This is a genomic window from Streptomyces sp. NBC_00388, assembly GCF_036061255.1.
In the GTDB taxonomy this organism is placed as follows: domain Bacteria; phylum Actinomycetota; class Actinomycetes; order Streptomycetales; family Streptomycetaceae; genus Streptomyces.
Genome location: NZ_CP107948.1, coordinates 1,560,864 through 1,618,534, shown reverse-complemented (window position 1 = coordinate 1,618,534; position 57,671 = coordinate 1,560,864). Strand labels below are relative to the sequence as shown.

General features: G+C 71.9%; 54 protein-coding genes (2 of these 54 cut by a window edge). 42 read left to right on the top strand and 12 right to left on the bottom strand.

All coding sequences use genetic code 11. The annotated features are described in order from the left end of the window. The 6 genes from OG917_RS07405 to OG917_RS07380 form a co-directional block, all read left to right on the top strand. Positions 1-236, top strand: the 3' portion of a protein-coding gene (locus OG917_RS07405) for a hypothetical protein (protein ID WP_328316739.1). It extends 58 nt beyond the left edge of the window; the window shows 236 of its 294 coding nt (coding positions 59-294); its start codon lies off the left edge, out of view; its stop codon occupies positions 234-236. Between the two features lie 7 nt (positions 237-243). Next, positions 244-1,059, top strand: coding sequence for a TlyA family RNA methyltransferase (locus tag OG917_RS07400; protein WP_328316738.1), 816 nt, complete (start codon positions 244-246; stop codon positions 1,057-1,059). A 110-nt stretch (positions 1,060-1,169) separates the two neighbouring features. Beyond that, positions 1,170-2,063, top strand: coding sequence for an NAD kinase (locus OG917_RS07395; protein WP_443058919.1), 894 nt, complete (start codon positions 1,170-1,172; stop codon positions 2,061-2,063). An 89-nt stretch (positions 2,064-2,152) separates the two neighbouring features. Continuing rightward, positions 2,153-3,895 (top strand): DNA repair protein RecN, encoded by a 1,743-nt coding sequence (gene recN / locus OG917_RS07390; protein ID WP_328316736.1) that lies wholly within the window; start codon positions 2,153-2,155, stop codon positions 3,893-3,895. Positions 3,896-4,089: 194 nt separating this feature from the next. Continuing rightward, positions 4,090-4,860 carry a hypothetical protein gene (locus tag OG917_RS07385; RefSeq protein ID WP_328316735.1) on the top strand — a complete coding sequence of 257 codons (771 nt, stop codon included), beginning with the start codon at positions 4,090-4,092 and terminating at the stop codon, positions 4,858-4,860. A gap of 148 nt (positions 4,861-5,008) precedes the next feature. Next, on the top strand, positions 5,009-6,127 hold the full coding sequence (locus tag OG917_RS07380) for a glycosyltransferase family 4 protein (RefSeq protein WP_328316734.1): 1,119 nt from the start codon (positions 5,009-5,011) through the stop codon (positions 6,125-6,127). A 102-nt stretch (positions 6,128-6,229) separates the two neighbouring features. On the opposite strand, the gene OG917_RS07375 is transcribed toward OG917_RS07380, so the two are convergent. Next, positions 6,230-7,819, bottom strand: a complete 1,590-nt coding sequence (locus OG917_RS07375; RefSeq protein ID WP_328316733.1) for a PucR family transcriptional regulator — start codon at positions 7,817-7,819, stop codon at positions 6,230-6,232. A 1,774-nt stretch (positions 7,820-9,593) separates the two neighbouring features. On the opposite strand from OG917_RS07375, the gene OG917_RS07365 reads away from it, so the two are divergent. Genes OG917_RS07365 through OG917_RS07355 form a run of 3 tightly spaced genes read left to right on the top strand, consistent with a single transcriptional unit; the run spans position 9,594 to position 11,934 of the window. Then, on the top strand, positions 9,594-10,547 hold the full coding sequence (locus OG917_RS07365) for a helix-turn-helix domain-containing protein (RefSeq protein WP_024494954.1): 954 nt from the start codon (positions 9,594-9,596) through the stop codon (positions 10,545-10,547). Positions 10,548-10,561: 14 nt separating this feature from the next. Continuing rightward, on the top strand, positions 10,562-11,023 hold the full coding sequence (locus tag OG917_RS07360; RefSeq protein WP_024494953.1) for a cupin domain-containing protein: 462 nt from the start codon (positions 10,562-10,564) through the stop codon (positions 11,021-11,023). Continuing rightward, positions 11,020-11,934: an NADP-dependent oxidoreductase gene (locus OG917_RS07355; RefSeq protein WP_328316732.1), complete on the top strand. Its 915-nt coding sequence runs from the start codon at positions 11,020-11,022 to the stop codon at positions 11,932-11,934. The genes OG917_RS07360 and OG917_RS07355 overlap by 4 nt, the downstream gene beginning before the upstream one ends. Before the next feature lie 11 nt (positions 11,935-11,945). On the opposite strand, the gene OG917_RS07350 is transcribed toward OG917_RS07355, so the two are convergent. The 4 genes from OG917_RS07350 to OG917_RS07335 all read right to left on the bottom strand — a co-directional run bounded on the left by OG917_RS07350 (position 11,946) and on the right by OG917_RS07335 (position 15,108). Beyond that, on the bottom strand, positions 11,946-12,362 hold the full coding sequence (locus tag OG917_RS07350) for a hypothetical protein (protein ID WP_328316731.1): 417 nt from the start codon (positions 12,360-12,362) through the stop codon (positions 11,946-11,948). Continuing rightward, the gene (locus OG917_RS07345) at positions 12,359-12,655 is read right to left on the bottom strand and encodes a hypothetical protein (protein ID WP_328316730.1); all 297 of its coding nucleotides are present in this window, start codon (positions 12,653-12,655) and stop codon (positions 12,359-12,361) included. Before OG917_RS07345 ends, OG917_RS07350 begins: the two co-directional genes overlap by 4 nt. Beyond that, entirely contained in the window at positions 12,652-13,029 is a 378-nt protein-coding gene (locus OG917_RS07340; protein ID WP_240799408.1) for a TnsA-like heteromeric transposase endonuclease subunit, read from the bottom strand. Before OG917_RS07340 ends, OG917_RS07345 begins: the two co-directional genes overlap by 4 nt. A 276-nt stretch (positions 13,030-13,305) precedes the next feature. Continuing rightward, positions 13,306-15,108 (bottom strand): glycoside hydrolase family 15 protein, encoded by a 1,803-nt coding sequence (locus OG917_RS07335; protein WP_328316729.1) that lies wholly within the window; start codon positions 15,106-15,108, stop codon positions 13,306-13,308. Between the two features lie 440 nt (positions 15,109-15,548). Here OG917_RS07335 and OG917_RS07330 point away from each other — a divergent pair, with 440 nt between their 5' ends. From OG917_RS07330 to OG917_RS07280, 11 genes are all read left to right on the top strand, one after another. Next, a complete protein-coding gene (locus tag OG917_RS07330; protein ID WP_328316728.1) occupies positions 15,549-17,207 on the top strand; it encodes a CTP synthase in 1,659 nt (552 codons plus the stop codon). An 84-nt stretch (positions 17,208-17,291) separates the two neighbouring features. Next, on the top strand, positions 17,292-17,918 hold the full coding sequence (locus OG917_RS07325) for an NUDIX hydrolase (protein WP_328316727.1): 627 nt from the start codon (positions 17,292-17,294) through the stop codon (positions 17,916-17,918). 174 nt (positions 17,919-18,092) lie between these two features. Next, positions 18,093-20,090, top strand: coding sequence for a tetratricopeptide repeat protein (locus tag OG917_RS07320; RefSeq protein ID WP_443058918.1), 1,998 nt, complete (start codon positions 18,093-18,095; stop codon positions 20,088-20,090). 187 nt (positions 20,091-20,277) lie between these two features. Then, entirely contained in the window at positions 20,278-21,393 is a 1,116-nt protein-coding gene (gene ald, locus OG917_RS07315) for an alanine dehydrogenase (RefSeq protein ID WP_328321710.1), read from the top strand. 328 nt (positions 21,394-21,721) lie between these two features. Further along, complete coding sequence (locus OG917_RS07310; RefSeq protein WP_328316726.1) at positions 21,722-22,891, top strand: ParA family protein; 1,170 nt, start codon at positions 21,722-21,724, stop codon at positions 22,889-22,891. Beyond that, complete coding sequence (locus OG917_RS07305) at positions 22,888-23,442, top strand: hypothetical protein (protein WP_328321708.1); 555 nt, start codon at positions 22,888-22,890, stop codon at positions 23,440-23,442. Before OG917_RS07310 ends, OG917_RS07305 begins: the two co-directional genes overlap by 4 nt. Before the next feature lie 54 nt (positions 23,443-23,496). Further along, positions 23,497-24,486 (top strand): segregation and condensation protein A, encoded by a 990-nt coding sequence (locus tag OG917_RS07300; RefSeq protein ID WP_328316725.1) that lies wholly within the window; start codon positions 23,497-23,499, stop codon positions 24,484-24,486. Continuing rightward, positions 24,483-25,094, top strand: coding sequence for an SMC-Scp complex subunit ScpB (gene scpB, locus OG917_RS07295; RefSeq protein ID WP_328316724.1), 612 nt, complete (start codon positions 24,483-24,485; stop codon positions 25,092-25,094). The genes OG917_RS07300 and scpB overlap by 4 nt, the downstream gene beginning before the upstream one ends. Further along, entirely contained in the window at positions 25,094-26,269 is a 1,176-nt protein-coding gene (locus OG917_RS07290) for a pseudouridine synthase (RefSeq protein ID WP_328316723.1), read from the top strand. The genes scpB and OG917_RS07290 overlap by 1 nt, the downstream gene beginning before the upstream one ends. Positions 26,270-26,460: 191 nt before the next feature. Then, the gene (locus tag OG917_RS07285) at positions 26,461-27,198 is read left to right on the top strand and encodes an NUDIX hydrolase (protein ID WP_328316722.1); all 738 of its coding nucleotides are present in this window, start codon (positions 26,461-26,463) and stop codon (positions 27,196-27,198) included. Continuing rightward, positions 27,195-28,235 carry an ADP-ribosylglycohydrolase family protein gene (locus tag OG917_RS07280; protein ID WP_328316721.1) on the top strand — a complete coding sequence of 347 codons (1,041 nt, stop codon included), beginning with the start codon at positions 27,195-27,197 and terminating at the stop codon, positions 28,233-28,235. Before OG917_RS07285 ends, OG917_RS07280 begins: the two co-directional genes overlap by 4 nt. 54 nt (positions 28,236-28,289) lie before the next feature. On the opposite strand, the gene OG917_RS07275 is transcribed toward OG917_RS07280, so the two are convergent. Continuing rightward, complete coding sequence (locus OG917_RS07275) at positions 28,290-29,039, bottom strand: nucleotidyltransferase domain-containing protein (protein ID WP_328316720.1); 750 nt, start codon at positions 29,037-29,039, stop codon at positions 28,290-28,292. 155 nt (positions 29,040-29,194) lie between these two features. Between OG917_RS07275 and aroH the strand changes: the two genes are divergently transcribed. The 5 genes from aroH (at position 29,195) to der (ending at position 33,632) form a co-directional block, all read left to right on the top strand. Beyond that, a complete protein-coding gene (gene aroH / locus OG917_RS07270) occupies positions 29,195-29,557 on the top strand; it encodes a chorismate mutase (RefSeq protein WP_328316719.1) in 363 nt (120 codons plus the stop codon). Then, on the top strand, positions 29,554-30,639 hold the full coding sequence (locus tag OG917_RS07265) for a prephenate dehydrogenase (protein ID WP_328316718.1): 1,086 nt from the start codon (positions 29,554-29,556) through the stop codon (positions 30,637-30,639). The genes aroH and OG917_RS07265 overlap by 4 nt, the downstream gene beginning before the upstream one ends. A gap of 121 nt (positions 30,640-30,760) precedes the next feature. Then, entirely contained in the window at positions 30,761-31,477 is a 717-nt protein-coding gene (cmk, locus tag OG917_RS07260) for a (d)CMP kinase (RefSeq protein WP_328316717.1), read from the top strand. 53 nt (positions 31,478-31,530) lie between these two features. Further along, positions 31,531-32,118, top strand: a complete 588-nt coding sequence (locus tag OG917_RS07255; RefSeq protein ID WP_328316716.1) for a lysophospholipid acyltransferase family protein — start codon at positions 31,531-31,533, stop codon at positions 32,116-32,118. A 65-nt stretch (positions 32,119-32,183) separates the two neighbouring features. Further along, complete coding sequence (gene der, locus OG917_RS07250; protein WP_328316715.1) at positions 32,184-33,632, top strand: ribosome biogenesis GTPase Der; 1,449 nt, start codon at positions 32,184-32,186, stop codon at positions 33,630-33,632. 57 nt (positions 33,633-33,689) lie between these two features. Here the strand turns inward: der and OG917_RS07245 are convergent, their stop codons facing one another. Both OG917_RS07245 and OG917_RS07240 read right to left on the bottom strand, forming a co-directional pair. Further along, on the bottom strand, positions 33,690-33,974 hold the full coding sequence (locus OG917_RS07245; RefSeq protein ID WP_328316714.1) for a hypothetical protein: 285 nt from the start codon (positions 33,972-33,974) through the stop codon (positions 33,690-33,692). 193 nt (positions 33,975-34,167) lie between these two features. Continuing rightward, entirely contained in the window at positions 34,168-34,953 is a 786-nt protein-coding gene (locus tag OG917_RS07240; protein ID WP_328316713.1) for a hypothetical protein, read from the bottom strand. A 226-nt stretch (positions 34,954-35,179) separates the two neighbouring features. Between OG917_RS07240 and OG917_RS07235 the strand changes: the two genes are divergently transcribed. From OG917_RS07235 to OG917_RS07220, 4 genes are all read left to right on the top strand, one after another. Next, complete coding sequence (locus OG917_RS07235; protein WP_328316712.1) at positions 35,180-35,785, top strand: transglycosylase family protein; 606 nt, start codon at positions 35,180-35,182, stop codon at positions 35,783-35,785. A 126-nt stretch (positions 35,786-35,911) separates the two neighbouring features. Next, positions 35,912-37,189 carry a glycosyltransferase family 4 protein gene (locus OG917_RS07230; RefSeq protein WP_328316711.1) on the top strand — a complete coding sequence of 426 codons (1,278 nt, stop codon included), beginning with the start codon at positions 35,912-35,914 and terminating at the stop codon, positions 37,187-37,189. Next, positions 37,186-38,010 (top strand): transferase, encoded by an 825-nt coding sequence (locus OG917_RS07225; protein ID WP_328316710.1) that lies wholly within the window; start codon positions 37,186-37,188, stop codon positions 38,008-38,010. Before OG917_RS07230 ends, OG917_RS07225 begins: the two co-directional genes overlap by 4 nt. Before the next feature lie 331 nt (positions 38,011-38,341). Further along, positions 38,342-38,557 (top strand): I78 family peptidase inhibitor, encoded by a 216-nt coding sequence (locus OG917_RS07220; protein ID WP_328316709.1) that lies wholly within the window; start codon positions 38,342-38,344, stop codon positions 38,555-38,557. Positions 38,558-38,700: 143 nt separating this feature from the next. Here OG917_RS07220 and OG917_RS07215 read toward each other — a convergent pair whose 3' ends face one another. Beyond that, the gene (locus OG917_RS07215; protein WP_328316708.1) at positions 38,701-39,732 is read right to left on the bottom strand and encodes a phosphatase PAP2 family protein; all 1,032 of its coding nucleotides are present in this window, start codon (positions 39,730-39,732) and stop codon (positions 38,701-38,703) included. A gap of 454 nt (positions 39,733-40,186) precedes the next feature. On the opposite strand from OG917_RS07215, the gene OG917_RS07210 reads away from it, so the two are divergent. Both OG917_RS07210 and OG917_RS07205 read left to right on the top strand, forming a co-directional pair. Then, the gene (locus OG917_RS07210) at positions 40,187-41,908 is read left to right on the top strand and encodes an MFS transporter (RefSeq protein WP_328316707.1); all 1,722 of its coding nucleotides are present in this window, start codon (positions 40,187-40,189) and stop codon (positions 41,906-41,908) included. A gap of 78 nt (positions 41,909-41,986) precedes the next feature. Then, a complete protein-coding gene (locus OG917_RS07205) occupies positions 41,987-43,177 on the top strand; it encodes an acyl-CoA dehydrogenase family protein (protein ID WP_328316706.1) in 1,191 nt (396 codons plus the stop codon). Between the two features lie 157 nt (positions 43,178-43,334). On the opposite strand, the gene OG917_RS07200 is transcribed toward OG917_RS07205, so the two are convergent. After that, the gene (locus tag OG917_RS07200; protein WP_328316705.1) at positions 43,335-43,784 is read right to left on the bottom strand and encodes a cell division protein SepF; all 450 of its coding nucleotides are present in this window, start codon (positions 43,782-43,784) and stop codon (positions 43,335-43,337) included. A 296-nt stretch (positions 43,785-44,080) separates the two neighbouring features. On the opposite strand from OG917_RS07200, the gene OG917_RS07195 reads away from it, so the two are divergent. Then, entirely contained in the window at positions 44,081-45,268 is a 1,188-nt protein-coding gene (locus tag OG917_RS07195) for a DUF5685 family protein (RefSeq protein ID WP_328316704.1), read from the top strand. A gap of 13 nt (positions 45,269-45,281) precedes the next feature. On the opposite strand, the gene OG917_RS07190 is transcribed toward OG917_RS07195, so the two are convergent. Next, positions 45,282-46,226, bottom strand: a complete 945-nt coding sequence (locus OG917_RS07190) for an ABC transporter substrate-binding protein (protein WP_328316703.1) — start codon at positions 46,224-46,226, stop codon at positions 45,282-45,284. A 568-nt stretch (positions 46,227-46,794) separates the two neighbouring features. Between OG917_RS07190 and OG917_RS07185 the strand changes: the two genes are divergently transcribed. The 8 genes from OG917_RS07185 (at position 46,795) to OG917_RS07150 (ending at position 55,196) form a co-directional block, all read left to right on the top strand. Next, positions 46,795-47,646, top strand: a complete 852-nt coding sequence (locus OG917_RS07185) for an amino acid ABC transporter permease (protein ID WP_328316702.1) — start codon at positions 46,795-46,797, stop codon at positions 47,644-47,646. Next, positions 47,643-49,403 (top strand): FAD/NAD(P)-binding protein, encoded by a 1,761-nt coding sequence (locus OG917_RS07180; RefSeq protein ID WP_328316701.1) that lies wholly within the window; start codon positions 47,643-47,645, stop codon positions 49,401-49,403. The genes OG917_RS07185 and OG917_RS07180 overlap by 4 nt, the downstream gene beginning before the upstream one ends. A 98-nt stretch (positions 49,404-49,501) precedes the next feature. After that, positions 49,502-50,254, top strand: coding sequence for an amino acid ABC transporter ATP-binding protein (locus OG917_RS07175; RefSeq protein WP_328321706.1), 753 nt, complete (start codon positions 49,502-49,504; stop codon positions 50,252-50,254). A 14-nt stretch (positions 50,255-50,268) separates the two neighbouring features. Then, positions 50,269-51,336 (top strand): LLM class flavin-dependent oxidoreductase, encoded by a 1,068-nt coding sequence (locus tag OG917_RS07170; RefSeq protein ID WP_328316700.1) that lies wholly within the window; start codon positions 50,269-50,271, stop codon positions 51,334-51,336. Continuing rightward, a complete protein-coding gene (locus OG917_RS07165; RefSeq protein WP_328316699.1) occupies positions 51,333-52,634 on the top strand; it encodes an NtaA/DmoA family FMN-dependent monooxygenase in 1,302 nt (433 codons plus the stop codon). Before OG917_RS07170 ends, OG917_RS07165 begins: the two co-directional genes overlap by 4 nt. A gap of 4 nt (positions 52,635-52,638) precedes the next feature. After that, a complete protein-coding gene (locus OG917_RS07160; protein WP_328316698.1) occupies positions 52,639-53,481 on the top strand; it encodes a DUF1684 domain-containing protein in 843 nt (280 codons plus the stop codon). A gap of 181 nt (positions 53,482-53,662) precedes the next feature. After that, positions 53,663-54,562, top strand: a complete 900-nt coding sequence (locus OG917_RS07155; RefSeq protein ID WP_328316697.1) for a S1 family peptidase — start codon at positions 53,663-53,665, stop codon at positions 54,560-54,562. Between the two features lie 154 nt (positions 54,563-54,716). After that, complete coding sequence (locus OG917_RS07150) at positions 54,717-55,196, top strand: hypothetical protein (protein ID WP_328316696.1); 480 nt, start codon at positions 54,717-54,719, stop codon at positions 55,194-55,196. Between the two features lie 60 nt (positions 55,197-55,256). On the opposite strand, the gene OG917_RS07145 is transcribed toward OG917_RS07150, so the two are convergent. Beyond that, positions 55,257-56,183, bottom strand: a complete 927-nt coding sequence (locus OG917_RS07145) for a DUF4231 domain-containing protein (RefSeq protein ID WP_328316695.1) — start codon at positions 56,181-56,183, stop codon at positions 55,257-55,259. A 217-nt stretch (positions 56,184-56,400) separates the two neighbouring features. On the opposite strand from OG917_RS07145, the gene OG917_RS07140 reads away from it, so the two are divergent. Continuing rightward, entirely contained in the window at positions 56,401-56,562 is a 162-nt protein-coding gene (locus OG917_RS07140) for an FXSXX-COOH protein (protein ID WP_328316694.1), read from the top strand. A gap of 9 nt (positions 56,563-56,571) precedes the next feature. Next, positions 56,572-57,671, top strand: partial view of a radical SAM/SPASM protein FxsBH, inactivated beta-hydroxylase extension form gene (gene fxsBH, locus OG917_RS07135; protein WP_328316693.1) — the 5' end (the start) only. Its footprint extends 1,108 nt past the window's final position; only the first 1,100 of its 2,208 coding nucleotides appear in the window; it begins with the start codon at positions 56,572-56,574; its stop codon lies beyond the right edge, outside the window.

Genomic DNA, 57,671 nt, shown 5'->3' with positions numbered 1-57,671 from the left:
ACGGGACGGGCCACGGCCCGGCGCCGCTGGGCGTGGTGCGCACGCCCACCGGGAACGCCGGGGTGGACCGGGTGCTGGAGCGGCTGGCCGACGCCGGCCACCTCGCTGCCGACGGACATGTCGAGGTGTACGAAGATGTACACCGGGGGCTGCGTGAGGCGCTGGACGCGCTGGACGCACCGCCCGGACCTCCGGTCCCGGCCCGTGGCCCCGTCCCTCACAACAGCAGGAGCTGAACCGAACGTGGCAGGAGTGGCACGCCGGCGTCTCGACGCCGAGCTGGTCCGCCGGAGTCTCGCCCGCTCGCGGGAGCACGCGAGCCAGCTGATCGCGGCGGGGCGGGTGACCGTCGGCGGCGCGACCGCGACCAAGGCGGCCACTCAGGTCGAGACGAGCGCCGCCGTTGTCGTACGCAAGGACGACACCGACCCCGACTACGTCTCGCGCGGAGGGCACAAGCTCGCCGGTGCCTTCGCGGCCTTCAGCCCGCTCGGACTGCGGATCGCGGAGCGGCGGGCGCTGGACGCGGGGGCATCCACCGGCGGCTTCACCGACGTCCTGCTGCGGGCGGGCGCCGCCCGGGTGGTCGCGGTGGACGTCGGCTACGGACAGCTCGCCTGGTCGCTGCAGAGCGACGACCGCGTCACCGTCAAGGACCGTACGAACGTACGCGAGTTGACGCTGGAGGCGATCGGCGGCACACCCGTGGACCTCGTCGTCGGCGACCTGTCGTTCATCGCGCTGGGGCTGGTGCTGCCCGCCCTGGTGCGGTGCGCGGGACCGGACGCCGACCTGGTGCTGATGGTCAAGCCGCAGTTCGAGATCGGCAAGGACCGGCTGGGCAGCGGAGGCGTGGTCCGCAGCCCGGAACTGCGGGCGGAGACCGTGCGGACGGTGGCCGGGCAGGCCGCCGCGCTCGGCCTGGGCGTGCGGGGCGTCACCGCCAGCCCGCTGCCCGGGCCCTCGGGGAACGTCGAGTACTTTCTGTGGCTGCGGGCCGACGCGCCCGCGCTCGACCCGGCGGACGTGGAGCGTGCAGTGGCGGAGGGGCCGCAGTGACGGATGCAGCAGCACCATCGGCAGTTGACCCGGCGGCGTGGGGAGTGACACCCGGTGTGGCACCGGGGCCGGCAGTGGAACAGGCGGCGGAACCGGCGACGGCGCCCCCCGTGGACCGCACGGTCTTCCTGCTCGCCCATACCGGGCGGCCCGCAGCCATCCGCAGCGCCGAGCGCGTGGTGGAGGGGCTCCTCAAGAACGGCCTGCGGGTCCGTGTCCTGGTGGCGGAGGCGGCGGATCTGCCGCTGCCGCCCTCCGTCGAACTCGTTGCCGAGGCGACCCCCGCCTGCCTGGACGGCTGTGAGCTGCTGATCGTGCTCGGCGGCGACGGAACGCTGCTGCGCGGCGCCGAGTTCGCGCGTGCGTCCGGGGTGCCGATGCTCGGCGTCAACCTCGGCCGGGTCGGCTTCCTCGCCGAGGCCGAGCGCGACGACCTCGACAAGGTCGTCGACCGGGTCGTCACCCGGTCGTACGAGGTCGAGGAGCGGATGACCGTCGACGTCCTCGTGCACAACAACGGCGACATCGTGCACCGGGACTGGGCGCTGAACGAGGCCGCCGTGCAGAAGACCGAGCCCGAGCGGATGCTGGAGGTCGTCCTGGAGATCGACGGCCGTCCGGTGACCGGGTTCGGCTGCGACGGGGTCGTCTGCGCCACCCCGACCGGGTCGACCGCGTACGCCTTCTCGGCCGGCGGACCGGTGATCTGGCCGGAGGTGGAGGCGCTGCTGATGGTGCCCATCGGAGCACACGCCCTCTTCGCCAAGCCGCTGGTGACCTCGCCCACCTCCATCCTCGCGGTCGAGGTACAGCCGCACACCCCGCACGGCGTCCTGTGGTGCGACGGGCGCCGCTCGGTGGGTCTGCCCGCTGGGGCGCGGGTCGAGGTACGCAGGGGCGCCGTGCCCGTACGGCTCGCGCGGCTGCACCACGCGTCGTTCACCGACCGCCTGGTGGCCAAGTTCGCGCTGCCCGTGGCGGGCTGGCGCGGCGCGCCGCACTGAGCTCCGCAGGCCCGTGCCGGACCTCCGGCACGGGCCGGCCGGAGCCCGCGCCGGCCGGGCCGCGTCGCACGGGGCCCCGGAAACCTCGTATGGTCATGTGCGTGTTGGAGGAGATGCGGATACGGTCGCTCGGAGTCATCGACGACGCTGTGGTGGAGCTCTCACCCGGATTCACGGCGGTGACGGGCGAGACCGGCGCGGGCAAGACCATGGTCGTGACCAGCCTGGGGCTGCTGCTCGGCGGGCGCGCGGACGCCGCCCTGGTGCGGCTCGGTGCCAAGTCGGCGGTGGTCGAGGGGCGGATCGTGCTGCCCCCTGGCGCGCCGGCCGCGGTACGGGCCGAGGAAGCCGGCGCCGAACTCGACGAGGGCGCGCTGCTCATCAGCCGGACGGTCTCCGCCGAAGGGCGCTCGCGGGCGCACATCGGCGGGCGTTCCGTGCCGGTCGGGCTGCTCGCCGAGATCGCCGACGAACTGGTCGCCGTCCACGGACAGACCGACCAGCAGGGGCTGCTGCGCCCGGCCAGACAGCGCCAGGCCCTCGACCGGTACGCCGGTGAGGCGGTGGCCGGCCCGCACACCGAGTACGCGGCCGCCTACCGGAGGCTGCGCGCCGTCGCCGCCGAGCTCGACGAACTGACCACCCAGGCGCGTGAGCGGGCCCAGGAGGCGGACCTGCTCCGCTTCGGGCTCGACGAGATCGCCGCGGTCGAGCCGCTGCCCGGCGAGGACACCGAACTGGCAGCCGAGGCCGAACGGCTGGGGCACGCCGAAGCACTCGCCTCCGCCGCTTCCGCCGCGCACACCGCGCTCGCCGGCAACCCGGAGGACCCCGAGAGCGTCGACGCGACGACACTGGTCGCCGGGTCGGGGCGGTCTCTCGACGCGGTGCGCACCCACGATCCCGCGCTGGCCGCGCTGGCCGAGCGGATCGGTGAGATCGGCATCCTGCTCGCCGACGTGTCGGGGGAGCTGGCCGGTTACGCGGACGACCTCGACGCCGACCCCCTGCGGCTCGCCGCCGTGGAGGAGCGCAGGGCGGCGCTGACCCAGCTGACGCGGAAGTACGGCGAGGACATCGCAGCCGTGCTGGCCTGGTCGGAGGAGAGCGCGGCCCGCCTCGGCGAGCTGGAGGGCGACGACGAGCGGATCGGCGAACTGACCGCGGAGCGCGACGCGCTGCGCGCGGAGCTGTCCGGTCTCGCGCAGGCGCTCACCGACGCGCGGACCGAGGCTGCCGAGCGGTTCGCGGAAGCCGTCACCGCCGAACTCGCCTCACTCGCCATGCCGCACGCACGGGTGACGATCGACGTCCGGCAGACCGATGACCCCGAAGGAGTGGAAGTCGGCGGGCGGACCGTCGCCTGCGGCCCGCTCGGCGCCGACGAGGTGGAACTGCTGCTCGCCCCGCATCCGGGTGCGGCAGCCCGCCCCATCGCCAAGGGGGCGTCCGGCGGTGAGCTCTCCCGGGTGATGCTCGCCGTCGAGGTCGTCTTCGCGGGGTCCGACCCCGTACCGACGTACCTCTTCGACGAGGTCGACGCCGGAGTGGGCGGCAAGGCGGCGGTCGAGGTGGGCCGGCGGCTCGCCAGGCTGGCCAGGAACGCGCAGGTGGTGGTGGTGACGCATCTGCCGCAGGTGGCAGCGTTCGCCGACCGTCAGCTGCTCGTCGAGAAGACCAACGACGGCTCGGTGACCAGCAGCGGTGTCACGGTCCTGGAGGGCGAGGACCGGGTGCGGGAGCTGTCGCGGATGCTCGCGGGCCAGGAGGACTCGGAGACGGCCAGGGCGCACGCCGAGGAGCTGCTGGCCACGGCGCGCGCGGACGGCTGAGCGACAGCCGGGGCAGGGAGCGCGGTCCGGCTGCGGAACGGCCGGAGCGGGGAGCGCGGCCCGGCGCGGCCCGGCGCCGCCTGGCGACTGGCCGCCCCGGTGGAGCCGCCGGGAGGGAGGTCCTGCGGGGCTCCGGACCGGCCGGTCCAGGGCTGCCCCTGGGCCCTTCCGGTACGCCGCCTAGGGTGGGGCGCATGACGAGACACGGCGCCAGGACCACCGCACTCCTCGCCTCGTACGGCGCCACCCGCGCCGCCGCGACCGGGCTGCGCCGCAGGCTCCCGGGAGGCGCCGCGCGCTGGGAGCGCACCAACTACGCCGGGCGCACGGTCGAGCTGTGCGCCGGTCCGGCCGCCACCGTCGGTGCGGCGCTCGGCGTCGTCGCCGGGACCCTCCCGCCCCGCACCCGCGGGGCCGCAGCCCTGGCCGTGCTCGCCGCAGGGGCCTGTGGCGCGTACGACGACACCGCGGGGGCGGGCGATCCGCGCCGCGGCTTCCGCGCCCACCTCGGCGCGCTGAGCCGCGGCGAGCTCACCAGCGGTGCGGTGAAGCTCCTGGGTATCGGTGCGGCGGGTCTCGCCGCGGGCGTACTGCTCAAGGAGCGCCCCGCCGACCGGATCCTGGCCGGCGTGGTCGTCGCGGGCGCCGCCCACGCCGTCAACCTGGTGGATGTGCGCCCGGGACGGGCCGCCGTCGCCGTACTGGCGCTCGCGGCGCCCGGCCTGCTGCGGCGCGGCCCGGCCGGCGCGCTCGCCGCCGCACCGCTCGGCGCCGCCGCCGCGGTCGTCATCGACGACCTGGCCGAACAGACCATGCTCGGCGACGCGGGGGCACACGCCCTCGGCGCGGCCCTCGGCGTGGCTGTCGTCGCGGGCAACGGACGGGCCGGACTCGTCGTCCACGCGGCAGCGGTCGTCGCCGCCGCCGCGTACGGTGACAAGGTGAGCCGCGCGGCAGCCTGTTGAGCCGCAGCTCGCCCATGCGGGTGACAGCCCCGGCGCGTTGACGTGGCGGCACAGGGGCTCGTCCTCCCGGAGCGTGCCCGCACCCGCGTACGGGCTGGCATCCTGGGGCGCACACACCCGTCCGACGCCGACTCAGGAGCTCCGGTCAGTGAGCAGCACCCAGGTCCCGCCGTACGGCCGTTCACCTCTCCGCGCCGTCCAGGTGCTGGGCGGGGGCAGTGCCGGCAGCGGCGCACATGTCCGGTCGATCACCGGCGGCCTGGTCGACCGGGGGGTGCACGTCACCGTGTGCGCCCCCGCCGGGCTGGAGCGCGACTACGGCTTCAGCGAGGCCGGCGCGCGCGTCGTGCCCGTACCCCGGCGCGGTGATCCGGCGTCGATCGCCGCGCTGCGCGCCGCCTGCCTGCGGGCCGATGTCGTCCACGCGCACGGCCTGAACGCCGCCGTACGGGCCTCGTTGGCGCTCAGCGGGCTGCGGCGGCCCCTGGTCGTGACCTGGCACACCCGGGCGCACGCCGAAGGGGCGCGGGGCCGGATGCTGCGGCTGATGGAGCGAAGATGCGCCAGGGCGGCGGCAGTTGTCCTCGGTACGTCGTCCGAGCTGGTCGACAGAGCCCGCAGCCGGGGGGCGCGCGACGCCCGGCTCGCGCCGGTCGCTGTCCCCGCACCCCGAGTGGGCGCCGGCGGTCCCGAGAGCAAGGCGCGCGCGGAACTGGGCGCGATGGACCGGCCCCTGGTGATGACGGTGGGCAGCCTTGTCGCGCACCACGGCTACGGGACCCTGCTGGACGCGGCCCGGCTCTGGCAGCACCTCGACCCGGTACCGCTGCTGGTGATCGCGGGCGAGGGCGAGGAGCGTGCCGCCCTGCAGAGCCGTATCGCCGCCGACGCCCTGGCCGTCCGGCTCGTCGGGAGCCGGGAGGACGTGGCTGAACTGCTCGCCGCCGCCGATGTCGCTGTGCTGTCCAGCCGTTGGGAGGCCAGGTCCCTGCTGGCGCAGGAAGCGCTGCGGCTGGGGGTGCCACTGGTCGCCACGGCGGTCGGTGGGGTGCCCGAGCTGGTGGGCGACGCCGCTGAACTCGTGCCGTACGGGGAAGCGGAGGCGCTGGCCGCACGGGTGATCGCGCTGCTGGCCGACCCCGTACGCAGGGGAGAGCTGGCCGCGGCGGGCCGGGCCCAGGCCGCGAGCTGGCCCACGGAGGACGAGACGGTCGCGCAAGTGCTCAGCGTGTACGACGAGTTGACCGAATCAGCCGGGCGCCACTGAGAGTGCGACGGCGCTCCCCGTCGGGGGAGCGCGACATTCCGGCTGCCCGCGCCCCGGTGACCTGATGCGGCACGTCCCGGGCGCTCCGCCCCGGGCGCCCGGTCACGGGGTGTGCCTGCGGGCCCGGAGCGCCAGGCTCAGGGCGAGTACCGTCTGCGGGTCGTCCAGATCGGTGCCGAGGAGTTCGGCGATCCGCGCCAGCCGGTTGTAGAGCGTCTGGCGGTTGAGATGCAGCTCGCGCGCCGTCTCCGCCTTGCGGCCCGCGTGCGCCAGATAGGTCTGCAGGGTGGGCAGCAGCGCGGGCCGCGAGGTGCGGTCGTGCTCGCGCAGCGGGCCGATCGCCCGGTCCACGAAGGCTGCCAGGTCCGGCTGGTCGCGCAGCCGCCACAGCAGCAGATCGATGTCCAGGCGCCGGGCGTCGTACCAGGGGCGGTCGGGCAGCCCCTGTGCCGCGGTCGCCGTCTCGGCGGCGTGCCGCAGCCCGGCCGATGCCGCCGCCCAGCCGCCCGCCACCCCCACCACGACGATCGGGGGATGTGCGCCGGCCCGCTCCAGACCGGCGCGCGCCACACCGGCCCGCAGGGCGACGGCGACCCGGTCGGCCACCGTGGCGCGCTCCGACTCCGTACGCAGACCGAGGAGCAGCGGGACCCGGCCCTCCACGGGGCGTACGCCCAGGAGGACCGGTACCCCGACGGAGCTCAGCTCCTCCAGGACGGCGCGGGCCAGCACCGCCCAGTTCCCCGAGGGCGACAGCTCGGCGGCCAGCCGCATCACCACCGGCAGCAGCGGGCCATCGCCCGGTCGGAAACCGAGGACCCGGGCCTGCGCGGGCGCATCGTGCGCGGAGACCCGGCCCTCGGCCAGATCGGTCAGGAAGTCGCCCCGCCCGCGCGCGGCCAGCTCCTCCTCCTGGCGCGCCTGCATCAGGACGACGGCGAGGATCCCCGCGGTCCGCTCGGCGGCCATCCGGTGTACCTGGGCCAGCGGCGCCGACACCGGCAGCAGAGCCAGCCTGGCCCGTACCGACCCGGTACCGGAGGCGCTGCCCGCCACGTCCACCAGGACGGCGCCCGCCGGGCGGTGCCCGCGCAGCCCCTCCCAGACCTGGAGCGGCTCGCCCTGGCCCGCGGCGTACAGCAGCTGTCCGTCGGGGGTCTCCAGGAAGACCGGGTTGGCGGTGAACTCGGCGAGGATGGAGAGCACCTGCGGCACTCCGCCACCGCCGAGCAGCGCCTGGGTGCACCGCCGGTGCACCTCGTCGGCACGCTGCACCAGTGCGTAGTGCCCGTTGACGATCTCGGTGTGGACCTCCTCCGTCACCGAGACGAAGGGCACCTCGCGGTGCAGCTGTACGAGCGGCAGGCCGGCCGCCCGCGCGGTCTCCACGAGCGTCGAGGGCAGCCGTGAGAAACGCGGGCCCAGCTCGACCACGAGGGCGGCGATCCCGCGGTCGGCGAGCCTGCGGACGAACGCCCGCTGCTCGGCGGGGCGGGTGCCGAGCCCCAGGCCCGTGGTGAGCAGCAGCTCGCCCCCCTTCAGCAGCGAGGCGATGTTCGGCACCTCACCGGCGTGCACCCACCGGACGGTACGGCTGAGCCGGTCGGCGCCCGCGACGACCTCGGGCAGCCCACCGCGCAGTCCTGGCAGCTCAAGCGCCCGCTGCACTGTGATTCCGCCCTGGTTCTCCATGAGGCCGGACGCTACCGGAAGCCGTCCGCAGGTTCCCGTGAGCCATGTCGTTCTGCAGCGCGTTGCGACCGTGGTTCCGTGAGGCCATGCCCGACATGCTCCGCCGGCGACTGCGAGGATCTCCGGATACTCGGACGGCTGCTGCAGGAGGAGGCCTTCGGCGTCATGGTCACGGACCGGACAGTGCCCGCGCCCGGGGCTCAGCGGCTCGGTCAGCGGCTCCCCGCCCGGCACGGTGTGGACCTGCGACGGTTTGTTCGCTGCAATGGGAGGCGTCCATCCTGATACGGCAGGCTGCGGCGTCGCACCTGAGAAGCGTGTCCTCTGGAGCTGCAGTGACCTGCACTTTCAGGCCGGATTCCGCGGTCGTGTCAGTGACACAGTCCCGCTTCCGTGTCATTTTCCTCAGCGAACGGAAGAGCCAACGGCCGCTCACTGATGGCAACTCCAGTCGGCGGACCTCAGCCCGTGACGCCGCAGCCGCTGGTCATTGACCTGAACCTCTGGATGGGGCCAGGCTGTGGCCAGGCGCGAAAGATCGCCATCCTCCGGCAGGGGCACCGAACCCAGCGACTCGTCCGGCTTGAAATGGGCCGGCGTCCCGGTCGTGCCATCGACCTCGACGGGTTCAAGGTCACTGACGGGAACGCCGTGTTCGTAGCGCTGGGTCCAGGCCCCATTGAGGCGACGGTTGGTGTGGACTAAGGGCTGTCCCGTAATCCCTGGTGGATCAGCGCGGGGCGTCAGATGCGGTGCATCGCAAGGCGGAGGGGCGCTCGCATACTGGATGTATTCGGGCGTTCCGACAACGCGGCGAGGCGCCGTAGCTGTCGTCGTGCGCCCGCCGGGGATTACGGGACAGCCCTTAGGGCGTGTCCTGTAGGTCGGCACGCAGCCATAACACGATGGCGGCGATGATGATTTCTGAGCGGTAGCAGGTGACGCGTTTGGCGTGGCGGGTGGCGATCGCGCGGAACTGTTTGAGTCGATTGAAGCAGCGCTCGACGACGTTGCGGCCGGTGTAGCGCTCGGGATCGAAGGCGGGTGGGCGTCCGTCGCGGGAGCCCTTGGCTTCGCGGCGGGCGATCTGGTCGCTGCGTTCCGGGCTGGTGAACGCGATCCCGCGAGCTCAACAATCGACAGGCTCCGCTGATCGACATCCACGCCGTTTGAACAGAGTCCCGATTTCACCCACCTCGCCAGACCGCGCGGGGTTACACCGAGTGACCGGCCTCGAACGTCGAAACGATGCCGCCGACCGCAGATCGGCAGGTCCGATCGGTCCGAGCGTCGGTGCCGTTCCCATTCCCGGCTTCCCGGCGTCGTGCGCGCATAACGCTGGGCTGACCGGCAAAAGAGACACTCGTTCATGCGATCACGAAGACCACGCGCGATCCTCGCTGCCGCGTTCTTTGCGGCGGTGACTGCGGTGGTGCTCACCAGACGTTACCGGCCGGCGCTCAAGACGACGGGGCTTCGCAACCCGGTACCCGGCCGGCGGTTATGGGTGTCGGCAGGCCGGCCGTCACAGCCGCGTCCACCAGCGGACTCCAGTTGATCGCCAACGAGCGTGAACACATCTCGAAGTCCATCGCGGCGGTTACCACCGATTCCGATATCGGTGCTGCGCTCACCGTTCGGCCGTCGGTCGCCGGCGCGACTGATCCGTCCACCGCGTGCACCAGAGCCTGGTAGAGCAGATGCGGGCCGGCGCCGCTGTAACCCCCCGCCGAACACCGTGCCTGAGCAGAAGTGTCGCCGTTATCATTGACCGGTGATCGGCAACCTTGAGTCGTTCCAGGACGAGCTGGCCGCCAGCGGGTTTCCGCCGCTGATCAACAAGCTGGCCGGGGCCGGCTTCCGGGGCGGGATCGCCACCCGTGACCTCGGGCCGCTGCGGCTGGTCTCCCTCGACACGCCCGAGAGCGCCTGCATCGGGCGGGAGCGCGACGCCTCCGACGGCGAGAACCTGGCGGTCAAGGTGATGACCCGGGGCCGGACGCGGATCGAGCAAGGGCGCGGCGACGCCGAACTCGGGCCGACCGACCTGGTACTGCTCGATCCCACGCGTACGCTCCGGTTCGAGAGCACCGCCTCGGCGCACGTCACCATCCTGGTTCCGCGCCGGGAGCTTCGGATCCGGCCCGCGCAGATCGACCGGCTCATCGGCGTACGCATCGACGGCAGCCACGGCCCGGGCGCTCTCGTCTCCGTGCTGGCCCGGCAGTCGGCGTGGTCGGCGACCGAGTTCCGCGAGGCGGAGGCGCTGCGGTCGGCGGCGGCCGTCGTGGAGCTGATCGCGGTCGCACTGGAGGCCCGGCTCGGCGACGAACAACCGGCCGCGGACGAGTGGCTGCGGAGCCGGATCGCCGGCTACATCGAGACCCGGCTGGCCGATCCCGATCTGTCCCCGCCTGGCATCGCCGCCACCCACAACATATCCGTACGCCGGCTGCACAAGCTGTTCGAGGACCAGCCGCTCACCGTCGCGGCCCTGATCCGCCGTCGCCGCCTGGAGCGCTGCCGGGCCGAGCTGACCGGAAGCGGACGTACGGTCACCGCCGTGGCGGCCCGGTGGGGATTCTCCGATCCCACCCATTTCAGCAAGCTCTTCAAGGCGACGTACGGCTACAACGCCCGTGCACTGGTAACCAGCAACCGTGCACAGACGACCAAGACGCGCACAGCCGGCCCGGACAAGGATGGTGGTGACCAAGGCAGGCAATAGCAATAGGAGAAGTCGTGGCGAAGGTAAACATCGTCCGCCCCGGTGAGGGCGAGATCCTCGGCAGCGGGGCGCAGCAGATCCGCATCCTGGAGAACGGCGAGCACACCGACCACCGGCTGGGGTTCGCCGAGGTCACCATTCCGCCGGGCACCCCGAGCCCGTTGCAGCATCGCCACGCCCAGCATGACGAGGGCTTCTACGTGCTGGCGGGAACTTTCCGGTTCACCGTCGGCGAGGACCAATACGACGCCGGGCCGGGCACCTGGGTCATCGTGCCGACCGGGGCGCCGCACACGTTCGCCAACGTCGGCGACGAGAACGCGGTCATGCTGAACACCTTCACGCCGGACCTGTATGTGCAGTACTTCCGCGACTTCAAGGCCATGATCGATTCCGGGCAGCCGGTCAACGCCGAGACCATGCAACCGCTCTGGAAGAACTACGCCACCGAGATCTCGAACGAATACGCCTCGTGAAGCGCCTTCAATACGACCGCTACGGCGGCCCGGAGGTGATGCGGCTCGCTGAGTTCGAGCCACCACGCCCGGGTCCGGATGAGGTTCTCGTCCGCGTCCGAGCGGCGGCTTCCAACGCGCTGGACTGGAAGATGCGCAACGGCGAGATGAAGCTGATGACCGGCCGCTCCTTTCCCCGGGCGATGGGGCACGACTTCGCCGGAGTCGTCGAGGCGGTCGGCGCCGGCGTCACCCGCCTGAAGGCCGGCGACGCGGTACTCGGCCGGGCTCGGTTCCGGCAGGCGGGGGCGTTCGCCGAGATGGTGACGGCCCCGGAGAAGGCGGTCGTGCTCAAACCGGTGGACCTTTCGTACGAGCAGGCAGCCGCCCTGCCGACCGTGGGCGTGACCGCCTACCAGGCCACGGCGGAAATCCGGCCCGGGCAGGCGGTCTTCGTCAACGGGTACCTGGGCGGGGTGGGCCGGGCCGCCGCCCACTTCGCCCAGGCGCGGGGAGCCTCGGTCGCCGGCAGCTGCCGCAACCCTGCGGCCGACGAGGCCCACGAGCTCGGCGTCGAGCCGGTCGTGGGTTTCGGCTTCGACCCGGCCGCCCTCGCGGAACGGTTCGATCTCGTCCTCGACACGCCCGGCATGCTTACCTTCGCCGCGGCCCGAACGCTGCTGAAGCCCGGCGGAACCATCGTCGACATCGTCCCAACCCCGGCCAAAATGATCAGAAGCGCACTGCCCGGCCCGTTCCGGGCGATGATGGGCCGACCGGTGACCGCCGACCTGGAGGAGGTGGCCCGGACCCTGCGCCTGCCCATCGCCCGTACGGTCCCGTTGGCCGAGGCGATTCCCGCCCTGACGGAGCTGGAGCGCGAGCAGCGCCCGAAGGGCGGCAAACTGGTCATCGCCATGGCCGGAAGCTGAGCCGGGCCGAGCTAGGGCGTGTCCTGTAGGTCGGCACGCAGCCATCCTTGGTTCCGTGGCCCCGTGGCGTGGATCGCAGCGACTACGGCTTCACCGATCTGGGTCAGTTTCATCGGTGATGCCGTGGTTGTACGAGTGAGAAGTGGGTGTCCGATCTCGCGACGCAGTCTTCCAACTCTCGTGATCAGGGCCGTGCGGGCCGCGAGGTCCTCGTCATCGGCGGCAGACGGGCCTGACCTATCGTGGATCAGCTCGGCGCGATCGCAAGTCAGCAGCTCGCGCAGTGACATCCTGGCCAGCCGGTCGCGCCCGTCCTTGAGGACGACCTCCATGCCCGTGGCCAGGCTGGCGAACTCCACGACCTCGACCGTCTCGCCGTCCAGCCGGAAGTGCGTCCCGACCCCCAGCTTCGTCCCCGCCCCGCTCATGCTGCCCTCCGCAACACGTGGCCTGTGCTCAACGGCCGGTCCAGCGCGGTCGTCACATGCCCGGACCACAGCAGGTACAGCACCGCCGACTTCGCCAGCGGCCGGGGACACTCCGGCCGCAGCCGGAAGGCGTCGCCCAGCGACATCCCGTCCAGGTCCACCGCCCGCAGCGCGGCCACCAGGTCAGGGTCGAACAGCCAGGCGCGGCGGTAGCCGGCCAGGAACCGGACGTTTTCCAGCACGTGCGGATCCGGCTCGCTCCACACCTCGTTCTGCCACCCGCGCGAAGTCACGGCCTCCTGCGTCCAGGCGAAGGTGAAAGCGACTTCCGGCTTCTCAAGTCGGTGCCGCGGTTGACGTCCACGACCACCGGACCGTCATCCGTCAGCAGCAGGTAGTCCGGGATGTGCTTGCGGACCTTGCCATCAACGCCGGCCTTGAGCAGGAACGGCTGGGCGACGATTTGCCGCACCTCGGGAGCGAAGCCGGCGAACAACAGCCGCCCCAGCTCCAGCCGCGACTCGTAGATCACATGATCGCCCACGGTCGCCGACCAATACGTGCCCGAATAGTGCTGCTGCCCCTTGAACCAGCGGAACGTCCGCCACGGCCGGGCCTGCCGCAGCAGCCCGAGCGGCACCGATGGCCACTCCAGGTCCTCCACCACGGACTCGTCACCACGCCGGACACTCAGCCGTACCGGCGCGGCCACCGCTGTACCCATCGGACCACCAACCCCGCGTTTCTCCAGGCAGCCTCGCCAGCCGCCGAACGCTGGGGTCCTGCCCCGGCCACGCCCGCAGACGCCGCCCGGGGCAGTCCTGTACAAAAAGTGGGGAACTACTGGCTCACGAGGCATGAATCCCATGCCCGCGTCCTACTGGCCACGCAGTGGACACGGCCGGTGGGAAAAGGACACGAGATCTGGGAACCTACACCGGGGTCACCCTCCGTAGGCCCCCGAAGCCGTCAGCCGCAGCGCGGTGTCGATCAGCGGCACATGGCTGAAGGCCTGCGGGAAGTTGCCGACCTGGCGCTGGAGCCTGGGGTCCCATTCCTCGGCGAGCAGCCCGAGGTCGTTGCGGAGCCCGAGCAGCTTCTCGAAGAGCTTGCGTGCCTCGTCCACCCGGCCGATCATCGCCAGGTCGTCGGCGAGCCAGAACGAGCAGGCGAGGAAGGCACCCTCGTCCCCCTCAAGGCCGTCGACGCCCGCGGAGCCCCCCGTCGTCGGATACCGCAGCACGAAGCCGTCCGGCGTGGACAGCTCGCGCTGGATGGCCTCGACGGTGCCGATGACCCGTTTGTCGTCCGGGGGCAGGAACCCCATCTGCGGGATGAGCAGCAGGGAGGCGTCCAGCTCCTTCGAGCCGTAGGACTGCGTGAACGTGTTGCGTTCCTTGTCGTAGCCCCGTTCGCAGACATCGCGGTGGATGTCGTCGCGCAGCTCGCGCCAGCGCTCGATGGGCCCGTCGGCGTCCCCGGACTCGATCAGCTTGATGGTCCGGTCGACGGCGACCCAGGCCATCACCTTGGAGTGCACGAAGTGGCGGCGCGGGCCGCGCACCTCCCAGATGCCCTCGTCCGGCTGGTCCCAGTGGTCCTCCAGGTACTGGATCAGCTTGAGCTGGAGCAGTGACGCGTAGTCGCTGCGGGCCAGCCCGGTCATGTGGGCGAGGTGCAGGGCTTCGGTGACCTCGCCGTAGACGTCGAGCTGGAGCTGTCCTGCCGCGCCGTTGCCGACCCGGACGGGGCCCGAGTTCTCGTAGCCCGGGAGCCAGTCCAGCTCCGCCTCGCCGAGCTCGCGCTCTCCGGCGATCCCGTACATGATCTGCAGGTTCTCCGGGTCGCCCGCGACCGCGCGCAGCAGCCACTCGCGCCAGGCGCGGGCCTCTTCGCGGTACCCGGTGCGCAGCAGCGACGAGAGCGTGATCGCGGCGTCGCGCAGCCAGGTGTACCGGTAGTCCCAGTTGCGGGAGCCGCCGATGTCCTCGGGCAGTGAGGTCGTCGGCGCGGCCACGATGCCGCCGGTCGGCGCGTAGGTGAGCGCCTTGAGGGTGATCAGCGAGCGGACCACGGCCTCGCGGTAGGGGCCGTGGTACGTGCACTGGTCGACCCAGTCGCGCCAGAAGTCCTCGGTCGCCACCAGCGAGTTCTCGGGCTCGGGCAGCGCGGGCGGGGCCTTGTGCGAGGGCTCCCAGCTGATGGTGAAGGCGATCCGGTCGCCCGGCCCGACGGTGAAGTCGGAGTACGTCGTGAGGTCCTCGCCGTAGGTGTCGGCCGAGGTGTCCAGCCAGACCGAGTCGGGTCCCGCGACCGCGACCGTACGCCCGTCCACCTTGTGGACCCAGGGCGTCACCCGCCCGTAGCTGAACCGCATCCGGAGTGCGGAGCGCATGGGGACGCGCCCGCTCACCCCTTCCACGATCCGGATCAGCTGGGGGGCGCCGTCACGGGGCGGCATGAAATCCGTCACACGGACGGTGCCGCGCGGCGTGTCCCACTCCGATTCGAGGATCAGTGAATCCCCGCGGTAGCGGCGGCGGTCCGCGACCGGCGGGCATGCCGAAGGGGCATGCGCGGGTCCCAGCCGCCAGAAACCGTGCTCCTCGGTTCCCAGCAGTCCGGCAAAGACGGCGTGCGAGTCGAAGCGGGGGAGGCACAGCCAGTCGGCCGTCCCGTCCCGGCAGACCAGGGCGGCGGTCTGCATGTCTCCGATGAGTGCGTAATCCTCGATGCGCCCGGCCACGTGCAATCTCCAGTCGAACGGCCACGTCGCCCCTCGGGGCGCTTGTGTTGCAGTCAGGGGCTTTTTTGAATAAGCGCTGGCGAGTGCTCGTTCCGGAGAACGGGCGGGGGTGGTGCCTGTTTCCGGCCGTCTCGGCAGCGAGTGTCCGAGCAGGATACGACGCACCCAGGTGATCCGCATGACCCGCCGGGCAACGCGCCTGCGCCGAACGGGTGAGTGTTGGGTGACCGGCTTACGACCTTTCGGTGAAGCCTGAGCTGTGTGTGGCGGAGACGGTGCTGTGCGTGGCCGGAAGCAGCCTCCCGCGGTCGCTGATACCCTGGTGGCCCGTGGACCGGTGGTCATCACGCCCCGAACCGCAGCGACGGCACCCCCGGAAGTCTCCGGGTCCCGTGTCGGCACGCACTCCAGATCGCGACCACGGGAGCCCCCTCTTGGCCATGCAGGCCCGCAACTCAACATCCGCGACGACCAAGCACATCTTCGTCACCGGGGGTGTCGCCTCCTCGCTCGGCAAGGGGCTGACCGCTTCCAGTCTCGGTGCGCTCCTCAAGGCCCGCGGCCTGCGCGTCACGATGCAGAAGCTCGACCCGTACCTGAACGTCGACCCGGGCACGATGAACCCGTTCCAGCACGGTGAGGTGTTCGTCACCAACGACGGCGCCGAGACCGACCTGGACATCGGCCACTACGAGCGCTTCCTCGACGTGGACCTCGACGGCTCGGCCAACGTCACGACCGGCCAGGTCTACTCCACGGTCATCGCCAAGGAGCGGCGCGGCGAGTACCTCGGTGACACCGTGCAGGTCATCCCGCACATCACCAACGAGATCAAGCACCGCATCCGCCGGATGGCCACCGACGACGTCGACGTCGTCATCACCGAGGTCGGCGGCACGGTCGGCGACATCGAGTCGCTGCCGTTCCTGGAGACCGTCCGCCAGGTCCGCCACGAGGTCGGCCGGGACAACGTCTTCGTGGTGCACATCTCGCTGCTGCCCTACATCGGCCCCTCGGGCGAGCTGAAGACCAAGCCCACCCAGCACTCCGTCGCCGCGCTGCGCAACATCGGCATCCAGCCGGACGCCATCGTGCTGCGCGCCGACCGCGACGTACCGACCGCCATCAAGCGCAAGATCTCGCTGATGTGCGACGTCGACGAGGACGCCGTGGTGGCCTGCGTCGACGCCAAGTCGATCTACGACATCCCGAAGGTCCTGCACACCGAGGGCCTGGACGCCTACGTCGTGCGCAAGCTCGACCTGCCGTTCCGCGACGTCGACTGGACGACCTGGGACGACCTGCTGGACCGTGTCCACAACCCCGGCCACGAGGTCACCGTCGCGCTGGTCGGCAAGTACATCGACCTGCCCGACGCCTACCTCTCGGTCACCGAGGCCATCCGGGCCGGCGGCTTCGCCAACCGGGCCCGGGTCAAGGTCAAGTGGGTCGCGTCCGACGACTGCCGGACACCGGCCGCGGCGAAGAAGCAGCTCGGCGACGTCGACGCGATCTGCATCCCGGGCGGATTCGGGGAGCGCGGGGTGGACGGCAAGGTCGGTGCGATCCAGTACGCCCGCGAGAACCGGATCCCGCTGCTCGGCCTCTGCCTCGGCCTCCAGTGCATCGTCATCGAGGCCGCGCGGAACGTCGCGGGCATCCCGGACGCCAACTCCACCGAGTTCGACGCGGCCACCGGACACCCGGTGATCTCCACGATGGAGGAGCAGCTGGCCTACGTCGAGGGCGCGGGCGACCTGGGCGGCACCATGCGGCTCGGCCTCTACCCGGCGAAGCTCGCCGAGGGCTCCCTCGTCCGTGAGGCGTACGAGGACCAGCCGTACGTCGAGGAGCGTCACCGCCACCGCTACGAGGTCAACAACGGCTACCGCGCGGAGCTGGAGACCAAGGCCGGCCTGGTCTTCTCGGGCACGTCCCCCGACAACAAGCTCGTCGAGTACGTCGAGTACCCCCGCGAGGTGCACCCCTACCTCGTCGCCACCCAGGCCCACCCGGAGCTGCGCTCCCGGCCCACCCGGCCGCACCCGCTCTTCGCGGGTCTGGTGAAGGCCGCCGTGGCACGCAAGACGGGCAAGTAGCACGCGGACACGGGCGTTACGGTTGACCGGGGCGGGGTTCTCATGAGCCCCCGCCCCGGTTTCCGCTTTTGAGAGGACGCTTCCATGGCCATCAGGGACACCCCCGAGGAGTGGCGGGTCACCGCGACCACCACCCCCTTCACCGGGAACAAGACCAGCGTCCGCACCGACGACGTGGTGATGCCCGACGGGACCGTCGTCCACCGTGACTACCAGGTCCACCCCGGCTCGGTTGCCGTCCTCGCCCTGGACGACGACGGCAAGGTCATCGTCCTGCGCCAGTACCGCCACCCGGTACGCCACAAGCTCTGGGAGATCCCGGCGGGGCTGCTCGACATCCCCGGCGAGAATCCGCTGCACGCCGCGCAGCGCGAGCTCTACGAGGAGGCGCACGTCAAGGCCGAGGACTGGCGGGTGCTCACCGACGTCTACCCGACGCCGGGCGGTTGCGACGAAGCCGTACGGATCTTCCTCGCCCGGGGAGTCTCCGAGGCCGAGGGCGCACGCTTCGAGGTCTCCGAGGAGGAGGCCGACATGGAGCACGCACGGGTCGAGCCCGCCGAGCTCGTCAGGGGCGCGCTGGCCGGAGAGCTGCACAACACCTGCCTCGTCGTGGGGGTCCTGGCGCTCACCGCCGCACTCAGCGGCGACGGCCTCGACGCCCTGCGCCCGGCGGACGCCCCCTGGCCCGCCCGCCCCTTCGAGGCGTAGAACAGAGCCCGGGGCTCTTCCGGCTCCCGATCTGATGATCTGTTGAGCTGACTGAGGGACATACCTACTCCGCCCGCCCCGCTCCGCCTGGTTCGTCTGGGTACGTGAACTACGCTCGGCACCGTCCCGTCCGGGCCCCCGGCGGGCCGGTGCGCAGGCGGACGGAGCGAGCCCGTGACGGATCAGGCGGTGGACGCGGTCGACCGGGTCACGACATCGGACACCCACCCGGCGGCCGGTCACTTCTTCGGCAGACAACGGGAGTTGAAGGCGCTCCGCGCCGACATCGAACGCGCGGGCCTGGACACCATGGCCGGACGCAAGGGCGCCCGCCCCCGTGTGCTGCTCATCGCGGGAAAGCCGGGCTCCGGGCGGAGCGCGCTCGCCGCCGAACTCTCCCGCCGCCTCACCGCCGACTACCCCGACGGGCTCCTGACCGCGCGGCTCACCGCGCCCGGCGGCGAGCGGGTACCCGCCGGGGACACCGCTCGCCGGCTGCTGGGCGCACTGGGCGTCCCGGCGCCCCCGGGCGCAGCCGACGACGACCTCACCGGGCTGGTCCGCGAGGCGCTGGCCGGGCGGCGGGTGCTGCTGGTCCTTGACGACGCGGCCGACGCCGGGCAGGTCGACCCGTTCCTTCCCGACGTCTCGGACTCCCTGGTCGTGGCCGTCTCCACCGGCCCGCTGACCGGTATCCCCGATGTCAGGCCCTGCACGCTCGGCGGCCTGGACACCGCGTCCGCCGTCGGGCTGCTCGGTGACTTCACGGGAGCGGTCCGCATCACCGTGGACCCGCGGACCGCCGAGGCGCTGGCGGAGGAGTGCGGCGGGCAGCCCGCCGCACTGGTCCTGCTCGGTGGCTGGCTCGCCGCCAGGCCCAAGCTGTCCGTCGCGGACGCGGCCCAGCAGTTCCGGAGCCTGCCCGATGAGGCCGAAGGGCCCGCGGCCCCCCGGCCGCTCGCCCGCGCCTTCCGGTTCGTGTACGCCTCCCTCCCGCAGCCCGCCGCCCGGATACTGCGGCTGCTGGCACTCGCCCCCGCCGGACTGGCCGACGCGCACACGGCGTCCGCGCTGGCCGGCTGCTCGGTGTCCGCCGCCCGGTCCACCCTGGACGACTTCGCCGGGCTCGGACTGCTGCGCGCCCGCGCGGAGGGCCAGTTCGAGGTGCCCGGCTGTCTGGCCCCGCTGCTCCGCGCGCTGATGGAGGACCAGGACCGGGCCGCCGAGGTGCAGCTGGCCCGGGCGCGCCTCCTGGAGCGGACCGTGCGGCTGCTCCAGTCCTGTCGCGCGGTCACCGATCCGGAGGGCTCACCGTCGCGCAGGAAGCTGGCGGGACTTCCCCGCACGCTGCGCTTCCCGAACACCCCGGCCGCGGGTGAGTGGCTGCGGCTGCGGGAGCCGGCGCTGCTCGCCGCCGCCCGGCTGGCCGTCGCCGACGGGGAGCTCGACACGCTGGCCAGACGGCTGATCGCCGCGTTCGTCCGGGCGCTCTCCGCGCACCGCGGCGCCGAGGCGGCTGCCGCCGAGCTGTACGGCCTCCATCAGCTGGTACTCGGCGTCGCCGAGCGGCGCGGGCTGCACCGCGAGCAGGCGGCCGCGCTGCTGAACCTCGCCGATCTGGACGCGCGGACCGGCCGCACCCGCGCCGCCCTGACCCGGTACCGGGCCGCGCTGGACGCCGGACGGGCGGCGAACGACCCGTACGCGACCGGACGGGCGACGGAATCCGTCGGCGGCGCCTACCAGGAGCTGGGGGACTGGCAGCGGGCCTGCGACTGGTACGGGAGGGCGCTCGCCCAGCGGCAGGCACGGGGGGAGACGGCGGACGAGGCGCGGCTCTACGGACGGCTCGGCACCGTGCACTGCTACGCGGGCCACTACACCGACGCGCTCCGCACCTGGCGGGCAGCGGTGGCCGGGTACCGCCGCGCGGGAGACCTGCCGGCCCAGGCGCGGGCGCTGAGCGAGGTGGCCCGGGTGCAGGAGTACGCGGGGCGCCCCGAGGAGTCCCTCCGTACCTGCACGGAGGCGCTGGAGTGGGCGCGGTCCGCCGATGACGTGCGGCTTCAGGCAGCGCTGCACCTCCGGCTCGCGGACACCCTGGAGCGGCTGGGCGACTCCGCCGCCGCGCATCTGCACCGGGGTTCGGCTGAGAGATTGCTGGCTGAGTAAGGATTTGCCTACGAAATCCGTGGTGGCTCGACTGAAGATTGATGCTTTGAAAGGCTAGACAGCGCGAAGTCCTTCATTAACACTGGTTTCGTCGCGTCCATCCGGGATGCCTTCAGCTCTGCTGTGCGTTGCCGGACATGTGCGTCATCGACAGAAACATCCCCCAGATCCAAGGACTGTGATCGACGTGCTGGTCGGCATCCCCCGCGAGGTCAAGAACAACGAGTTCCGGGTGGCCATCACCCCGGCAGGCGTGCACGAGCTGGTGCGCCACGGACATCAGGTCGTCATCGAGCAGAGTGCCGGTGTCGGCTCGGCCATCACCGACGAGGAGTACGTGGCCGCAGGGGCGCGCATCCTCCCCACGGCCGACGAGGTGTGGGCCACCGCCGATCTGCTGCTCAAGGTGAAGGAGCCGATCGCCGAGGAGTACCACCGCCTCCGCAAGGACCAGACGCTCTTCACCTACCTGCACCTCGCCGCGTCCCGCGCGTGCACGGACGCCCTGCTGGAGTCCGGCACCACCGCCATCGCGTACGAGACGGTCGAGACCGCCACCCGCCAGCTGCCGCTGCTCGCCCCCATGTCGGAGGTGGCAGGCCGGCTCGCCCCGCAGGTCGGCGCGTACCACCTGATGCGCTCGGCCGGCGGCCGCGGTGTGCTGCCCGGCGGTGTGCCCGGTACCGCGGCGGGTGAGGCGGTCGTCATCGGCGGCGGCGTCTCCGGCTGGAACGCCGCGCAGATCGCCATCGGCATGGGCTTCCACGTCACCCTGCTGGACAAGGACATCAACAAGCTCCGCGAGGCCGACCGGATCTTCGGCACCAAGGTGCAGACGATCGTCTCCAACGCCTTCGAGCTGGAGAAGGCCGTCGTCGCGGCCGACCTCGTCATCGGCGCCGTGCTCATCCCCGGTGCCAAGGCGCCGAAGCTCGTCACCAACGCGCTCGTCGCCAAGATGAAGCCCGGAAGTGTACTTGTCGACATTGCGATTGATCAGGGCGGCTGCTTCGAGGACTCCCGTCCGACCACGCACGCCGATCCGACCTTCCAGGTCCACAACTCGGTGTTCTACTGTGTGGCGAATATGCCGGGCGCAGTGCCGCGTACGTCGACTTATGCCCTCACCAACGCCACGCTCCCGTACATCGTGGAGCTCGCGAACCGGGGCTGGGAGGACGCGCTGCGCCGCGACCCCGCGCTCGCCCTGGGCCTCAACACGCATGACGGGCAGGTCGTTTACCGCTCGGTCGCCGAGGACCTCGGCCTTCCGCACACCGAACTGAGTGCCTTGCTCGGCTGACCCGTCAACACGCGTCGTCAATCTCACGCAACCGGCCGGACCTTGCTCCCCGAGGTCCGGCCGACTGCGTGTCTGCCCCCTTTGCACCCCTCGTTCAACTCGCCGTGAACGTAACCCTTTAGCCGTTTCGTACACCCGGGAAACCTGCCGGGTGATGCCTGTACGCCCTTGACACCGGGGTGTTCCGTTGCCGACACATCGGGCCGGGTCCGGCGGATTGTGTTGCTGCGGACCGGTGACACGCCATAGAGTCGCCCATCGTCGGCATGGTGCCACGCTGACCTATCGATAAAGTTTCCTGGTCACGTCCAAGGAGGTAAGACGACTTGTGAATGAGTCGACATTTACTCCCGGGGGTGGTCGATCAGGAACGCCTGCTCGGGGCCACGGCCCTGCGGGGCGCGAGGCTGTCGGCTCCGTCGCTGTCCGCACCTTCGCGAGCCACCAGACCCACCCGCACATGACGACAGCCCACCAGAGTATGGACGGCCTACACGTGAACGCCAGGGCCGGCGACCGGAGTGGCGATTCGACCACCCATCTCGCCGTCTACAACGAGGTACCCGAGGGTCACTTCTACGACCCCGACGCCGAGTACGAGCCCGACCCGGAGTACGCGGCCACGCTCGCCCCCGACGCTGCCCGCCAGCGCCGCGAGCGGATCGGCCCGACCGGACGGCCGCTGCCGTACTTCCCTATCCCAGGACCGCTGACCGACCACGGTCCCGCCAAGATCATCGCGATGTGCAACCAGAAGGGCGGCGTGGGCAAGACCACGTCGACCATCAACCTGGGGGCCGCCCTCGCGGAGTACGGACGGCGGGTGCTGCTGGTCGACTTCGACCCGCAGGGTGCGCTCTCCGTCGGTCTCGGTGTGAACCCGATGGAGCTCGACCTCACCGTCTACAACCTGCTCATGGAGCGGGGCATGGCGGCGGACGAGGTCCTGCTCAAGACCGCAGTGCCCAATATGGACCTGCTGCCGAGCAACATCGACCTGTCGGCCGCCGAAGTGCAGCTCGTCAGCGAGGTCGCCCGGGAGTCCACGCTCCAGCGGGCGCTCAAGCCGCTGATGCAGGACTACGACTACATCGTGATCGACTGCCAGCCGTCGCTCGGTCTGCTGACCGTGAACGCGCTGACGGCCGCTCACAAGGTCATCGTGCCGCTGGAGTGCGAGTTCTTCGCGCTGCGCGGGGTGGCCCTGCTGACCGAGACCATCGAGAAGGTCCAGGAGCGGCTCAACCCCGACCTGGAGCTCGACGGGATCCTGGCCACGATGTACGACTCCCGTACGGTGCACAGCCGTGAGGTGCTGGCCCGTGTGGTCGAAGCCTTCGACAACCACGTGTACCACACAGTCATCGGCAGGACCGTGCGCTTCCCCGAGACCACGGTCGCCGGTGAGCCCATCACGACGTACGCCTCCAACTCGGTCGGCGCGGCCGCCTACCGTCAGCTCGCCAGGGAGGTGCTCGCCCGGTGTCACGCCGAGTGAGTCTGCCGGGGGCCGACGAACTGTTCCGTACGACCGGGGGGATGGCGCTCCAGTCGTCGTCCCCGCGGCGGCCGGTCAACGGCGAGGCGCGGATCCCCGGACCCGCGGGTGAGAGCGACCCGGCCGCCCATGCCGCGTCCTCCGCCGGGCGGGCCGAGTCCGCCGCGGCGGAGCACTCCGCCGCAGCGGCGGAGACCACGGAGTCCCGCAGCAGGACCGCCGACGCGGAGGCGGCCGCAGGCCGCAGGCCGCAGGAGCCACGCCCCATGACCACGCCGGTCGCACCGGCCGGCCAGCAGCGCCGCAGGGGCGGCGGCAGGGGTGCCAACCGGCGCCCCACCGGGCGTGAGCGGCACGACGAGAAGATCACGGTCTATGTATCGGCCGAGGAGCTGATGGACCTCGAACACGCGCGCCTGGTGCTGCGCGGGGAACACGGCCTCGCCGTGGACCGCGGGCGCATCGTCCGGGAGGCCGTCGCCGTGGTCCTCGCCGATCTGGAGTCGCGGGGCGACGCCAGCATTCTCGTACGGCGGCTGCGCGGGCGCTGAGCGGGTGCGCGCCGGTGGCCCTGCCGTGCCCGTCCTTCCGTACCCTGGACCGCGATGCCTGCCGCCGACGACTCAGCCCCGACCCGCCGCCGCGCCCTGGGGCGCGGCCCGGGGGCGCCGTACGCGGAGCGGGAGCCACAGGACCCCGGCGGAGCGCCCGCAGCAGCTCTGGAGGCGGCCGGGCGGCCGCCCGGACCCGAGCCGGTGCCTCCGGCCCCTGTCCCGCCCGCCGGGAGTGCGGACGAGCCGGACGACGGCCGGTTCACCGTGCGGCTCAGCAATTTCGAAGGGCCCTTCGACCTTCTCCTCCAGCTGATCTCCAAGCACAAGCTCGACATCACCGAGATCGCCCTGTCGAAGGTCACCGACGAGTTCATGTCCCACATCCGGGCCATGGGCGCCCAGTGGGATCTCGACCAGACCACGGAGTTCCTGGTGGTCGCCGCCACCCTCCTCGACCTGAAGGCGGCGCGTCTGCTGCCCGCGGCCGAGATCGAGGACGAGGCCGACCTCGCGCTGCTCGAGGCGCGGGACCTGCTCTTCGCCCGGCTGCTCCAGTACCGCGCGTACAAGCGGGTCGCCGACATCTTCAGCGACCGTCTCGAAGCGGAGGGCAAGCGGTACCCCAGGACCGTGGGGCTGGAGCCGCACCACGCCGCCCTGCTGCCCGAGGTCGTCATCAGTATCGGCGCCGAGAGGTTCGCGCAGCTCGCCGTGAAGGCGATGCAGCCGAAGGCACGACCGCAGATCTACGTCGACCACATCCACGCCCCGCTGGTCTCCGTGCAGGAGCAGGCCGCGATCGTCATGGCCCGGCTGCGCACCTGCGCCGAGGTGAGTTTCCACACCCTCACCGAGGACGCGCCGGACACCCTGACCGTCGTGGCCCGCTTCCTGGCCCTGCTGGAGCTCTACCGCGAGAAGGCGGTCGCCCTGGAGCAGCCGGAGGCACTCGGCGAGCTCCTGGTGCGCTGGACCGGCGGGGACGGCGCCGAGCCGGTCGTGACCGACGAATTCGATCAAGTGATGGAGGAGACGGCATGAGCGGCCTCAAGCCGGAACTCGAAGCGGTCCTGATGGTCGTCGACGAGCCGGCCACCGAAGAACACCTGGCCAAGGTCCTGAACCGGCCCGGACGCGAGATCGCCGGCGCGCTCCGTGAGCTCTCCGACGAGTACACGCTCCAGGGCCGCGGGTTCGACCTGCGGCTCGTGGCGGGCGGCTGGCGCTTCTATACCCGCCCCGAGTACGCCACAGCCGTCGAGAGCTTCGTCCTGGACGGGCAGCAGGCCCGGCTCACCCAGGCCGCACTGGAGACCCTCGCCGTGGTCGCCTACCGCCGGCCGGTGAGCAGGTCAAGGGTCTCGGCGATCCGCGGAGTCAACTGTGACGGGGTCATGAGGACCCTTCTCCAGAGGGGTCTGGTGGAGGAGGCGGGCGCGGAACCCGAAACAGGTGCGATCCTGTACAGGACGACGAACTACTTTCTGGAGCGGATGGGCCTGCGAGGCCTGGACGAGCTCCCGGAGCTCGCGCCCTTCCTTCCCGAGGCGGATGCGATCGAGGCCGAGACACAAGAAGGTGTGCCGTCGTTCGATCCGGATGCACCGTACGGTCCGGACACCGACGCAGACGACAAGACGGAACTTTGATGCGAAGCAACGGCAGGAACAGCGGAACCGGCAACCGGGACAACCGGGGAACGGGCGGGAAGCCGCCCCGTCCGAAGTCCGGCGGTGCCGGCGGAGCACGCGGCGACAAGCAGGAGGAGCGTCCGCGCCGGCCTCGTCCCGAGGAGCGCCGTTACGACGTCGGCACCGGTTCGTCCGACGAGCGGGGCGGAAAGCCCGCGGCCGGCGGCCGGGGCGGCCCCGCCGCCGGCGGCAAGTCCGGTGCCAAGACGGGCGGCAGCCGAGGTGCGGCAGCCCGCGGCGGCGCCAAGGGCGGCCCGAAGAAGAGCCCGCAGGGCCCGCCCCCGCGCCGCGGCCCGCACGGCCAGCGGGAGACCTCCAGGCCGCGCGAGCTCGACGCCAAGATCGAGGAGCGCAACAGGGAGCGGCACAGCAAGCCGCAGGTGAAGACCCCCAAGACCTTCCCCGGCGCCGAGGAGGAGGGCGAGCGCCTGCAGAAGGTGCTGGCCAGGGCCGGTATGGGCTCGCGCCGCGCCTGCGAGGAGCTCATCGAGCAGGCCAGGGTCGAGATCAACGGCGAGATCGTCATGGAGCAGGGCCGCCGGGTCCTGCCGAAGGACGAGATCAAGGTGGACGGCCTGACGGTCGCCACCCAGTCGTACCTCTTCTTCGCGCTGAACAAGCCGGCCGGTGTCGTCTCCTCGATGGAGGACCCGGACGGCCGCCAGAACCTGGGCGACTACGTCAACAACCGCGAGACGCGGCTGTTCCACGTGGGCCGGCTGGACACGGAGACCGAGGGCATCATCCTGCTCACCAACCACGGCGAGCTGGCCCACCGGCTGACGCACCCCCGGTACGGCGTGAAGAAGACCTATCTCGCCGCGATCCAGGGCCCGTTGCCGCGCGACCTCGGCAAGCGGCTGAAGGACGGCATCGAGCTGGAGGACGGCTACGCGCGCGCCGACCACTTCCGCGTCGTCGAGAACACCGGCAAGAACTACCTGGTCGAGGTGACCCTCCACGAGGGCCGCAAGCACATCGTCCGCCGGATGCTGGCCGAGGCCGGTTTCCCGGTCGAGAAGCTGGTCCGGGTGAGCTTCGGCCCGATCCCGCTGGGTGACCAGAAGTCGGGCTGGCTGCGCCGCCTCACCAACACCGAGGTCGGCATGCTGATGAAGGAAGTCGGTCTGTAACCGCGACCGCAGACGCACCAGGAACCCGGCCCCCGCTCTCGACGGGGGCCGGGTTCTCTCTTGTCCCGGCCCGTTCGCTGCTTTATAGTCAGAGTGACCATAAAGAAGGTGCGCGGTCGCCGGCGCACCGGGCCCACGGGGGTGGACCGGATCCGGCGGCCGGGCACCGGCAGCGCCGAAGGGGGCCGCGCATGCCCGCACACCGCTCAGGCGTCCCCTACGACGCGCACGCCTTCGAGCCGTTCGCCGTCGCTGTCGACCTGGCCGTCTTCACGGTCAGGGAGGGCGGGCTGCACGTGCTGCTGATCCGCCGCGGGGAGGAGCCGTACCTGGGCGGCTGGGCGCTCCCCGGCGGCTTCGTCCGGCCGGACGAGTCGGCCGACGAGGCCGCACGGCGCGAACTGGCCGAGGAGACCGGACTGTCCGTGAGGACCGCGGCAGGGCTCCACCTGGAACAGCTGCGGACCTACAGCGAGCCCGGCCGCGACCCCCGGATGCGGGTCGTCTCCGTCGCGTACGCCGCGCTCGTGCCGGATCTGCCGGAGCCGCGGAGCGGCGGCGACGCGGCCCACGCCCAGTGGATGCCCGCCGGAGCGGAGCGGGCCCTCGCCTTCGACCACAGCCGGATCCTGGCCGACGCCCGCCGGAGGGTCGGCGCCAGGATCGAGTACAGCTGCCTCGCCACCTCGTTCTGCCCGCCCGAGTTCACCCTCGGTGAGCTCCAGCAGGTCTACGAGACGGTCTGGGGCACCGCGCTCGACCGCCCCAACTTCCGCCGCAAGGTCCTCGCGAGCCCGGGTTTCCTCGAACCGGTGCCGGGGGCCGCGCGCCTGACGGGCGGCCGGGGCAAACCGGCCGCCCTCTACCGGGCGGGCCCCGCCACCGCCCTGCACCCACCTCTGCTGCGCCCGGAAGGACGACCCGCATGATTCCCGTCAGCCGTACCGGCCGAACAGGCACCGCCACCGGTCAGGCCGCCACCGGCGCCCTCATCGGACTCGCACTCGGGGACGCCCTCGGCTTCCCCACCGAGTTCAACGACGTCCCCTCCATCCTCGCCAAGTGCGGGCCGTGGCGCGAGATGGAGCTGCCCCGCCCCGCGTTCGTCACCGACGACACCCAGATGACGCTGGCGCTGGGACGGGCCATCCGGACCGTGACGGACCGCGGGCTGCTCGAACCGGCCGCCATGGCGGCGGCCGTCCGGCAGGAGTTCGTCGGCTGGTACCACTCGCCGGAGAACAACCGCGCGCCCGGAAACACCTGTCTGACCGCCTGCGGACTCCTCGACAGCGACCGGCCCTGGCAGCAGGCGAGCCGGCTGCACTCCAAGGGATGCGGGGCCAACATGCGGGTCGCGCCGCTGGGACTCGTACCCGGACTGAGCACGGAACAGCGCGCGGGGGCGGCCCAGTTGCAGTCGGCGCTCACCCACGGCCATCCGACGGCCCTGGCCGCGAGCGACCTGACGGCGCACGCGGTGTTCCTGCTGGCGCACGGCGCCGAGCCGACCGGGCTGGTGGGACAGCTGCGCTCGTACGCCATCGAGAACCGCACCCGCTACCACGAGCGGTGGCTCGGTGACCTCTGGACGTACGCGGACGACGTGAGCCCCGCCCACTTCATGGCCCGCGGCTGGGACGACTGCCTCGCCGCACTCGACCGGCTGGTCGGCGCGCTCCGCGTGCCCTCGCCCGAGACGGATCCCTGCCTGGCCACGGGGGACGGCTGGATCGCGGAGGAGGCGCTCGCCACCGGGCTGCTCTGCTTCCTGCTCTTCCCGGGCGAGCCTCTCCTGGCGCTGCGCCGCGCCGCCTGCACCAGGGGCGACTCGGACTCGATCGCCTGCCTGGCGGGAGCCTTCACCGGTGCCAGGGTCGGCCCGGGCGCCTGGCCGGCCGAGTGGGCCGAGCGGATCGAGCACCACGGCGAACTGCTGGCGCTCGGCGCGCTCTGGGACGCGTGAGCGATAACGGTCCCCCACAGCACTGCAGGCCGCCCTGGCGGCGGCCCGGCCGCTTCACGCCTGCCCGCCGCCTCCTCCGCCCCCGACGCGCCGCACGGCTTCGCCGTACGGGCCCGGACGGAGCGCTGACTCCCGGCGGGTCCGGAACAGGAAGTCCGCGACCCGGGCGGTGTCCGGCTCCGGCGGCAGCGGAGTGCGGTCCGCTGCTTCCTCGGTCTCGCCGGCCAGGCGGGACATCCACCGTTCGATCTCCGCCCAGGTCACCTCGCCCCGCCTGACGGCGAGCAGCGGCTCCCGCGCGTCACCGGCATCGATCACCAGCTCGCCAGTGCGCAGCAGGTCGCGGCAGGACGCCATCAGGCGCAGCAGGTGCATCGCGTGCTTCCAGCGCGGGGCGCCGCGCAGGGCCACGTCCGCCGTCAGTTTCCTGCGCTGCCCCAGGGCGTACCGCGTGAAGGTGCGGTGGACGGCGCGGGAGAGGAACGCCTCGCGCAGGGAGAGGAGTTCACGCCCGGTGGCGTCGATGTGCTCGACGAGCGGGGAGTGCAGGCACTCCAGGATGTTGGGGTTGGCGCGGAGGGCCAGCTCGCAGAACCGCTCCAGCTCCCAGGAGAACTGCTCGTCGGCCGGGCCCTCCACATGCGCCGGGGGCTTGTCGAAACCCCAGAACAGCGGGGTCGGTGCGAGGAAGACCCCGCGGCGGTCCGTGTCGCTGGCCTCGGTGGCCAGCCCGAAGGCGCGGGAGCCCATCACACAGGAGTAGACGGTGTGATCGCGGACCAGCGCGCCGGGGGTGAGCAGCATCCCGGGAGGCTACGCCAGGCGCGGCGGGGCCGCCGGAGCCCGTCCACGTCTCGCAGGGCGGGCGCGGGGGGCCGGATGCCCGTACGGCTGACTACTCTGGACGGAGCCGTCGCGGCAGACCCGCGGCGGGTGTACACGGGAGCGAGGAGCGGGACGTGGCGGTACGAGCGGTCAGGGGCGCGGTCCAGCTGGAGCGGGACGAGGCCGGCCACCTGGAGGACCAGGTCGCCGCCCTCCTCACGGCCATCCTGGAGCGCAACGGCCTCGCGGTCGACGACCTGATCAGTATCTGGTTCACCGCCACCCCCGACCTGCACAGCGCCTTCCCGGCGGCGGCCGCGCGCGGGATCGGCATCGTGGACGTGCCGCTGATCTGCGCCCAGGAGCTGGACATCGCCGGGGCCATGCCCCGCGTCGTGCGGATCCTCGCGCACATCGAGAGCGACCGGCCCAGGGCCGGGATCACCCACGTCTACCTCGGCGCCGCAGGGGCCCTGCGCAAGGACATCGCCCAGTGAGGACCGCTCTCGTCATCGGGACCGGCCTGGTCGGCACATCCGCCGCCCTCGCTCTCATGGGCCGCGGGATCGCGGTCCACCTCGTCGATCACGACGCGTCCCAGGCCCGCACGGCGGCGGCGCTGGGCGCCGGCACCGACGAACCTCTCGAAGGGCGGGCCGACCTCGCGATTGTCGCGGTGCCGCCCGCCCATGTGGCAGCCACCCTGGCCGGCGCGATGCGGCGCGGCGCCGCCCGCGCCTACCTCGACGTCGCCAGCGTGAAGAGCGGGCCGCGCCGCGAGCTGGAGGCGATGGGCTGCGACCTGGCCGCGTACATCGGCACGCACCCGATGGCGGGCAAGGAACGCTCGGGCCCGCTGGCCGCGACCGCCGACCTCTTCGAGGGGCGGCCCTGGGTGCTCACCCCGACCAGGGACACCGAGACCGAGGTGCTGAACCTCGCCCTGGAGCTGGTCGCGCTCTGCCGGGCGGTGCCCGTGGTGATGGACGCCGAGGCGCACGACCGGGCCGTGGCCATGGTCTCGCACACCCCGCAGCTGATCTCCTCGATGGTCGCCGCCCGCCTCGAACAGGCGGACGAGACGGTCGTCCGCCTCTGCGGCCAGGGCATCAGGGACGTCACACGGATCGCCGCGTCGGACCCCCGGATGTGGGTGGAGATCCTCTCGGCCAACCCGGGGCCGGTGGCGGACGTCCTGACCGGCGTCGCGGACGACCTGGACGAGACCGTACGGGCGCTGCGCGCTCTTCAGTCGGCGGACGACGACAAGCGGAACGCCGGGGTCGCCGGCATCGAGGACGTGCTGAAACGGGGCAACGCGGGCCGTTCGCGGGTGCCGGGCAAGCACGGTGCCGCACCGGCCGCCTACGAGATCGTGGCGGTCCTCATCAGCGACCAGCCGGGCGAGCTGGCCAGGATCTTCGCGGACGCGGGCCGGGCCGGGGTCAACATCGAGGACGTACGGATCGAGCACGCGACCGGACAGCAGGCGGGTCTTGTGCAGCTCATGGTGGAGCCCAGCGCGGCCCCCGCGCTCGCCGCCTCGCTGCAGGAGCACGGCTGGTCGCTGCGCCCGTAGCGGCCCGGCACGGGCCCGCGCGGTGCCGGGGCCGTACGGCGTAACGGGACGGTCGCCCCAGCCAGTAACCTGGTGCAGGGCGCACCGGCGTCCCGCACATACCGCCCCGTGAAGCAGGAAGGTGTCCGTCACCGTGGAAACCGCCGCCCGGAACACCCCGGCAGCAGTGATCGTCGCCATCGACGGCCCCTCCGGCACGGGCAAGTCCAGCACGTCGAAGGCGGTCGCCGCCAAGCTCGGGCTGAGCTACCTGGACACGGGCGCCCAGTACCGGGCGATCACCTGGTGGATGATCAGCAACGGGATCGACGTGCAGGACGCCGCGGCCGTCGCGAACGCGTCGGCCAAGCCCTCCATCGTCTCGGGTACCGACCCGGCCGCCCCGACGATCACCGTCGACGGCGCCGACGCCTCGGGGCCCATCCGTACCCAGGAGGTCACCTCCAAGGTCAGTGCGGTGAGCGCGGTCCCCGAGGTGCGCACCAGGATCACGGAGCTCCAGCGGGACATCGCCGCGTCGGCCGAGGGCGGCATCGTCGTCGAGGGCCGTGACATAGGGACGACCGTCCTCCCGGACGCGGACCTCAAGGTCTTCCTGACCGCTTCCCCCGAGGCGCGGGCCGCCCGCCGCAGCGGCGAGCTCAAGGGCAGCCAGGCCGCGGACCTCGCCGCCACCAGGGACGCCCTCGTCAAGCGGGACGCGGCCGACTCCAGCCGTAAGGCGTCGCCCCTCGCCAAGGCGGACGACGCGGTCGAGGTGGACACCACGGAGCTGACCCTTCAGCAGGTCATCGAGTGCGTCGTCACCCTCGTCGAGGAGAAGCGGGCCGCCAGGTGACACCACCGGGGCCACGTGGCGCCGCGGTCGGGCGGGGCATCGGGATCGGCCTGATGTACGGCCTGTGGAGGCCCCGCGTCCTCGGCGCGTGGCGGGTCCCGGCGAGCGGCCCGGTCATCATGGCGGTGAACCACTCGCACAACATCGACGGGCCCATGCTGATGGGAACGGCGCCCCGGCCGGTGCACTTCCTGATCAAGAAGGAGGCGTTCACCGGCCCCCTCGATCCGTTCCTGCGCGGAATCGGGCAGCTGAAGGTGGACCGGACGACCGCCGACCGGACAGCGGTGACGGACGCTCTCGGAGTGCTCGCCGGCGGGGGAGTGCTCGGGATATTTCCCGAGGGCACCAGGGGCGAGGGGGACTTCGCCTCGCTGCGCGCCGGCCTCGCGTACTTCGCGCTGCGGGCGGGGGCGCCGATCGTCCCGGTGGCCGTCCTCGGCAGTACCGGGCGGGGCGGGCGTCTCGTCAGGGCGCTGCCGCCGCTGCGCAGCAAGGTCGACGTGGTGTTCGGCGAGGCCTTCGACGCCGGGGACGGCAGCGGACGGCGCACCCGCGGGGCGCTGGACGAGGCCACCGTACGGATCCAGCGGCGGCTCACCGCCCACCTGGAAAGTGCCAGGCGCCTCACCGGGCGCTGAGCGAGACTTGAGTAGTGGACCGCGCAACCGCGGTCCATCGATGACGCAACAGAGGAACGGACTTCATGAACGACCAGCACGACCACGGAGCACTCGGCGACGCCGAGTACGCGGAGTTCATGGAGCTCGCCGCGGAAGAGGGCTTCGACGCCGAAGACGTCGAGGGTGCCCTTGAGGAGGCCTCGCACGGCCCCCTCCCCGTCCTCGCAGTCGTCGGCCGGCCGAATGTCGGCAAGTCGACCCTGGTGAACCGCATCATCGGCCGCCGGGAGGCGGTCGTCCAGGACAAGCCGGGTGTGACCCGCGACCGTGTCTCGTACGAGGCCGAGTGGGCAGGCCGGCGCTTCAAGGTCGTCGACACCGGCGGCTGGGAGCAGGACGTCCTGGGTCTGGACGCGTCCGTCGCCGCCCAGGCCGAGTACGCCATCGAGACCGCTGACGCCGTGGTCTTCGTGGTCGACTCGACGGTCGGCGCCACCGACACCGACGAGGCCGTCGTCAAGCTGCTGCGCCGGGCGGGCAAGCCCGTGGTGCTCTGCGCCAACAAGGTCGACGGGCAGAGCGGCGAGGCCGACGCCAGCACGCTCTGGTCGCTGGGCCTCGGCGAGCCGCACCCCGTCTCCTCGCTGCACGGCCGCGGCACCGGCGACATGCTGGACGCCGTACTCGAAGCGCTCCCCGAGGCGCCCGCGCAGACCTTCGGCACCACGGTCGGCGGCCCGCGCCGGATCGCCCTCATCGGCCGTCCGAACGTCGGCAAGTCGTCGCTGCTCAACAAGGTCGCGAACGAGGACCGGGTCGTCGTCAACGCGATGGCGGGCACCACCCGTGACCCGGTGGACGAGCTGATCGAGCTCGGCGGCATCGTCTGGAAGTTCATCGACACGGCCGGCATCCGCCGCCGGGTGCACCTCCAGGAGGGCGCGGACTACTACGCGTCGCTGCGTACCGCGGCAGCCGTGGAGAAGGCCGAGGTCGCGGTCATCCTGATCGACGCCACCGAGTCCATCAGCGTCCAGGACCAGCGCATCGTCACCATGGCCGTCGAGGCGGGCCGTGCGATGGTCCTCGCCTTCAACAAGTGGGACGACCTCGACGAGGAGCGCCGCTACTACCTGGAGCGGGAGATCGAGAGCGAGCTCGCGCAGGTCGCCTGGGCTCCCCGGGTGAACGTCTCCGCACGCACCGGGCGCCACATGGAGAGGCTGGTCCCGGCGATCGAGACCGCCATCAAGGGCTGGGAGACCCGGATCCCCACCGGCCGTCTCAACGCCTTCCTCGGCGAGATCGTCGCGGCGCACCCGCACCCGGTCCGCGGTGGAAAGCAGCCGCGCATCCTCTTCGGTACGCAGGCCGGGACGATGCCGCCGCGGTTCGTCCTCTTCGCGTCCGGCTTCCTGGAGGCCGGTTACCGGCGCTTCATCGAGCGCCGGCTGCGTGAGGAGTTCGGCTTCGACGGCACGCCGATCCACATCTCGGTCCGGGTGCGCGAGAAGCGCGGCCGCAAGAAGTAGCCGGACGCAGGGCGCCGTGCCGGCCGGGGCAGGACCGGTGCTCCGGCCCCGCCCCGGTCACAGACCCCGGCGCGGGCCGGGCGGCAGCGCGGGCCGCGCGTGCCCACCGGACTGCTGGCGCTGCCACGCCCCGGGGTGCTCCTGCGGGCGCTGCACGCTGCTGCCGTGCACTCCGCCGGCCTGCATGCCGTTGCCGTGCATTCCGCTGCTGTGCATGCCGGTACCGAAGGCCGTGAAGCCGGTGTGTTCCTCGTTGCTCCGGTCGCCGGGCAGCGTACGGAACGATCTGCGGTACTCGGAGTAGAGCGCGTCGTAGATCGGTGTGGCGGACCGGCTCCCCATGGGATCCTGCGACGGGCGCATCGCGGGGATCGGGGCCTGGTACGGCTGGCGGCTCGGCTCGTATGGGTGCACACAGGGGCCAACGACCCCGCAGCTCTTCGGATGCGGGTGGACACTAACGGATTTTCCTGGGCAAAAACGCCGATAACCCCCCGGACCGGTAAGAGTCGGGGGGTTTCGGGTATCGGCTCTCTCAGGTGCCGGCCAGCGGCAGGGCCGCGGCCACCAGCGCGCCCCGCGCCGCCGCCCGCTCCAGCGCGTCCCGCAGCAGGTCCTCGCGGCCCTGCTGGCCGATCGAGCCCGCCGGGGCCGCGAAGATCAGCACTGTGTGCGACTTGTTGGCAGCCGCGCGCCAGCCATCGGTGACATGGAGCGGCTGGTGGGCCTGCCACCAGGAGACGGGGCTGCCGCCGCCGGTACCGGGCTGGAGGATGGCGTGCAGCTGTCCCATGGCGAGCAGCACGGACCAGCCCGGCAGTGCGCTGGGCACCTGCTCCAGACCTGCGACCGGCTGGAAGCCCTGCTCGATGAGGAGCTGGAGGAAGTCGTCGCCCTGGCCGGTGGAGCCCGGCCGGACCACGGGCGCGGTCGGCTCGACCACCAGCGCCGGGTGGAGCTCGCCCTGGATCAGTACGAGACCGCTGGTGATGCCGAGCACGGCCTGCTCCGGAGCCGCCGCGGCCTGCGGAGCGGTCCCGCCGCCCTCACCCGTGATGCTCCGTACGGCGCCCTGGAGCTGCGTCTCGGCGACCTTGACGACCTGGGACGGGATGCAGGTCGCGTGGGCGAAGGCGAGCACGGCGGTCTCGTCGCCGACGAACAGCACTGTGCTGGTGCGCTCCTGCTCGGAGTCCCCGGGGGTGCGGCATGAGGTGCAGTCGTAGCTGCCCGGGGTGTTCTCCCCGGCGAGCAGGAGATCGGCTTCTTCGTCGCCGATCTCGGCACGTACGTCCTGGCTGACGTCGAGCATGCGCGGCACGGGTGGCTCCTCGAACTCGGTTCGTGCGCCGGGAAGTTCCCGGCCAACAAGAGAACAACGGGAGACCGCCTTCCGGGGTCACGCGAAAAGGCGGACGGAATCCGGGCGGATACGGAACCGGACACGGCCGGGAAGAGGGCCGCGCGGGTCCGCCGACCGGGTGGGCCGGTCGGCGTCCGTCGCGCGGCGTGATCATCATCTGATCCGCTCTGCTTACCTTGGCGCGATGTCGACCCCTCGAGTGTGGCCCGCCGCGCTGCTGGCCCTCCTGTTCGCCCTGGCGCCGTCCGGTGCGCACGCCGCGGCGGGGGCTCCGGGCGCGGCGCCGCTGCCCTGTACCGGCGATCAGCGGCCCTGGGGGTGCATCGCCGAGTGCGAGAGCGGGGGTCGCTGGGACACCAACACCGGCAACTCCTTCTACGGCGGGCTGCAGATCCTCCAGTCGACCTGGGTCGAGTACGGCGGTCGTGCCTATGCGCCCCGGGCCGATCTGGCCACCCGGGAGCAGCAGATCACCGTCGCGGAGCGGATCCTCGCGGCCCAGGGCTGGCAGGCCTGGCCGGTCTGTTCCAAGCGGTACGGCTTCACCGACGGCCGGATCCGTGACGGCCGGGTCCACGACGGCCGGGTCCACGACGGCCGGGTCCGTGAAGGCCGGATCCATGTCGTGCGATCCGGCGAGACGCTCAGCTCCATCGCCCGGCGCCACCGGATCAGGGGCGGCTGGCGCGCGCTCTACCGGAGCAACACCGGCTCCGTCGGGGCCCGCCCCGACCGGCTCACCATCGGCACCCGGCTGACCCTCCCGGCCACGGCCGGGGACTCCGCCTGAGCGGCGGGCAGGCCGCCGAGTAGAGTCCCTTCGCACGACAGTCACGGGGGGAGAACCGGGACACCGGGGGCGCCGGGGCGCCGGGGTCCCCGGCACACGTGGCAACGCGGGGGATACGACGGCGACATGCACATCACTTTCATGCTCCACAACGCCTACGGCATCGGCGGCACGATCCGGACGACCTTCACGCTCGCCGGGACCCTGGCCGAGCAGCACGACGTGGAGATCGTCTCCGTCTTCCGCCACCGGGACCGGCCGGCGCTCGGCGCCCCCGGCGGCGTACGGATGAGCCATCTCGTCGATATGCGCAAGGACAGCGGGGAGTTCGCAGGGGGCGACCCGGAGCATTCCAGACCGGCCGCGGTCTTCCCCCGGGGCGATCACCGCCACCGCCAGTACAGCCGGCTCACGGACACCCGGATCGCCCGGTATCTGAAGTCCCTGGAGACCGACGTGATCGTCGGCACCCGCCCGGGGCTCAATGTGCAGATCGCCCGGCAGGCGCGGCGCGGCCCGGTCCGGATCGGTCAGGAACACCTCACGCTGGACAGTCACAACGCCCTGTTGCACCGCGAGATCGGCTACCGCTACGGGCTCCTGGACGCCGTGACCACGGTCTCCGAGGCGGACGCACACGCCTACCGCACCCGGCTGGCCCTGCCCGGCCTGCGGATCGAGGCCATCCCCAACAGCGTTCCCGAGCCTCGTCTCCCGGCCTCCGGCACCACGGCGAAGTGGGTGGTGGCGGCGGGCCGGCTGACGGAGACGAAGCGGTTCGACCTGCTGGTCCGGGCCTTCGGGCAGGTGGTGGCGGTCCGCCCGGACTGGCGGCTGCGCATCTACGGCAGCGGCGACGCAAGCGGCAACGAGAAGGACGCCCTGCGGGCCCTGATCGATGAACTGGGCCTGTACAACCACGTGTTCCTGATGGGCTCGGCCAACCCCATCGAGACGGAGTGGGTCAAGGGCTCGGTGGCCGCCGTCACGTCACGCCTGGAGTCCTTCGGGATGTCCATCGTCGAGGCGATGCGCTCGGGCCTGCCGGTCGTCGCCACCGACTGCCCGCACGGCCCCCGCGAGATCATCAGCGACGGCGCGGACGGACGGCTCGTACCGGTGGGCGACACCCGGGCCATCGCCTCGGCCCTGCTCGAACTGATCGAGGACGACGCGCTGCGCGGTGCGATGGGGCGGGCCGCGCGCGAGAGCTCGGCACGTTTCGATCCCGCGCCGGTCGCCGCGCGGCACGAGGCGCTCTTCGCCGAGCTGGCCGCCGGGCGCGGGCGGTCCCGCGGCGCGCTGGGCGAGGGCCTGCTGCGTGCCCGCGGCACTGCGGGGAGCAGGGCGTACGGACTGCGGCACCGGGTCTCCGGTGCGGTGCGAAGGAGGAGGGCCGCATGACAGGGACCGGGGAGCACCGGCTGCCGTACACCGTCGACTGCGTGGCAGAAGCCGACGGGACGGTCCGCTTCACCGTCGCGGGGCCTGGCCCCGACGGGCTGGTCCTGGAGCGGCGCAAGTCCGGTGACCGGGTGCGGCTCGCGCTCACGCGGCCACCGCACGGCCGGCCGGAAGCAGTGCTGGACGCCTCGGCGGAGCTCGGCGAGGGGCGCTGGGACGTCTTCGCCGGGGGAGGGCCGGCCGGTGAGCAGCGGGTCGAACCGGGCCTTCGGGACCTGCGGACGCTGATCGACCGCATACCGGGCCCGACGGCCGCGACCGTGACCGCCCGGATTCCGTACCGCACCGCCGACGGGACGCTCGCCGTCCGCAGCTGGTCCCGTTCCCCGCACGCCGAAGCGGGCGAGCTGACCGTGCGCGACAGCTCGCTGACTCTCCGCGGACGCCTGTACGGGGCGGTGCCCGGTGGGGACGCGGTGGTCGAGGCACGGCTGCGCGGCGTACCCGGCCAGGTGCACCGGGAGTCCGCGAGGCCCGGCGGTGACGGGGCGTTCAGCTGTACGTTGCCCTACGGGCCGCTGGCCGGGGGCGACGCGGCAGGAGGCAGGTTCTGGGACCTGTGGCTGCGGCCGGAGGGTGTGGCGCGGGGTGGGCCGGGTGTCCGGATCGGCCGGATCCTCGACGACATCGCCGACCGGAAGTCCGTCTTCGTCTACCCGGGCTCGCCGTGCGGCGGCGGTGCGGCGCCGGGCGTCACGGCCACGCCGTACTACACGGTGGACAACGACCTCAGTGTGCGGATCGACCCGCCGAAGGGCTGAGGGGCGGCCTCCGGACGGTGCGGATTCTGTGGGGAATCCGTGAATCGGACACGTCGCTGTCTTTCTTGGCTGCTTTATTCACCGGAAATTTCGGTGCCCGCATACGGCAGTCCTTCGCTGTGGAATTCGGGCGGTTCAATTACTCCGGAGTTCACCTTGTGTGCATTGAGGATTCGACATGGCCGGAACACCCCTTCGGGTGACGGGCCGCGGCCGAACAGGTGTCTTGCCGCTGTGACAGAAGTGTGACAACGCACAGGTACGGGCAAGGCCCTGACGCCCGTACGCCCGGCCTTCCTTCTTCCCGGTCCGGGGGCCTACGGTGGATGTCATGGCACCCATTCCGACCCCTTCCGTACAGCCCGACGACGCACCCGGCAGTTATGTGGGGCTCGATGAGGAGCCGGCCCGGCAGCTGGCCGGGGAGCGCGGCTGGTCCACCGTGAGAGCGCTCCCCACGGGCACGGTCATCACCATGGAGTTCCGGCCCGGCCGGCTCAACTTCGAGGTCGACGGGGGGAAGGTCGTCCGCTGCTGGCCCGGCTGATCCCCGCAGCCGCAGCCGCAGCCGCAGCCGCAGCCCCAGGCGGGGCAGGATCCGCGCCCCCGCAGTACGAAGCCCCGGCCGGGGAGGAGATCCCCGGCCGGGGCTTCGTACTGCGGGGGAGTCCGTGCGTACCGCTCCCGCTGTCAGGTGGAGCCGCCCGTGACCGGGCGGCTCTGCCCGGTGCGCGGGGTGCGGTCGGCGTGCGGGGGCCGGCGGCTGCCGGCCGGCGTGCCGGGGGCGCGCTCCGAGCGTGCGCCGTGCGTCCGCTGGAGCGAGGTGGGGTGCGCGCCGCTCCTGGGCGTACCGGCGGAACGGCCCGCGATGCCCGCGGGCTCCAGCGGCTGGCTCTCGTCGGCCGGGTCCTCCGCCCTGGGGTGTCCGTTCGGGAGCAGCACCGGCTGGACGTCGGCCGGGACGGGGGTGGGTGAGGCGGGCCTGCGGCGCCCGGCGCGCAGCTTCCGGCGCACCGCGAAGACCGCGGTCTCGGTACGGCCGATCAGCGGCTCGAACCAGGGGAGCGCCAGCAGGACCAGCAGCCCCGCGGCCCAGCCGAGGAGCACATCGCTCAGCCAGTGCGTGCCGAGGTAGACCGTGGTGGCCCCGACGCCCAGAGCCAGTGCGGACGAGCCCACCGAGAGCCAGCGCCTGGCCAGCGGTGTGGTGGCCAGATAGGCCAGGATTCCCCAGGTCACGACGGCGTTGGCGGTGTGTCCTGAAGGAAATATATCGCCGCCGGCGAAGAGCTCGGCCGAGCCGATCTGGGTGGCGTAGTGCGGGCCGAGGCGGCCGAGGCCGAGCTTGACCGCGCCCACCGTGATGTTCAGCAGCAGCAGGGCGGCGCCGAGGGTCAGCAGGGGCCTCAGGGTGTGCTGCCGCCAGGAGCGCCAGCCGAGCCAGGCCGCGACCATCACCGCGGTGGGTCCGCGCTGGCCGAGCACCACGAAGTAGTCGAGGAACGCATGCAGCTGCGGCCACTGCTGGTACGGCCGGAAGAGCATGACCTTCCAGTCCAGCTCCACGAGCCAGGACGTGGACAGCACGGCGACGACGATGGCCAGATAGAAGGCCAGCGTCGAGCCGAGCAGGGCGACCCTGGTCCGGCTCATCCGCGGGATCTCCAGCTCCGGCGGTTCCGGCTCCCGGTCCAGGCGGGCAAAGATTCGGTCGATACGCACCCAATCGACGTTACAGCGAGTGAGTGACATGCCTGGCCGATCCGGTCTCTTTGTGATGACGATGTGATGTGGACTATGTCTCAGTGGCTTGTCTATTCCAACGGAATGCCGAATAGCGGTTCGTGGGTCTCGTTATATGCAAGAAGACCCTTACGCTCGTGTTATCAGCGCTCTGCTGAAGAGTTTTACGGGTATGCAGTCGATATTCCCGCGGGGCCGCCGCCGTCCCGCGGGATCGCCCGGCGGGACGCGGAGCGGAGGGGAGCAGGGCGCGCTCCGTGCCGCCGCACCGATCCGGACCGGTGCGGCGGGAGGTGAGATGGGCCACGTGACACGGACGAGGTCTCGCGTACGCTGACGGCTCACTCGCCCGTCGAAGCCGGGCCCCGGGAGGGCGCAGGTCCCCCGCAGGTCCGCCGAGCGCGAGGCGCACACAGTTGTGGGAGGTAGGCGCATGTCAGGGACGTCCACAACCGGCAGGCGCCCCGGCGCCGCCGTGGCAGCCGGTGCCAACCGCTGGGTCGTCCTGGTCGTCCTGTGCGTCAGTCTGCTGCTGGTCGCGCTCGACGCGACCGTCCTGCATGTCGCGGTGCCCGCGCTCACGGAGGACCTGCGCCCCGGCGCCATCCAGCTGCTCTGGATCGTCGACGCCTATCCACTGGTCTGCGCGTCACTGCTGATCCTCTTCGGCACGCTCGGCGACCGGGTGGGGCGCCGTCGCATCCTGCTGATCGGGTACGCCCTGTTCGGGGTGGCATCGGCGGTCGCCGCCCTCTCCACCAGCTCCGCGGTCCTGATCGGGGCGCGCGCCCTGCTCGGGGTCGGTGGCGCGATGATCATGCCGGCGACGCTGTCGGTCCTGCGGGCCGTCTTCCCCGACCGCCGTGAACGCGCCGTCGCGATCGGGGTGTGGACCGCCGTGGCCGCGGTCGGCGCCGCCATCGGCCCGGTGCTCGGCGGCTTCCTCGTCGAACATTTCTGGTGGGGGTCGGTCTTCCTCATCAACCTCCCGCTGATGGCGGTGCTGCTGCCGCTCGCCCGCTGGGTGCTGCCCGAGTCGCGGGGCAGCGCGGACGGCCCGTGGGACGTGCTCGGCGCACTGATGGCCGCCGCCGGCGTGCTCGGTGTGGTGCTGGGGGTCAAGCGCATCGGCGGTGGCGAAGGGGCCGCCGGGGCCGGGACTCTCGTGCCACTGGTGACCGGTGCCGTACTGCTGGTGCTCTTCGTCAGGCGGCAGCGGAGCAGGGAGCATCCGCTCATCGACATCCGGATGTTCTCCCGGCCCGCCTTCACCACGGCGGTCGGCTGCATCGTCCTGGCCATGCTGGCCCTGGTCGGCCTGGAGCTGATCGCCGTCCAGTACCTCCAGCTGGTACTCGGCCTCAGCCCGCTGGCCACCGGTCTGCGGCTGCTGCCGCTCACGTTCGCCGCCATCACCGCCGGGGCCATGGGCTCCTCCGTGCTGCGCCGCGCCGGGCCGCGCCGGATGGTGTGCTCCGGGTTCGTACTGACCGCGGCTGCCGTGCTCTGCCTGGTGCGGATGGGCTCCCACGACGCTCCGTTGCTGCTGACCGTCTCCTTCGTGCTGCTGGGCTTCGGACTCCAGGCGACGCTCTTCGGGTCGTACGAGTCGATGCTCAGCGAAGCGCCCGCCGACCGGGCGGGCGGCGCGGCGGCGATCGGCGAGACCTCGTACCAGCTGGGCGCCGGTATGGGGATAGCGCTGCTCGGCAGCGTCATGAACGCGGCCTACGGGCCGTCGCTCAGCTCGGTGCACGGGGTCCCCGTCGCGGCCAGCCGCCAGGCCGCCAACTCGCTGGGGGAGGCCTATCAGGTGGCCGCCCGGCTCGGTGGCCCCGCCGGGGCCGCCCTGCGCAGTGCCGCGCGGGACGCCTTCGTCCACGGGCTGCACGTCACCCTGCTGGTCAGCGCCGGGCTGCTGCTGCTCGGCGCGGTGGCGGCGCTCCGGCTGCCCCGGGTGATGGACTGCACGGCCCCGCCCGGGGAGCGGGAGCACGGCAGCGGGACGCTCGCCGTACGGGCGGACGCCGACCGGGCGCGCGCCGGGCAGCCGCCGGACGGACGCGCCCCCGAGGCCCGGCCGAAGGTGCCCTCGGCCGCCCTGCGGCGCCAGGTGTCCGCCGATACGGCCGGGTCTGGACGCGCGGGACACTGAGCCGTAACGTCAGCGGCATCCCGTAACTAACACTGCTAGTTTTATTCGTTGTCCGTGCGAGCCGCCGGAGGCACCCCCATGTCCGCACCGTCCAAGCTGCCGCCCTTCGACCCCGCCGACCCCATCGGCCTGGACGACCTGCTCGGCGACGAGGATCTCGCGATCCGCGGCACCGTCCGGGCCTGGGCCGCCGACCGGGTCCTGCCGCACATCGCGGAGTGGTACGAGAAGGGCGAGCTGCCCGGCATCCGTGAGCTGGCCCGGGAGCTGGGCTCCATCGGCGCGCTGGGCATGTCCCTGCGGGGGTACGGCTGCGCGGGCGCCACCGCCGTGCAGTACGGACTCGCCTGCCTGGAGCTGGAGGCGGCCGACTCCGGCATCCGCTCGCTGGTCTCCGTGCAGGGCTCGCTGGCGATGTACGCGATCCACCGTTTCGGCTCCGAGGAGCAGAAGCAGCAGTGGCTCCCCGGCATGGCGGCCGGTGAGATCATCGGCTGCTTCGGGCTCACCGAGCCCGACCACGGCTCGGACCCGGCCGGGATGCGGACGTACGCGAAGCGCAGCGGCGCCGACTGGGTGCTGACCGGACGCAAGATGTGGATCACGAACGGCTCGGTCGCGGGTGTCGCCGTCGTCTGGGCGCAGACGGACGACGGGGTCCGCGGTTTCGTCGTCCCCACGGACGCTGCCGGGTTCTCCGCCCCCGAGATCAAGCACAAGTGGTCGCTCCGGGCCTCGGTCACCAGCGAGCTGGTCCTCGACGAGGTCCGGCTCCCGGCCGACGCGGTACTGCCCGGGGTCACCGGGTTGAAGGGCCCGCTGAGCTGTCTGAGCCACGCCCGGTACGGGATCGTCTGGGGTGCGATGGGCGCCGCCCGCGCCAGCTTCGAGGCGGCGCTCGACTACTCCAGGACGCGTGAGCAGTTCGGCAGGCCGATCGGCGGCTTCCAGCTCACCCAGGCCAAGCTCGCCGACATGGCGGTCGAACTGCACAAGGGAATTCTCCTCGCGCACCACATCGGTCAGCGGATGGACGCCGGGAGGCTCCGGCCGGAACAGGTCAGCTTCGGGAAGCTGAACAACGTGCGGGAGGCGATCGAGATCTGCCGCACCTCGCGCACGATCCTGGGCGCCAACGGGATCTCGCTGGAGTACCCGGTCATGCGGCACGCGACCAACCTGGAGTCGGTGCTGACCTACGAGGGCACCGTCGAGATGCACCAGCTGGTGCTCGGCAAGGCGCTCACCGGCCTCGACGCGTTCCGGTAGTCCCGGCGGCCGCGGCGGGCCCGGTGGTTCCAGCGGTACCCGTGGTGCCGGTGGTCCCGTGATGGCGCTGATCCGCGGGGCGGCCGGGCCCGCCGGTCCCGGTCGGCTCCGTGCTCCGGGGATGTCCCCGGAGCACCGCCGGGTCCCCGCCCCCGGCTCAGCTCTGGTTGAAGAAGCCGCCCTCGGTGGACCGGCCGGCGGCCTCGCCACTGACGATCTTCGTATCGGACGGGGTCAGCAGGAAGACCCGGTTGGCGACGCGGTCGATCGATCCGCGCAGCCCGAAGATCAGCCCGGCGGCGAAGTCCACCACGCGCTTGGCGTCGGCGGGCTCCATGGACGTGAGGTTGACGATCACGGGGATCCCGTCCCGGAACATCTCGCCGATGCCGCGCGCGTCCCGGAAGCTGTCGGGTGTGATCGTCGCGATCCGGCGGCTCTTCGCCTGTGCCGATTCGGAGGCGACCCTGACCCTGGGGTCGGTCACCCATGCCTCGGCGGGAGCCGGGGACTCGGCGCCCTCCGTGTAATCGTCGTCGTAGTAGCGGTCGTCGTCGTTGTCCTCGACGAGCCCCAGCCAGGCACTCGCCTTGCGTACCGATCCCATGGACGCCTCCTTTCGCCGCGGTCCTTCTGCGTTCCGCCCCCCTATCGTCGTCCATGATGTGGATCGTGCGCCAAGTGGATAGTCGGCGCAGAGGGCATTCGTGACGGTACTGGTGCAGAAGTTATGGCGGTTCGTCAGGGTTCCTCCTGCGTACGGCTGCTGACAGAATGAAAATAGTAAGTCTCCAGCCGTATGGGTGACGGCGGGGGCGTACGGGTGAAAGTACCGCTCGCTACGATGCCTGAGGCGCCGCCACACACCGTCCGGCGCCGGTGAACGAGGCTCGGGGGAGCACCGTGTTCGGAATAGTCAGGCCCTGCGCGCACCGTCTCTCCGAGGGGCTGAGGGCGGAGTGGACGGCACATCTGTGCGGGCTGTGCCTGGCGCTGCGCGGGGACCACGGACAGTTCGCACGGATCGCCACCAACTACGACGGCCTGATCGTCTCCGTGCTGACGGAGGCTCAGGCGGAGCGGCCCACCGGCCACCGGCGCACCGCGGGCCCCTGCCCGCTGCGCGGGATGCGCACCGCGCCCGTCGCGCGGGGCGAGGGCGCCCGGCTCGCGGCCGCCGTCTCCCTGGTGCTGGCCTCGGCGAAGATGCGGGACCATGTCGCCGACCGCGACGGGCTCCTGGCGCGCAGGCCGGTCGCCGCGGCGGCCCGCCGCGTCGCCGCCCGCTGGGACCGGGCCGGCGCCCGGACCGGAGCCGCCCTCGGATTCGACACCGCGCTCCTGGTCGACGCCGTCGGCCGGCAGACCGGGATCGAGGCGCTCGCCGGTCCGGGTACCCCCCTGCTCACCGTCACCGAGCCGACCGAGACCGCCACCGCGGCGGCCTTCGCGCACACCGCCGTGCTCGCCGGGCGACCCCGCAACGCCGCGCCGCTCGCCGAGGCCGGCCGCCTCTTCGGACGGCTGGCCCATCTCCTGGACGCCGTGGAGGACCGGGAAGCCGACGCGGCAGCGGGTGCCTGGAACCCGCTGGCCGCCACCGGAACCACCTCCGAAGAGGCCCGCAGGCTGTGCGACGACGCCCTGCACGGGATACGGCTCGCCCTGCGCGACGCCGACTTCGCTGACGGCCGGCTGGCCCACGTACTGCTCGCCCACGAACTCGGGCGTTCCGTGGACCGGGCCTTCGGCGGGAGCTGCGCCCACGGGGCACCCGGCCCCTTCGGCCCGCCGCCACCGGGATTCGACCCCGGCGCACCGCAGGACGACGCACCCGGCGGGCACGACGGGCACGACGGGCACGAGAAGCGTCCCGGGCGGGGCCTCCTCGCGGGCTGTGCCGTCGCCACCGGGCTCTGCTGCACCTGCCAGGTCTGCTGCTCATCCGAGTTCGAAGGCCCCTGGTCGCGCCGGAAGCGCGAGGGCTGCTGCAACGACTGCGACTGCGACTGCAGTGACTGCGGCGGGTGTGACTGCAGCGGGTGCGACTGTGACGGCTGTGACTGCTGCTGTCCCTGTGACGGCTGCTGACCGCCGTACGGTGCTACTTGATCTCGGGCGGTGAGATCCGCGACTCCTTGATCCCGGACGGCACGGTGCCCCACTTCCGCAGGATGCGTTCGTACGTACCGTCCTTGATCAGCCGGTTCACCGCGGCCTGGAAGGCGGGCGCCAGCGGGGTGCCCTTCTTGAAGGCGAAACCCACGTCGAGCCGGTGGAACTCGTTGAGGAACCTCAGCCCCGGCTGCTGTTCGACCGCGAAGCGCAGGCCGTTGATGGTCGACATCACGACATCGCTGCGACCCTGCTGGAGCGAGCCCCAGAGCGCGGCGGAGTCCGCGTACGTCTGGACCGTGTACTCCTTCTTCCCTGCCGCGGCGCACCGCTTCTTCTGCGCCTCCAGCGTCGCCTCGAAGGTGGTGCCGGCGCCGGTTGCCACCTTCAGGCCGCACAGCTGCCTCAGATCGGTGACCTTTCCCAGCTTGCTGTCCTTGCGTACGGCGAAGCCCTGGCCGTCATTGATGTAGGTGACGAAGTCGATCACCTTGCGGCGCTCGTCCGTCACACCGAAGTTGCCCACGCCCAGGTCGAACTTGCCACTGTCGAGCGCGGGCAGGATCGTCTCGAAACCGGCGGCCTCGCGCTTCAGGTCAAGACCGAGCGTCCGCGCGGCGGCATCCGCGAAGTCGATGTCCTGGCCGGCCATGGTCTTGCCATCGGGCAGGTAGCTGGTCCCGGGCGGGGCTCCGCCCACGGCGGTCGCCATCGTCAGGGTGCCCCGTTTCCGTACGCCGGCGGGGAGCAGAGCGACGGCCGCCCGGTCCGGGTGGACGCCGGACACGACGTCCCGGGTCGGGAGTGCGGCCGACTTCGCCACGGACCGCGATCCGCCGCCCGTTGTCGCGGGGTCGCCCGAACCGCAGGCCGTCAGGGCGAGAGCGGCCGCGGTGATGAGGACTGAGGCAACGCCTCTTCGGGTCTTGCTCATGACGTCGGACTCCAGACGCGTACGGCACGACAGCCGTCATGGCCTGACCTGCGGGCGCTGAGCACGGGCGCCACAGGGCAGGAGGGAACGGCGGAAGGGCCCACAGGGAAGGGCGGACAGAGGGGTTCGGCGAGGGGAGGGTGAAGGCGAGGGGTGAGTAACGCTGCGCGGTGAAGACGTGAGGGATCAGCGCGACGCCGTGGCGCGTGCGGGACGGGATCGCGTGAAAGAGGCCCGGTGGGGCACAGGGGAGAGCGAAGGGTTACGCGGCAGGCTGAGCAGCGTGAAAGGAGCGGAGGTCAGCTCAACAGGAAGAGGACCACACTCGACCGAAGTCGATGTGGGAGCGTGTGACCAGCCACTGCTGCGGATGCATGGCCCAAGTGGAACAGGCATCCGTTTCCCCGTCAACTGCCGTAAGACGTAACGCCCACACTGTGGACACCCTTGACAGCGCAACCTGCGGGCGCCGTACTCTCGGCGGTGGACCGTGCTGAGGGGCTCGGTCCACCGCTGCATCGCGTGAAGGCATCACCGTGTTCGATCTCTGCATCCACGGAGCCTTCTCATGTCCGCGTCGTCAGACACCCTTTCCCACTTCTCCCAGGCGCCGCCGGCGGACGACGGCCCGGTCCCGCGTATCGTGCCGGTCCGCCGGACCGGCCAGTGGGCTGCGGCCGCCGTGGTGCTGGTGCTGCTCGCAGGGGCCCTCACCTCCGTCGTCCGCAACGACGCCTTCCAGTGGGGTGTCGTCGGTGACTACTTCGCCACCACCGCCGTACTGCGCGGACTCGGACTGACCCTCTGGCTCACCGCGGCCGTCATGATCCTCGGCTTCGCGCTCGGCACGCTGCTGGCCGTCATGCGGATGTCCGTCAACCCGGTTCTGCGCGCGGTCGGCTGGGGATACATCTGGCTCTTCAGATCGACGCCGATCCTCGTGCAGCTGCTGTTCTGGTTCAACATCGGAGCGCTCTACCCGCAGATCCTGGGCGTCAGGACCGTCAACCTGCTCGGCCCGGTCACCGTCGCCATCGTCGGGCTGACCCTGCACGAGGCGGCCTACGCCGCCGAGGTCGTCCGCGGCGGCATCCTCTCCGTCGGGCGCGGGCAGACCGAGGCGGCCGAGTCGCTGGGGCTCGGACGGTGGCGCAGGCTGCGGCGGATCGTGCTGCCGCAGGCCATGCGCGCGATCGTGCCGCCCGCGGGGAACATGCTCATCGGCACGCTCAAGGGAACATCGATCGTCTCCGTCATCGCCGTCCAGGACCTGCTCTACTCGGTGCAGCTCGTCTACCACCGCACGTACCAGGTCATCCCGCTGCTGCTGGTCGCCACGCTCTGGTACGCGGTCGTCACCTCGGTGCTCACCGCGGGCCAGCACTACATCGAGCGGTACTACGCGCGCGGTGCCCGGTGACGGCGTCCATCGCGGTGGTCGGCGCCGGGCCGCGCGGGACCGGAGTCCTGGAGCGGCTCGCCGCCAACGCCCCCTCGCTGTACGGGAATCAGCCCCTCGACATCCACCTGGTCGACCCCTACCCGCCGGGCGGAGGGCGGATCTGGCGGCAGGACCAGTCCCCGCTGCTGTGGATGAACTCCATGGCGGCGGACGTGACGATGTTCACCGACGCGTCCGCGGACCCGCTGGCAGGGCCCGTGCGCCCGGGCCCCGACTTCGCCGAGTGGTCCGGGGCCGACCCGCAGTCCTTCCCCACCCGGCGGGAACAGAGCGGCTATCTGCGCTGGGTGTACGAGCAGGCCGTGGCCGCGCTGCCGCCGGGCTCCACGGTGCGTGAGCACCGGGCCCGCGCGGTACGGATCAGCGGCCCCGCCGACGGCCCCCAGCAGGTGTGGCTGGAAGGGGTGGCCGCTCCGGTCACCGCCGACCTCGTCGTGCTGACCCTCGGCCATCTCGACGCGGGACCGGACGCGGAACAGCAGGAGCTGGCCCGGTTCGCCGGGCGGCACGGGCTCGTACATCTGCCGCCCGCCTACACGGCCGACGACGACCTGTCGGTGCTCCCGGCCGGCGAACCGGTCGTCGTCCGCGGCTTCGGGCTCGCCTTCGTCGACCTGATGGTGCTCCTCACCGAGGGGCGCGGCGGGCGGTTCGACGCGCGGGGGGAGTACCTGCCGTCAGGCCGGGAGCCGGTGCTGTACGTCGGATCACGGCGCGGGGTGCCGTACCACTCCAAGATCGGCTACACCTGGACCGGCGAACGCCCGCCGCTGCCGCGCTACTTCGGCCCCGAACAGGTGGACGGGCTGCTCGCCGGGGACGGACCGGTCGACTTCGACCGTGATGTACGGCCGCTCATCGACCGGGAGCTCGGATTCGCCCACTACCACCGGCTCTTCACCGCACACCCGGAGCGCACCACCGTCGACTGGCCGGTCTTCGACGAGAAGTACGCGGCGGCGGCCACGGCCCCGGAACTGGCGGCGCTGGCCGCGGACGCCGTTCCCGACCCCGCCGACCGCTTCGACCCCGCGGCGCTCGACCGGCCGCTGGACGGCGTACGCCACGACTCGCCCGACGCGCTCCAGGAGAGCCTGCGCGGCTACATCGAGGCCGATCTCGCCCGCCGCCACGACCCCGCGCACAGTCCTGACCTGGCGGTCTTCCTCGGACTCCTCTCGGTCTACGGGCAGTTGCCCCGCCTCGGCGACACGGGGGATGGCGGTGCCCGCTGGCACGGATTCTTCAGCTATCTGGCGTCGGGCCCCCCGGGGCCGCGGCTGCGCAGCCTGCTCGCGCTCTCCCGCGCCGGTGTGGTGCGCTTCCTCGGCGCGGACATCACCGTCTCCGCCGACGAGAGCCGCGGGGTGTTCAGGGCAGGCAGCGCGAGCGTGCCCGGGGAGACCATCGAGGCCCGTGCCCTGGTCGAGGCGAGACTGCCCTCGCCTGCGCGCACCCACAGCACCCTGCTGAGCGCGCTGCACGAGGACGGCGCCCAGTCCAGCGCGACGGGGCTGCTCGTCGTGGACCCGGCCGACGGGCGGGTCGTGGAGCGCGGCACAGGACCGCACCCGCGGCGGTTCGCGCTCGGCCCGCACACCACGGCCCGCTCGGCGGGCGCCTTCGCCAGGCCGCACACCAACGCCCCCGCCTTCCGGCAGAACGACGCCACCGCGCGCGCCGCCCTCACCCTCCTCAAGGAGACCGCACGATGACAGCGAGCCCGGCCGGCACGAGTACGGCCGCAGCAGACCCGGCCGCAGCGGATCCGGCGGACGCCGGACAGGCGGGGACGCCGGAACCTGCCCCCGCCATGGTCGAGATCAGGTCCGTGCACAAGAGCTTCGGCGCCGTCGAAGTGCTGCGCGGCATCGACCTCACCGTCAGGACCGGCGAGGTCACCGTCGTCCTCGGCCCGTCGGGCTCGGGGAAGTCGACGTTGCTGCGGACCATCAACCACCTGGAGAAGGTGGACCGCGGCTGGATCAGTGTGGACGGTGAACTGGTCGGCTACCGCCGCTCGGGCGACCGCCTGTACGAGCTGCGGGAACGCGAGGTGCTCAGGCAGCGCACCCGGATCGGCTTCGTCTTCCAGAACTTCCATCTCTTCCCGCACCTGACCGTGCTGGACAACATCACCGAAGCCCCCGTCGCCGCCCTCGGGAGGCCCAGGAAGGAGGCGGAGGCGGTCGCGGCGGAGCTGCTGGCCAGGGTCGGGCTCGCCGACAAGGCGTCCGCCTACCCCGGCAGGCTGTCCGGCGGACAGCAGCAGCGCGTGGCCATCGCCCGCGCGCTCGCCCTGGAGCCCCGCCTGCTCCTCTTCGACGAGCCGACATCGGCGCTCGACCCGGAACTCGTCGGCGAAGTCCTGGACGTCATCAAGGACCTGGCCGCCCGGGGCACCACGATGATCGTCGTCACCCATGAGATCGGCTTCGCCCGTGAGGCCGCCGACACGGTGGTCTTCATGGACGGCGGCCGGATCGTGGAGCAGGGCCCGCCATCCGCCGTACTCGACCACCCGGAGCACGAGCGTACCCGCGCATTCCTCTCCAAGGTCCTGTGAAAGGACTCCTGATCATGGCAGTGCCCCGCCCCCTCCACCTCGCCGCCGAGATCGGCGGGCCGCGCCCGCAGTACGACGCCGGGTACTACACCGGCCTCGCGCTCCTCGCCGAGCGCGGCACCCTCGACTTCGTCACCCTCGACGATTCCTTCGCCGGGCCCGGGCCCGACGCGCTCGCCGTGCTCGCCCGGGTGGCGCCCGACACCGGGCGGATCGGCCTCGTGCCGGCCGTCACCACGACCCACACCGAGCCGTTCCACGTCTCGTCGGCCGTCGCCACGCTGGACTGGGTCAGCCGCGGGCGGGCCGGCTGGAGCGTCGCGGTGTCGGACACCGCAGCCGAGGCCGCCCTCTTCGGCCGGCGCGAGGCCGCGGCCGGCGAGGACCTCTGGCACGAAGCGGGCGAAGTGGCCGACGTGTCGGCCAGGTTGTGGGACAGCTGGGAGGACGACGCCGAGATCCGCTCCGTGGCCACCGGACGCTTCATCGACCGCGACCGGCTCCACTACACGGATTTCACCGGCCGTACGTTCTCCGTCAGGGGCCCCGCCATCGTCCCCAGACCGCCCCAGGGCCACCCGGTCACGGTCGTCGACGGAACAGGCCCTGCGGCCCGCGAGGCGGCCGTCCGGCACGCCGATGTCGTACTCGTCCGCGCCGGTGACCCGCTCACCGCCCGAACGTTCAGGGAGGAGATCAGGAACCGGGCCGCCGCCCTGGGCCGCAGCCCCGACCAGCTGCGCGTCCTGGTCTCGCTCCCCGTCGAACTGCACACCAGCGCCGACGCGGTGGGGCTCGCCCGGCTGATCGCCGACTGGTACGCGCAGGACGCGGCCGACGGCTTCCATCTGCGCCCCGCCGACGTGCGGCGCGACCTCCCGCTGATCGTCGACGGCACGGTCCCGCTGCTCCAGCACCACTGCCTGCTGCGCCGCTTCTATCCGGGTGCGACGCTCCGCGAGCATCTCGGGCTGGCCCGTCCCGCAGGCCGGTACGCGCGGGGCGGCGGCAGGACACCGTCACAGCCGCCGCACGCGCAGGCCCCGCACGCGAAGGACGCAATCGCCGGAGGGCGGCCGTGACCGCACAGCAGAAGCAGATCCATCTCGCCGCCCACTTCCCGGGTGTCAACAGCACCACCGTCTGGACGGATCCGCGCTCGCGGAGCCAGATCGACTTCTCCTCCTTCGAGCATCTCGCCCGGACAGCCGAACGCGGCAGATTCGACTTCTTCTTCCTCGCCGAGGGGCTGCGGCTGCGCGAGTACCAGGGGCGGATCCACGATCTGGACGTGGTGGACAGGCCGGAGTCGATCACCCTGCTCAACGCCCTGGCGGCCGTCACCGACCGGCTGGGACTGGCGGCGACGGTGAACGCCACCTTCAACGAGCCGTTCGAGCTCGCCCGCAGGTTCGCCACCCTCGACCACCTCAGCGGCGGCCGGGCCGCCTGGAACGTGGTCACGTCGTCGGATGCCTTCACCGGCGAGAACTTCCGGCGCGGCGGCTATCTCGACCGCGCCGACCGCTACACCCGCGCCGCCGAGTTCGTCGCGACGGCGCGTGAGCTGTGGGACTCCTGGACCCCCGGCGGCAGCCCGCGGCCCTTCGCCCACTCGGGCCGGCACTTCGACATCGCGGGAGAGTTCACCGTCCCGCGCTCTCCGCAGGGCCATCCGGTCGTCATCCAGGCCGGTGACTCGGACGAGGGCCGGGAGTTCGCGGCCTCGTCGGCCGACGTGATCTTCACCCGGCACGGCACGCCGGAGGCCGGCCGGGCGTTCTACGCCGACACCAAACGCCGGCTGGCGAAGTACGGCCGCCGGCCTTCGGAGCTGAAGATCATGCCGGGTGTCAGCTATGTCCTGGGCGACACCGCGGCCGACGCGGTGGAACGGGCGGCGGCCATCCGCGAGCAGCAGGTGTCCCCGCAGAACGCGATCCTCGCCCTGGAGCAGATCTGGGGGCGGGACCTCTCCTCGTACGACCCGGACGGACCGCTGCCCGAGACCGGCCCCGAACCGGAGTCCGACCACGTCCAGGGCCGTGTCCGGGTGGCCGATCCGCAGGCCGTCGCCGCGAAGTGGCGGGCGCTCGCGCAGGAGAAGGGGCTGTCCATCCGTCAGACGGTCATCGAGACCACCGGCCGGCAGTCCTTCGTCGGAACCCCGCAGGAGGTGGCTTCCGAGATGTACGAATGCGTCCGGACTGACGCGGCCGACGGGTTCATCCTCGTCCCGCACCTCACCCCGGGCGGTCTCGACGACTTCGTGGACCGGGTCGTGCCACTGCTCCAGGAGCGGGGTGTGTTCCGCACCGAATACACCGGTTCGACGCTCCGCTCGCACCTCGGTCTGGCCGAGCCGGTATGGAAGGGTTGATCACATGACAGAACGAACGGGCAGAACCGGCGGACCGGACCCGGTGGCCGCCGCCCACGAGGCGGCCACCGGGCCGGACGGCTGGCAGGCGTGGCACGAGCAGCGCACCGCGACGGTCTCCGCGCCCTACGGGCCGCTGGCCCTCACCGGCACCCACTGGCTGGACGACGCGCAGGCGGGGAGGATCCCGGCCGTCGCCGGTCACTGGGAGGCGACCGGCGACGAGGTGGTGCTGACGGCCACCGATGAGGACGGCCTCACGCTCGACGGGAAGCCGTTCACCGGCCGTGTCGCGCTCACGGCCGACCACACCCCGCCCGCGGAGGCGCGCGTGGCCCAGGGGGACAAGCGGCTGGCCCTGGTGCACAGGGAGGGGCTGTGGGCGGTCCGCGTCTGGGACCCGGAATCCGGGAACCGGCGTGCCTTCGCCGGGATCGGGGCCACCCCGTACGACCCGGACTGGGTGCTCCCAGGGCACTACCGGCCGTATGCGGCGAGCCGCACCGTCCAGGTCCCCAACGCCGACGGCCGCGACCGCGGGCTCGGCCTCGCCGGTGAACTCGCCTTCCGGCTGGCGGGCGTGGAGCACACGCTCCAGGTCGCGCAGGAGGAAGACGGCTCGCTGTGGGCGGTCTTCGCGGACGCCACCAGCGGGACGAGCAGCTACCGGTTCCGTTTCCTGCGGCCGTCCGCACCGGCCGCCGACTCCACGGTGACGGTGGACTTCAACCGCACGCTGCTGCCGCCCTGTGCCTTCGCCGAGCACTTCATCTGCCCCTTCCCGCCGCCGGGCAACACCCTCCCGGCCGCCATCGAGGCGGGTGAGCGCACTGCGCTCACCCGATGACCCCACCAGCCGGCGGCCCGCCCGGCCGAAAGGCGCTCTTGCGCCGGACGGCCGGGTCGCGTTGTACTCCCGGCAGCGCGCTTGTCAGGGACACGGCGTAAAAATCGCCGTCGTGTCCCGGCCTGCGCCTCATGGGTCCACCCACCCAAGGACCCGCGGATTCTCTTCCGGAGGAACTGATATGAGGATCAAGCGCATCACCCCCCACAGCGGCCCCGCGAGACGTGGCCGGCTGATCGCCGTCGCGTCCGGCCTGCTGGTCGCGGCCGCGCTCACCGTCCCCAGCGCCCACGCCGACCAGGCCACCACGTACACCCCCCAGCAGCTGACGGCCGCGAGCAACGCCGTGCAGAGCGCGGACGTGGCGGGCACCGCGTGGTACGTCGACAAGGCGACCGGCACGCTGGTCGTCACCGCGGACAGCTCGGTCTCCGCTGCGGAGATCAGCCGGATCCAGAAGGGGACCGGGGCGAACGCGGGCGCGATCCGCGTCAAGCGCACCACCGGCACGTTCAACAAGCTCCTCAAGGGCGGTGACGCCATCTACACCTCGCAGTGGCGCTGCTCCGTCGGCTTCAACGTACGCAGTGGTTCCACCTATTACTTCCTCACCGCAGGGCACTGCACCGAGGGCTCTCCCGCCTGGTACACCAACTCCTCCGGCTCCACGAGCATCGGTCCGACCACCGGGACCAGCTTCCCGGGCAACGACTACGGCATCGTCAAGTACGCCAACACCTCCCTGGCGCACGACGGGACCGTCGGAAGCCAGGACATCACCAGTGCGGGCAACCCCACGGTGGGCCAGACCGTGACCAGGACCGGATCCACCAGCGGCACCCACAGCGGCAAGGTCACCGCGCTGAACGCCACTGTCAACTACGGCAGCGGTGACGTCGTCTCCGGACTCATCCAGACCACGGTCTGCGCCGAGCCCGGTGACAGCGGCGGCCCCCTCTACGCGGGCTCCAAGGCCCTGGGTCTCACCTCCGGTGGCAGCGGTGACTGCACATCGGGCGGTACGACCTTCTTCCAGCCCGTCACCGAGGCCCTGAGCGCCTACGGGGTCAGCGTCTACTGACCGGCCCTGTGACCGCCGGCCGGCCCGTGCGCCGGCGCGGCACCCGCTGACACAGCAGTGGAAGAGCCCCCGTCCGGGATTCCGGGCGGGGGCTCTTGCGCGCTTTTGAGAGGATGTCAGCGGGGAACGGGTAGTTCATGGGAGGCGGGGGCGTATGAAGCGCATCGGAGTGACCGGGCACCGCAGCATTCCGCCCGGGGTCCTCGCCCATGTGCGGGAGGAGCTGCGCGCGCTGCTCGCCGGGTACGCGGGTCCCCTGGAGGCGCTCTCCAGCCTGGCGGCGGGCGCCGACCAGCTCTTCGCCGGTCTCGCGCTCGACTACGGCGCCCGGCTCACCGCGGTCATCCCCAGCGGCGACTACGAACTCGGTTTCTGCGACCCCGGAGAGCTGGCCGGGTACCGCCGGCTCAGAGGGCGGGCCAGCCGGGAGGTCAGGATGGACTTCCCGCACTCCACGGACGAGGCCTACTACGCGGCAGGCACCTACATCGCCGACCGGTGCGACCGGCTGGTGGCCGTCTGGGACGGCCTGCCCGCCCGCGGTCTCGGCGGTACGGGAGACATCGTCAGCTACGCCCTGGCGGCGGGGAAGCCGGTGACGGTCATCTGGCGCGAGGGCGTGAAACGTGACTGAAAATCGGCGCTGCCCCGGCCCACGCCTCCGGGGCCGGGCGGGGCGTGACGGTGATGGCCGTCAACTCCCGTGCCGGGACAGCCAGTCGGTGTACTGGGGCGAGACGACCCGCTCGGTCTCGTAGACCGCGGCCGACCACTGCTTCTCGGTGAGGGGGCTCTCCATCTCCAGGTGCAGCGCCTTGAGTTTCTCCTCCACCAGCGCGTGCGCCGATATGAGCGGCTGGTGCCTGCGGAACTCGCTCCAGGCCACGCCGGACGCGGCTGCGGCCGATACCACGGCGGCGACCTCGGTGTTCTCGACGACGGAGAGGGCGCGCAGCACCCCGAAGGCCAGGGCGACCAGCGTGAGCAGGGCGAAGGCGCTCGACCACAGCAGAGTGGCCCCCTTGGACACCTCCTGCTTGCGCCGGTACCAGTTGCGCTGCTCGATCAGCCGGTCGCGTACGTAGGTCTCCCTGCGGACCTCGAACGGCCTGGCCCGCAGAGCACGCATCTGATGGGTTATCAGGTCGGTGCCGGGAGACTCCTGGTCCCAGCCCACCGTGCGCAGTTCCTGGAGCTGTTCGCCGACGCGACTGGTGAACAGCGCGTCCACATCGGGCGATCCGGCGTCGAAGGGCGCGCCGTGTACCGCGTACCGCCAGCACATGGACTTGATGAAGTCGGCTGCGGAGCGGTTGAGTTGCCACTGGGCCTTCGCCTTGCGGCGGGAGGTGCTGAAGGTGAGCAGCAGTACCCCCGCGTAGGCAAGCGTCGTCAGGACGCCGACGGCCTGGAAGCCGCCCCCGAGCTCCGCCCGCCACGGCAGTGACGCCATGGCGGCGCCCACCACCAGGAGCACCAGCTGGGCCCGGGTGGAGCCCACGGCCTCACCCTGCCTGGCGATGGCGTGCGCGTCGGCGCGGTGGAACAGCTCGGGCAGGTCGGCATTCCGGAAGACGATGCTGCGCTCCGGGCTCCGCTCAGGACCTGGGAACGGCGTCACATGAACCCCCGTCTGCGACTTCAGCCTTCACTCTTTAGATGGAATGGCGTCTTCCGGAATTGTGGAACGCACTCTGTGCGACGTTCTTGTTGCGTCCGGTCGCGCTCAGTTGCCATCAGTCTGCATGAGAGTAAAGTCGACCCGCCGACACTGCAACGGTGCAAGTATCGGCATTCCTGCCCATGTCCAGAAAACATCCCTCAAGGACGGCCTCACCATGTCCGTAACTTCAGCCTCCTCCGCCGCTGCCCAGAAGCCGCGTGTCCCCCTGGCCGAGATCGATGTGCGCGGTACCGAGGCTGTCAAGCAGCTCGGCCGGGTTCTCTCCACCTCGACCGGCCGCCCGATGAGGGCATCGACCTTCAATTCGGCGCTCTAGACTGGTGGAATGACAGGACCCCTGGTCCCATTCCGCGAGATCGTCCTCAAGGTCCACAGCAGATGCGATCTTGCCTGTGACCACTGTTATGTCTACGAGCACGCCGACCAGAGCTGGCGCACTCGGCCCAAGGCCATCTCCGACCGGGCGATCCACTGGACGGCTCTGCGACTGGCGGAGCACGCCAGAACCCATGACCTGCCCTCCGTGTCAGTGATCCTGCACGGAGGGGAGCCCCTGCTGGCAGGCCCCGCCCGCCTGCGCCGCGTCTGTGAGGAGCTCACCGGGGCCCTGGCAGGGACCGCCGAGCTCGACCTCCGGATCCACACCAACGGCCTTCAGCTCAGCCCCCGGTACCTCGACCTCTTCGAGGAGTTCCACGTCCGGGTCGGCATCTCCCTCGACGGGGACCGCGCATCCAACGACCGGCACCGCCGCTTCGCCGACGGCCGCACCAGCCATCCGCTGGTACTCAGGGCCGTCGAGCTGCTCCGCCAGGACCGGTACGCCCCTCTCGACCTCGGTCTGCTGTGCACCATCGACGTGCTGAACGACCCGGTCGCCGTATACGACGCGCTGACCGCCCTCGGCCCCCCGCGCATCGACTTCCTGCTGCCGCACGCGACCTGGGACGACCCCCCGCACCGGCCCGGCGGATCACCGACCGCCTACGCCGACTGGATCCTGACGGTCTTCGACCGCTGGGACGCGCAGGGGCGGCCGGTCCCCGTGCGGCTCTTCGAGTCGGTCATCTCCACGCTCAACGGCGGCCCGAGCCTCACCGAATCCCTCGGTCTTGCCCCCACCGACCTGGTGGTCGTGGAGACCGACGGCACGCTGGAGCAGGTCGACTCCCTCAAGAGCGCCTACGAGGGTGCCGCGTTCACCGGATTCGACGTCTTCAGCCACACCTTCGACGAGGTCGCCGCCCACCCGGGCGTCCGTGCCCGCCAGCTCGGCCTGGCCGGTGTCGGCGAGAAGTGCCGTGAGTGCCCCGTGGTGCGGTCCTGCGGAGGCGGCCTCTACACCCACCGTTACCGGGCGGGCTCCTTCGACCAGGAGAGCGTCTACTGCGCCGACCTGGAGGCCCTGGTCCGCGGCATCGAGAG

Coding starts and splice junctions, on each gene's coding strand:
- scpB (WP_328316724.1), top strand. CDS start 24,483: ATGAGCGGCCTCAAGCCGGAACTCGAAGCGGTCCTGATGGTCGTCGAC.
- OG917_RS07385 (WP_328316735.1), top strand. CDS start 4,090: ATGACGAGACACGGCGCCAGGACCACCGCACTCCTCGCCTCGTACGGC.
- OG917_RS07245 (WP_328316714.1), bottom strand. CDS start 33,974: ATGGGGAGCCGGTCCGCCACACCGATCTACGACGCGCTCTACTCCGAG.
- OG917_RS07230 (WP_328316711.1), top strand. CDS start 35,912: ATGCACATCACTTTCATGCTCCACAACGCCTACGGCATCGGCGGCACG.
- OG917_RS07170 (WP_328316700.1), top strand. CDS start 50,269: ATGGCAGTGCCCCGCCCCCTCCACCTCGCCGCCGAGATCGGCGGGCCG.
- OG917_RS07185 (WP_328316702.1), top strand. CDS start 46,795: ATGTCCGCGTCGTCAGACACCCTTTCCCACTTCTCCCAGGCGCCGCCG.
- recN (WP_328316736.1), top strand. CDS start 2,153: ATGGTCATGTGCGTGTTGGAGGAGATGCGGATACGGTCGCTCGGAGTC.
- OG917_RS07350 (WP_328316731.1), bottom strand. CDS start 12,362: ATGAGCGGGGCGGGGACGAAGCTGGGGGTCGGGACGCACTTCCGGCTG.
- OG917_RS07155 (WP_328316697.1), top strand. CDS start 53,663: ATGAGGATCAAGCGCATCACCCCCCACAGCGGCCCCGCGAGACGTGGC.
- OG917_RS07140 (WP_328316694.1), top strand. CDS start 56,401: ATGTCCGTAACTTCAGCCTCCTCCGCCGCTGCCCAGAAGCCGCGTGTC.
- OG917_RS07290 (WP_328316723.1), top strand. CDS start 25,094: ATGCGAAGCAACGGCAGGAACAGCGGAACCGGCAACCGGGACAACCGG.
- OG917_RS07200 (WP_328316705.1), bottom strand. CDS start 43,784: ATGGGATCGGTACGCAAGGCGAGTGCCTGGCTGGGGCTCGTCGAGGAC.
- OG917_RS07210 (WP_328316707.1), top strand. CDS start 40,187: ATGTCAGGGACGTCCACAACCGGCAGGCGCCCCGGCGCCGCCGTGGCA.
- OG917_RS07280 (WP_328316721.1), top strand. CDS start 27,195: ATGATTCCCGTCAGCCGTACCGGCCGAACAGGCACCGCCACCGGTCAG.
- OG917_RS07225 (WP_328316710.1), top strand. CDS start 37,186: ATGACAGGGACCGGGGAGCACCGGCTGCCGTACACCGTCGACTGCGTG.
- OG917_RS07300 (WP_328316725.1), top strand. CDS start 23,497: ATGCCTGCCGCCGACGACTCAGCCCCGACCCGCCGCCGCGCCCTGGGG.
- OG917_RS07205 (WP_328316706.1), top strand. CDS start 41,987: ATGTCCGCACCGTCCAAGCTGCCGCCCTTCGACCCCGCCGACCCCATC.
- OG917_RS07190 (WP_328316703.1), bottom strand. CDS start 46,226: ATGAGCAAGACCCGAAGAGGCGTTGCCTCAGTCCTCATCACCGCGGCC.
- OG917_RS07150 (WP_328316696.1), top strand. CDS start 54,717: ATGAAGCGCATCGGAGTGACCGGGCACCGCAGCATTCCGCCCGGGGTC.
- OG917_RS07285 (WP_328316722.1), top strand. CDS start 26,461: ATGCCCGCACACCGCTCAGGCGTCCCCTACGACGCGCACGCCTTCGAG.
- OG917_RS07175 (WP_328321706.1), top strand. CDS start 49,502: ATGGTCGAGATCAGGTCCGTGCACAAGAGCTTCGGCGCCGTCGAAGTG.
- OG917_RS07375 (WP_328316733.1), bottom strand. CDS start 7,819: ATGGAGAACCAGGGCGGAATCACAGTGCAGCGGGCGCTTGAGCTGCCA.
- OG917_RS07235 (WP_328316712.1), top strand. CDS start 35,180: ATGTCGACCCCTCGAGTGTGGCCCGCCGCGCTGCTGGCCCTCCTGTTC.
- OG917_RS07325 (WP_328316727.1), top strand. CDS start 17,292: ATGGCCATCAGGGACACCCCCGAGGAGTGGCGGGTCACCGCGACCACC.
- der (WP_328316715.1), top strand. CDS start 32,184: ATGAACGACCAGCACGACCACGGAGCACTCGGCGACGCCGAGTACGCG.
- OG917_RS07275 (WP_328316720.1), bottom strand. CDS start 29,039: ATGCTGCTCACCCCCGGCGCGCTGGTCCGCGATCACACCGTCTACTCC.
- OG917_RS07220 (WP_328316709.1), top strand. CDS start 38,342: ATGGCACCCATTCCGACCCCTTCCGTACAGCCCGACGACGCACCCGGC.
- OG917_RS07330 (WP_328316728.1), top strand. CDS start 15,549: ATGCAGGCCCGCAACTCAACATCCGCGACGACCAAGCACATCTTCGTC.
- OG917_RS07255 (WP_328316716.1), top strand. CDS start 31,531: ATGTACGGCCTGTGGAGGCCCCGCGTCCTCGGCGCGTGGCGGGTCCCG.
- OG917_RS07160 (WP_328316698.1), top strand. CDS start 52,639: ATGACAGAACGAACGGGCAGAACCGGCGGACCGGACCCGGTGGCCGCC.